The organism is Butyrivibrio proteoclasticus P6B7 (genome assembly GCF_000622085.1).
Lineage (GTDB): Bacteria > Bacillota > Clostridia > Lachnospirales > Lachnospiraceae > Butyrivibrio > Butyrivibrio proteoclasticus_A.
On the sequence record NZ_JHWL01000014.1, the window covers coordinates 57,672 to 101,938 of the forward strand.

Below are 44,267 nucleotides of genomic sequence, written 5' to 3' on the forward strand. Positions count from 1 at the left end.
AGTCAATATATGCGTGGGATTCACTGTAGTTACGATAAGCACTGGTCAGAAGGATATACATTTCATCAGCAGCATCATGAACATTATCAGTAAGGCCCTCGATTTTTTTGAATTTATCATAAAAGGCGTAAACATCCTTTGCAGACTGCTGAATATTTGTATTTACGCCGCCAATTGTATTCTCATTAACATAATCAATGGTCTCATTAATGAGATCCTTAAGCTCTGCCATAGCCACATTAACAGTGGATACATCAAGAGTCGCCTCATCGCCGGCAATCTGGAAATTAAACCTTTTAGCTACAAATCCCCAGCCCTTGTAACCACCAAAACCTACGGCTATTGCTAGAAACAAAAGAAGCACAGTCTTTAAAACCCTGTGTTTCTTCTTGGTTTTAACGACTGTGTTTACAGTTGTTGTAGATATTAAGTTGTCTTTAGCTATTGGCTTTGATTTATCTTCATTAGTTACCTCTGCCCCACAATGAGGGCAGGAGGTAGCTATATCATTGATTTCATTGCCACACTTTGGACAAAACATAAGCAAATTCCTTAATTAGTAATCGAATGGAGTAAGACCTAAGCTCTCTGCGTCGTCGCAAGAGATAATTGTAGGCTGACCATCTAAAATATACTGGTACCACTCCTCAGTAGTATATAACGCATTTGGAAAATTATAATTTTGTTCTGGAAGCTGTCCTTCAAGAAGGGCATTTGCATAATAAACGTATACATCAGGATCGTTAGGAAGGTAAGTTGTCTCAATCAAAATGTACTGACCAGAACCGTAATAAGTCTCTACTGCCACCTGAGCATGTCCTGTAGGAAGAAGGATAAATGTGTTATATCCAGCACCTTTAAGCATACTTGCGATTACCAAAGTTGTCTCAATACAAAGTCCGGTCTTATTTGTAAGAACTTCATCAGGAAGAAGAATATGCTGACTCTGAGATTCCAAAGAGAATCCATCGTTATTATATCTTACTCCATAATCAGAAAGAGCTATCATAGCTGCAGAGGCAACCAAATATGTGTCAGTATAGTCATTATATACTTTTGCATGATCAGCAGAAATATCAGTCATAGCTCCATTTGTTAATTCTGAAAGAGCCTGCTGAGCCTTATCCCTAAAATCAACAATAAGATCTGAATCAGGAGTGAGGTAGCAAAGGATATTATCCTGATTGATGTAACCAAATTCATCAGAGTTCCAGTTAAAGTCATTCTGACTTGTGATATGTACTAGGAAGGTCTGTGTATCAATAATTGTTCCATCAGTCTCAGAAATAGTAACATTCATCTGAGCATCTCTTGCAGATGTAAGTGTTGCACTATCTACATCAGCTGGTGGCTTAATAGCATATAAGCTCATGCTGTTAGTTACATGAATAGTCTCTTCATACTTCTCTGTAAGGCCGCTGATCTGGCACTCAACCACAACGTCCTTCTCTCCTGATACGCAGCCAAGCTCCAATCTAAGGAACTGTCTGTAGCAGTTATAAAGAGATGGACAGATCTGACTAATAGCGTCATAGTCGTAGCTAAGAGTATTAGAATTAGTAGTCTTAAACTCATAAGCAGCAATATCTTCTGCTTCTGTAAGCTTAAATACTTCCTTGAATTCATTATAGATAGAAAGAGCTAAATCCCTCTGAGCAGCGTTAAAGCTTGTGGCAGAATCTGCTACTGAATCCATCTGATCAATATCAGTAGTAAACTCACTACATATATGTCTGAAATAAGTAAGCGCAGCCATAAATGACACAAAATCATTATTGTTATTGCCATCCTGAAGTCTGGTTAAGCAGTCTTCAAAAAGAGCTATATTCTGACCAAAATGCTCATGCTCTGAAGCAAATAAAGGTGGAACATCTTCTATTTCATCATAGGTTTCCTGAATATCTGAAATAATATCATTACTATCATCTATGAAGGAATTGAAATCATTACCAACTTCCATGCTAGCTACACTTGAAAAGTCATCTGCAAATTCTTTAAATGTTGCCTTGTAAACGTAGTTATCTCTTGAATTCTTATAGGCATTATATAAAGTAACAAAGAATTCATCGGCTGCAAGCTGAACATTCTCAGGAAGTCCCTCAATTTCATTGAAGTCTTCAAGATATCCTTCCATAGACTCAAGGGCTTCTTCTCTATCAGTTTTCTTACCGTTAATAGCATTTTCATTAACAAAAGCAACTGTATCCTTCATGAGTTCTTTAAGAGAAGCAACAGATTCTGTAACTGCTGAAGAATCTAATGTAGCCACGTCAGAGCCAGTTGGCTCAGCATTCATTCTCTTTGAAAGGAATCCCCATCCCTTAAATCCTCCAAAACCTACAGCTGCTACAAGAATAAGAATGAGAATAGTCTTTAAAACTGTATGCTTCTTCTTAGGCTGAACCTGTGTATTGCCGTAATATGGATCCTGGTAGCCATACTGATCATACTGCTGATTGTAGCTATCCTGATAGCCATACTGATCATAGCCATTCTGGTTACCATACTGATCGTACTGCTGATTATAACCATTCTGATTGCTATACTGATCATAGCCGTATTGACCATTATTCATATTATTTGTTGCTCCAGCAACATATGCCCCACAGTAAGGACAATTCATTGAATTATCATCTATAACACTTCCACAATTTGGACAAATCATCTGTAACGCCTCCAAAATCAATGAGCAAATGGTGCAAGTCCAAGAACTGAACCATCGCTGCAATTTACAATATTAAGAGATTCACAATCCATATAATAATTCCAAAGCTCATCATTCAAAATATGAATAGGATACTCAGTATCCATAAGGATAGTCTGCTGCATAATAGCCTTACCACTATCATCATACATAGATCTGTCCGCATTGATCTTGGCAGGATCAATAAGAAGATACATGCAGTCCTGATCCCAGGTCTCAAGAAGAACGTAAACATGCTCCTCTGACATAACAAGATAAGTATTCATATATGAACTCTGAAGCGCACTGGCAATAACCATAGCCACGTCCATAGCACTTCCACTTCCTGAAGATATAGTCTCCTCAGGGAACTGAATTGTCTGTGATGTTTCATTTACATCATAGTATTCATCAGTAACAGTAATGCCATTCTGCTGAAGAGCAAGCATTACAGAAGCTGCATAGTAATATGTATCAATGTAAGTTGCTCCCATCATTGGTCCCTGATATCCAGCAAAAGCAGTCATCTGTCCCTCTGTCATATCAGAAAGAATATCAATAGCATTTCTCTTAAGATTACTGATAGACTCTGATGATGGAGTAAGGTAGCAAAGTGTATTTACACAGTTACAGAAACCGTAGTCCTCTTCATAGAACTCAAGGCTGTTCTGATCCGCAATATGTACAGAGAATGTCTGCGTATCAAGAACTGTTCCATCCTTAGTAGTGATTGTGACATTCATATCAGTATCTGTAGCAGTGATATCATTCATAATTGAAGTATCAGCTGCAGGCTTGATAGGGATGAACAAAATATCATTAGTAACATGGAAGGTCTGCTTATAAGTCTCTGTAAGTCCATCAATATTGCACTCTACAACAATATCCTGCTCTCCTAAGAAGCACTGAGCCTTAAAGAGAAGGAAATAATCATATGAATTGTAGAGAGAAGGATAAATATTCTCTACTGCCTCATAGTTAAATACAATCTTATCTGTAGAATTCTGGAATTCATAAGTAACAATTTCTGAATAGTCCTTATCAAGGACCTCAACTATCTCATCAAAAAGAGCTCCAATTTTCTCAGACTGAGCCTCTAACTGATCAGCAGAATAATAAATGTAATTGGCAAACTCAGCAATTTCATCAGAAACCTTCTGGAAGAAATAAGCACCAACACTAAGACCTGAAGAAATTCTAACAAGGTCATCATAAGTTACACCAACACCAATCTGGTACATATAATCATCCATGATCTGAAGCTTGGATGAAATATTAGAAACTACATATGTATATCCTGGAGGGCAATCAAGCTGATCCAACTGCTGCTTTAATGATGATATAAGCTCTGTATTGCTGTTATAGTACTGACAAGCCTCATCATATGTAGAAATGATCTTAAGCTCTGTCATCTGCTCTGCAATTTCTTCAAAATCATCATAGAACTGTGCATTTGCGTAATATACATCGTATGCATTAACTATTGCCTTGATGCAAGTATCAGTAGCAGTCTGAACGTTAGTAGGAAGATTCTTCATCTTAGCGAACTGATCATAGTATGTGTGCATCTGCTCGCAGGCTTCATCACCATCTGTGTCCTCGCCTCCGATACAGTAATCACCAATGTATTCATCCATTTCAGTCATAAGGGCTTTAAGGTCTTCGATAGCCTGAAGCTGCTCGGAAGATGCTGTTACAGCAACGTCAACAGCGCCATCTGTGCCCATTTTATTTGACAGATACTTCCAGCCCTTAAATCCACCAAAACCAACAGCTACAACAAGGATAAGGATAAGCACTGTCTTTAATACAGTATGCTTTTTCTTAGGCTGCTGAACATTGTTGTAATATGGATCCTGGTAGCCATACTGATCATAACCGCCCTGATACTGGTCATTATAATGGCCATAGCTGTTCTGATCGTATCCGTTCTGATACTGATTCATATTCTGATCGAATCCGTTTTGGTACTGGTCTCCAAACTGACCACCAAAGCCATTCTGATCCTGGAACTGATTCTGGAACTGGTTCTGGAATTGATCCTGGTACTGACCATTGTACTGACCAGAATAAGGATCATTGTTATTAGAATACTGACCTGAGAACTGATCATTATTGAATTGGTTATTGAACTGATTATTGTACTGATTATCAAACTGATTATTGTACTGATTATTGCCATTCATCTGGCCACCAAGTAATACGGTCTCCCCGTTATAACCAAATGAATAACCACAATATGGACATGATGAACTATGATCATCAATCTGATTGCCACAATTTGGACAAAGCATTTAAAATATTCCTCCCATACGCCCTAGTATATTAACGCTAAAAAGCGAAAATTTCCAATTGAGTATACCTTTTTATTGAAGAAAATACAAGCAACAAAATAGTTTTTCCGCTTCTATACTTAAATACAAATGGCCCCCATAAAATGTTGCATGCCATCTGATATTTTTAATATTTTTTATTACAAAAAAATAGGAAGCCTAAGCTTCCTATTTGTAAATCGCCACTTTAAATCAATCAATTTTCTCGTAAGTATAAGATGTAATACCAAGGCCCTGCTCATCAGCAGCCTTCTTAGCTTCCTCAAGACAATCCTTACAGATATCTGCTGAAGTGCTCTCACTGTAGCCTAACAGACTAGCTGTAGCTGTAAATCTGTATAATACAGCTGTCTTTCCGCAAGCTTCACATGTCCCCTTTTTAGCACCACATCCAGCAGTTGTCATCATAAGAACCACTGCAAAAGCGATTGCTACAACTCTTTTTGATTTCCTCATTTTCCATACATCTCCTTGTTTTTAATGCAAATGGTAAAAAGAAAATCCCCCTTTAATCACATCGAATCATAGTCCGATGCTCTTTCGCCAAAATGGATTAGGCGGGAGTCGAACCCGCGTCCAAAAATTCATCCCCTGTACTTCTACTATCGTAGTCAATTATTCTGGAATTCTGCATTCCTGTTCCCTCATATCCCCGATAATTGACAATCAAGGATAATCGGTAGCTTCATGATACGACCATGACCGCAAAGCTTAAGCCATGTCGTTTCCTACAAAGTTTGACGCCAGTTACTAAATGTGTAGGTGCACTTAGGCTGACGGGCTGCGCTTAGGCAGCGAGTGCTAAATTATCTTCAGCGTTTAATTTTAATTTGAGGTTTAACGCACCGTCCTGCGGATAGCTTCTCCAGCTTCAAAATCCCTGTCGAAACCTTTACTAACCCTTATTAAGTTGCCTTACCATTATATCGGCATCAGCAACTATTTACAATATACTATTAGTTAAAACATCAAAAAAGTCAGTGATTACTTGAACTTGAGCTTAAATTCCTTCTCAGCCTCTCTCTGCTGGTCCTTCTTAGCCATATCAGCTCTCTTATCATAGAGCTTCTTACCCTTTGCAAGACCAACTTCAACCTTAACCTTGCCATTCTTGAAGTAAACCTCTAAAGGAACCAGAGTGTAGCCCTGAACCATCTTCTGCTGTTCAAGCTTTCTTATCTCAGCCTTGTGAAGAAGGAGCTTTTTAACTCTAAGGGGATCCTTATTAAAGATGTTACCCTTCTCATATGGGCTTACATTCATGCCCATAATAAAGGCTTCTCCCTTATCAATACTTATCCAGGCCTCTTTAATACTGCATTTGCCCTGCCTTATGGATTTAACCTCAGTACCAAAGAGCTCAATGCCAGCCTCATATTTTTCTTCAATGAAATAATCATGATAAGCTTTTTTGTTATTAGCAATTAGTTTTCTAGCTGTATCTTCTGCCATCTTATTTCTTTCCTAATCTGTTATTTCTTTTTGCGTCTGCCCTTTTTCTGGGAGCTTCTGGCTGCCTTACTGGTGGCAGACTTCTTATATTTATGGACCTTGTAAACCTTTCTTCCAGAGTCCTTTTTCTTCTTTTTAGGCTTCTCTTCTTCCTCTTCTACCTCAATACCTGCAGCAATCTGACTGAGCCTTCTGACCTTGTTAGCTCTTTCCTCAGCTACTTTCTTAGCCTTTGGAACCTCAAAAGAAGTAAATCTCTCATAGTTCTCATCGTCCTCTTCAGTCTCATCTCCAGTAATGATCCTAAAATCAATGGACTTAGTGATCCTGTCAGCTCCAGTTACTCTGACCATGACCTTCTGGCCAATTGTATATTCCTTATGGGTTCTCTCACCCACAAGTTTCATTGCGTTCTCATCATAAACATAGAAGTCATCAAGCATATAAGCAGCTCTCACCATTCCTTCGCAGGAATTCTCAAGCTCTACAAAAAGTCCCCAGGCTGTAACCCCTGAAACAATTCCTTCAAAACTCTCACCAATATGATTCTCCATGTACTGAGCCTTCTTAAGCTTATCAGTCTCTCTTTCAGCCTCTTCAGCTCTTCTCTCAGTCTCTGAGGAATGCTTAGCTACTTCATCGAGAATCTCCTCGTAGTGAGAAGCCTTCTGAGCATTCATTCTGCCTCTTAAATGGTCCTTGATGATCCTATGGATCTGAAGATCAGGGTAACGTCTGATTGGAGACGTAAAGTGACAATAATAGTCAAAGGCTAGGCCAAAATGTCCAGTACACTCAGTGCTGTATTTAGCCTGCATCATGCTTCTAAGAGCCATTCTGCTGATAACGGCTTCTTCCTTAGTGCCCTCAATGCCCTTAAGGAGCTTTTGCAGCTCTTTTGGTTTAACGCCCTCATCCTTCCTGGTCTTGATATGGTGACCAAAGTTGGACACAAAAGCTGACAGAGTGCTTATCTTCTCAGGATCTGGCTGCTCATGTATTCTGTAGACAAATGGGCTCTGCATAAAATAGAAATGCTCAGCCACTGTCTGGTTGGCAGCAAGCATGAAGTCCTCAATAAGCTTGGTTGCCACATTTCTCTCATGAGGAACTATATCTATGGGGTTGCCTTCTTTATCGAGAATGATCTTGGTCTCTGCAAAATCAAAGTCGATGGCACCCTTCTTTTCTCTCTTTTCTCTAAGAATCTTGGAAAGCCTTGCCATGTCCTCAAACATAGGCACAAGCTCTTTATACTTAGCTGTCTCTTCCGGGTCCTTATCTGCCAAAATCTTGGCAACAGAGGTATAGCTCATCCTCTCATTGACATTGATGACAGTCTCCTTGATATCATGGTCAACAATGTTGCCGTCCTTATCAATCGTCATAAGGCAGCTAAGCGCAAGTCTATCCTCACCGTGATTAAGTGAACAGATACCATTGGAAAGCCTATGAGGAAGCATAGGGATAACCCTGTCTACCAGATACACACTGGTACCTCTCTTAAGAGCCTCCCTATCAAGAGCTGAGCTCTCCTGCACGTAATTAGTAACGTCCGCAATATGTACGCCTAAATGGAAAAGACCTTTCTCATCAATTGAAAGGCTTACTGCATCATCCAGGTCCTTAGCATCCTCGCCATCTATTGTTACCATCTGAACGTCGCGAAGGTCCTCTCTGCCATAAAAGTCAGCTTCAAGAATAGCCTCGGGACATCTGTTAGCCTGATTAATAACCTTTTCAGGGAATTCATAGGGAATATCATAGCCCTTGACGATTGAAAGAATATCAACGCCAGGATCATTGATGTTACCTATAACCTCCTTGACCTTGCCCTCAGGCTTACGCCTCTTAAGGGCATCGCCATAATCTGTTATCTTAACAACGACCTTATCACCTGTAACCGCGTTACCATGGTGCTCAATAGGGATAAAGATATCACTGGTGATCTTGCCATTATCTGGAACCACAAAACCAAAGTTCTTCTCAGCCTGATAAGTACCAACAACTTCTTCAAGGCCTCTTACCAGGATATTCCTGATACGTCCCTCCTGTCTCTTACCTGTAGATACAGGCAAAAGCTCAACCTCAACAGTATCACTGTGAAAAGCGCCGTGAACATACTCTTCCGGGATAAAGATATCATCCTCAAGATCTTCTACTTCAACAAAGCCAAAACCTCTGGCATTGGCAATAAAGGTACCAACTATCAGTTTGCTCTTGTCGTATATATTAAGTTCTGTTACTCTCTTTAGTTTCTTACCTTTACTCATAGATCCTCTCAAAGATTAAGAAAAAAGGCACTCTATACAAGAGTGCCTAGTCAACGTAAAACATTTAGATCAGAACAGATTCATGTTAAGTACTAATGAAATAACAATAAATAATACTGCTAAACCACATGTAATCTTTTTAAGAATTCCTTCTCTAGAACGACCCTTATTCTTGCTCCAATAAGTATTCTCAACTGATCCCTGAATTGCACCAAGTCCCTGGTTCTTACCCTCCTGAGCAAGTACAAGCACAACAAGTGCAACGCAAATAATCATAAATACTACACCAACAACATAATTAATTACAGTCACGAAACCAACCTCCCGACACATAAATATCTAAATTACAAGCAAATATAAATGTATCATATTTGTGTTCTATCGTCAACGAGTTGTTCTATAAAGCCTCATTACTTCTTGATAAGAAGAGACTTACCTGTCATCTCTGCAGGCTGCTCCTCACCCATGCACTCGATAAGTGTAGGAATGATGTCAGCAAGGCATCCGCCCTCCTTAAGAGTGTATGCAGGATCATAGTTAACAAGGATAAATGGAACAGGATTTGTAGTATGAGCTGTCCAAGGCTCTCCTGTCTCATAATCAATCATCATATCAGCATTACCATGGTCTGCGCAGATGAACATTGTTCCGTTCTGAGCCTTAACAGCCTCAACAACCTTACCAACGCACTCATCTACAACTTCGATAGCCTTAACAGCAGCTGGGATAACACCTGTATGACCAACCATATCTGGGTTAGCGAAGTTAGCGATAACAACATCGTACTCCTGAGAGTTGATGGCGTTAACGATCTTCTCACAAACCTCTGGAGCGCTCATCTGAGGCTTAAGGTCATATGTAGCTACATCCTTAGGAGAGTTAACAAGTACTCTGTCCTCACCCTCGTTAGGCTGCTCAACACCGCCATTGAAGAAGAATGTTACATGAGCATACTTCTCTGTCTCAGCGATTCTAGCCTGCTTCATGCCCTTAGCTGCAAGCCACTCACCAAATGTGTTGTTAAGAAGAACCTTCTTAAATGCAACTTCCTTATTAGGAATAAGAGGATCATAATCTGTGAAGCAAACATAAGTTACATCAAGTCTAGCTCCTCTGTTAAACTTATCAAACTCGTCATCGCAGAAGCAATGTGTGATCTCTCTTGCTCTGTCAGGACGGAAGTTGTAGAAAATGATTGAGTCGCCATCCTTAATAGTAGCAACAGGCTCACCATTCTTCATGATAACTGTTGGGATTACGAACTCATCTGTCTTACCATTCTTATAAGACTCAACCATGCACTCGTGTGCAGAATTAGCCTTGTTACCCTCGCCCTTTGTAAGTGCGTTGTAAGCAACCTCAACACGATCATAGTTGTTATCTCTGTCCATTGCATAGTAACGGCCAGAAATTGAAGCGATGGCACCAACGCCAAGCTCTTTCATCTTATCTTCAAGCTGCTGAACGAAATCGATACCTGACTCAGGTGGAGTATCTCTACCATCAAGGAAGCAGTGAACGTAAACCTTATCAAGGCCGCTCTTCTTAGCAAGCTCTAAAAGACCATAAATATGTGTAATGTGGCTGTGTACACCACCATCAGAAACAAGTCCATAGAGGTGAAGTGCTGAATTCTTCTCCTTGCAGTTACCGATTGCAGCCATAAGGCCCTCATTAGTGAAGAAATCGCCATCCTCGATAGACTTAGTAATTCTTGTAAGCTCCTGGTAAACAATACGGCCAGCACCCATGTTCATGTGTCCAACCTCTGAGTTACCCATCTGTCCGTCAGGAAGACCAACTGCAAGACCTGAAGCATAGCCCTTTACAAAAGGGTAATCCTTCATAAGACCGTCCATTACTGGAGTCTTAGCCATAGCAATAGCGTTTCCCTCTGGATTATCGTTAAGTCCATATCCATCAAGAATCAAAAGAACTGTTGGTTTAGAACCTCTCATTTATATATCCTCCATTCTAATGCCTGCAAGTATCTACGCGGCACCATAAACATATATTATTTGTCCTTGGATAGTATATCTCAATTACACAGGGTCTGACAAGCATTTAACAAAAAGTTAATTTTTGAGGATGTAGCCTTCCATATCAAGCACAAGAACATGAATACCCTTACTATCTTCATAGGCATTAAAACTGATATCCGTGATCACGAATGTATCGCCTTCAAAAGTTACAAGAACATTAGATAGAAGCTCTTTTTCCATCTCATTTTTTATATCATATTCCACATCTTTTTTATCAATATCAACCAGCTCATTAGCTATATCCTTAATATCAACAGTTCCAATAAACTCTTCGTCTTTGCTTGAATAAATATCAATATGCTGAAGATCTGAATTAAGAAGATCCTCTCCGCGTCTATCTGCATGAACAAATATAAGCTTGCTATAACCCGCAACATCTATTTCCTGAGCATTTGAATATGAACCAATGTAATACCATTCACGTTGGCTAGCTGCAGCGCTTCCATTAACGATATCTACATCTTCCTGACTCATATTTTTATCAAGATACCTTTGGCCCTGGAAACCACCATCATTAGATATTGCTTTATAGGATTCATATGCATTTTTCAAAATCTCTTCGTCTTCTGTATCCTTATTAACAAGATATTTCTCAATATTAGCCTTCTGAGATGCAAAAACAACGCTATGAACATTTACAAATGGTGCAAGCAACATAAGAAAGCTCATAATGGAAATGATTATAAGGGTAAGCCCCATGATGTCTTTCTTTACAACAAACTTATAGATATAAACTCCGCTATAGATCAATTCAAACACAATAAAAGCAACACCAAAGTATCTACTGCTTGTAAATCCATACTGCCTAATTCTCATTGAAACGCAAATTATCTGAAGGATAATAAATGGCATGAAAAAGAATGGCATACATGCAATCGGCTTCTTAAGACTTTCATTAACACAGCCCATAGCCATTGTCCAAATAAACAAGCCAAAGGAAAACATGACTGCAAGTATAGTAAATACCTCATTTTTAGGGAATGTCCAAGTAACAAGAATCTTAATTATGTAAATATATATGATCAGAAAAGCAATTGCTAAAAGAGCTGTAAACACATATCCAATCACTGCCTTACCAAACCTACTTATCTCATTCTGCGTCTTGGACAATCCAATAAGGCCGCACGGAAACGCCACCAGCCCCAACAGAATCACTTGTACTACCGCATAAAGCTCAAATTCTGCAAAATCAGATATAAGAACATCTATTGCTCCCAAAATAAGCATAGATCCAATGGCAATAATGAAATACAAAATCTCTGCTTTCATAACTCCACAAAAAGCCTTAGCCACGTAACTTTCAAACTCTTCACCGCTTTGCTTATAAAAGAAATATAGAATTAAAGCAATATAGGAAACATAAACAACTATGCTAATATCATAGATAATATTAATAACCCCACTCTTTGAAAGCTCATCATCAGGCCATACAAGATCATAGAACGTATAATTGTTAACAAAAGCCAGTATGAAAGTATCAAAGATACCAACAATGAGTATGATAATGCTGATAATAGTCTTTATAATACCTGAGTTTTTAAAACAGTGATGGATATTCTCACATAGAAGAACGCTCATAGACGCTCCAATTAAAGTAAATGTGATAACATATTCAAAAGCCCTGAGTAAATGTGACCTGGAGTTGTTAAAAGCATCAATATAAAAAGCTGCACAGATCATAGCCAGCAGAAATAACACCATGGAAATCAAATGTTCCGACACAGCATTCTTAAAATCCTGCTTTATTTCCCCAAATATTTTCATATTCAATCCTCCGTCTTATCTACCGTAATATCTAGATCTGCCCCTGGCTGAAGCTCCAAAATGTGATTCTCAAGGTATTCCCTGATCTCGTCATCATTTTTCTCAAACTTGTAGGGAACAGATACGTCAAAAGAGATCCTCTTATTACCGTCACCATGATGAATAATCCTAAAATCATGGAAAGACAGCTCTTTTCCCAGTTCAGAAAGGATATCCCCAACCTTCCCCCGAAGTTCCAAGGTCTCCTCATCTGCTGTGGCAACAGGATCCATATGTATAACGGCTGTGCAGTGATATTCCTGCCTCAGCTCATTCTCAATGTCATCAATTATATCATGAATAGTGATAATGTCCTCTTCCGCTGGAACCTCAACGTGCAGAGACATGATAATTCTGCTAGGTCCGTAGTTGTGGACCATAAGATCGTGAACGCCTAGAATCTCCTTGTGGGAAAGGACAGTTCTTTTTACATCATCTACAAACTCGCGGCTGGGAGGCTCTCCAAGCAAAGGACTGATGGTATCCTTGGCAGCGCCAAAACCAGTCTTAATGATAAAAAAACCCACCAGAACGCCGAAATAGCCATCCACGTTGATACCAGTATAATAGGCAAATACATTTGATAAAAGAACTATGGAAGTAGTAAACACATCTGAAATGCTATCAAGGGCCGTGGATCTAAGGGCAGCGCTCTCAATCAGCTTAGAAGCCTGGAGATTGCCTTGGAACATAATGAGCTTGATAACAATAGAGATAATGAGAATAACTGCCACAACGGCGTTAAATTCAACCTTTACTGGTGTAATGATCTTCTTAATGGAGGTCTGGCCCAGCTCAAAGCCCATGATAATGATAAAAAGAGATACGATAAGCCCGGAAATGTACTCAACGCGTCCGTGCCCAAAGGGATGCTGAGCATCAGCCTCTTCACCGGAAAGCTTAAAGCCAACCAGAGTCACAATGGAGGAAGCCGCATCCGACAGGTTATTGAAGGCATCTCCTGTTATAGATATGGAACCACTGATGATTCCAGCAAAGAACTTGGAAATAAACAGAAAAATATTAAAGGCAATGCCTGACAATCCACTGATAATGCCATAACCTTGCCTTACTTTTGGTAACTTGACCGATTTATAATCTTTGATAAAAAATCTAGCTAATAAACAAATCATACCTAATCTCCAGTATTGAACCAGATAACGATATAACCCATTCTAATCTCAACTGTCAAATTCAAGGACAACTAAAAGAGCGCCGTCCTCTACGGTAATCTCCGCCTCTTCATCTATTATAAACTCATTACTGACTCCAAGGGGAAAATCATTGGAAATAACACCGTTTTCCATGGTGTACATAAGGCCCTTTAAGGTAACGCCCTTAGCCTTATCTCCCAGTGAAAAGATAGAAAGAAAGCCCGTATTACCGCGATGGAACCTGATGGTCTCATTCTCAACAACTGTCAGAACCCTGTCCGCATCCATAATATAGCCCTTGCCACCATTTCTTTTTATGAATAAAAGAGTCTGAATATTGGCAATGGAATGATCAAACCTACCACCACCAAGGGCTCCGTAGAGATAGAACTTCCTATAACCCTTAGAAAGACCTATCTTAACAGCCTTAATGGTATCAGTATCATCCTTCTTAATATCAAGTCTTACAATTCTGTCAGGATCACTCTCTGCAATCTCCTGAAGGCTTCTGATGGCCATCTCTCCATGCTCAGAAGTGGAATCAAAGTCTCCAACTATAAGATCAGGCAGAATCCCTATCTGCTCTGCATACATAAAGCCCGCATCACAGGCAATACAGTAATCTCCCTCTTCAAGAGAAATGCTTACAGGAGTAAAGGATCCGGCAGAAATGATCACACATTTAGGTTCTCTGTCTGTACCTGCCATAATTATGCCCTGATCCTGGACTCGATAGTATCGATATCCATAACCCACTCATTAGGCCCGCCCCAGTCTCCAACAACAGTTGAATTGATCTCGCCGTCCTGAGTTGTGATTGATGTATCTAGTCTGTAATTCATCTTGGCAACCTTAGTAGATCCGCCAGATGTGATATAGCTGTAAAGATAAGTAACTGTGTACTTGGTGTGAGGATAATAATTGTCCTCAATAGCCTGTGGTTCGTAAGAAATAGCAGTTCTCTGAACCTCATCATCCTCAAAGAAATTAGCCCAAACAGTGATGACACCCTTGGTTGTAGGATTCTCATCAAAGTCAAGGAATCTGTACTGCCATGAACCATCCTTCTGCTCAAGGATCATAGCCTCTCTGCTGATAGGAATATATGTTGTATTCTCCTGAACAGTCTCCTGATGGTTAAGGAAAACATCACGAAGACTGATATACTCATCAGTAACAATAAAATCTCTGAGCTCATCTACATTACCAACATCAAGCTGCTGGAAAATGCCGTCAAATACTGAAAGAACCTCTACAGAATTGGATAAGCACTCCTTGAAGGTAGCGATCTCCTCATTAGTTCCAACGCTGCCTTCAACGCTGGCAATAAGCTGAGAATAGCCCTCTACATCAGAACAGTTAAGGGTAAAAGAACTACTTCCAGGAACCGCATACTTAAGAACCACCTCTTTAAGGGCATCATTAGGATTAGCAGTATAAACTGATACAAGCTTCTCTACGATAGTCTTGTACTCCTCAAAGGTGTAGGTCTTAGCACCGGCATCTCTAGCCTCAGCACTGATATAATCAGCTCTAAAGAGGCAGTTGGTGTCCTCAGAATATGAATCAGTAAAGCATCTGCTGTAAGCAGAATTAAGAAGCTCTACTGCAGATTCGTTAGTAGGATCCTCTTCCAGAACAGATACGATAGACATTACTGTAGAAAGATCTGTCTTACCGGAATTCATATCACTAACAGCCTGATTAAGGATAACTGTGTGATAATTGTCCAGAAGTCCCTCATTAGAGGTATTCTGCCAGCCCTTATAAAGAATCTGCTTGGCAGACTCAGCATCATCCATGCTAAGATATGCACCAGCCATGTTGCAATAAGCTGTTACAGAACCGGAATCAATATTGATTGCCTTGGAATAATAGTCGATAGCTGACTCGTAATCTGCACTTTCAGAATATTTGTCACCAGCTGCAATTGCCTTGCTTACCTTAACGAAAGGAAGCTGATTGTAGATGGCGAAAACAAGAACAACGGCCACTGCTGTTCCCAGGACCATTGCCAGAATTTTGATCAAATTTAATTTTTTGCCTTTTTTTCTAACGACACGCCTTTTTCCGTGTCTACCCCCAGATTTGTTGTAACCCAATTTCCTTAAAACCTTCTCTTTCAAAAAATCTTGTGTAACATTAATCTGAAATATTATACCACGGATAAATGCTTTACATAAAGACCACAGTTTTAGTTTTTGAGCCTTCTTTGAAGATTATTTTTTGATCTAATTTATCCTGGTGAAAAAAAATCCCACAGGCTTTTACACCTGCAGGACCAAGTGGGTCTTATTTTAAAATATTGTGAACTGCCTCTTTGATTCTCTCATCCTTTGCATTAGCATCGAAATACTCAAGGAAGTGTTCACCGGAAAGAGCTCCCTTAACCAGCTCTGGATCAAGCTTATTAAGAATATCTACAACGTCCTGATTATAAGTAACCTTCTTTACCTCGTCGAGAATTCTCTTGTTGCGCTGCTCTGGAACAGCTCTTTCTCTAGGATAGCCCTGTCCTGATTCCTCAGAAAAGAGCTTCTCAAAGGTATACTCAAGATTAAGCTCAGCGCCCCAACCTGACTTAAGCGCGAAGTTCATAGAAATTGCATTACCGTCGTTGATCTGAGCAAATGTATATGCATCAAGTGGATCTGTTACATGTCCGCAAATAACTCCTGGGAAGCTGTTGCAGGCAAGCATAGCGCCCTCACCTGTTCCGCAGCCTGTGATAACATAATCAACAGCGCCGGAATTAAGAAGAACACATGCTAAGATACCATTCTGAACATATGTAAGCTGAGCTTTGTCCTCAGCAGAATACATTCCGTAGTTAAATACCTCGAACCCCTTTTTATCAGCCACCTTCTTAAGAGCGTTATAAATCATCTCATTCTTGGCAGCCTGGCTATTTTCATTGATAAGTGCAATCTTCATAGTCCCTCATACCTCCAAAAGTAATAAATCACTGTAATTGTAAAAAAAATAATCCGCAGTGTCTACGGATTATCCTTGTTTGTGTCAGTTTTTCAACATTTCTGTCAAATGTTGCCCCATTTCCTTGATGGAGTCATATACAGCATCTGGTTTAACATCAGATTTATCAATATCAGAAACGCCAGCTTCCCCAGTAAGAACCAAAACTCCCTTGGCTCCGTTCTTAACTCCTGTTGCCACGTCAGTGTAGATTCTGTCTCCCACGAAGGTAATAGCCTCCTTGGCAACACCTGTAGCATCCACCACCATATCTACAGTCTCTTTAAAGGGCTTTCCTACGTATTTTGGTTCTTTTCCTGTAGAAAGACCTATGGCTGCGCAAATAGCACCGCAGTCCGGGATGAAACCGTCCTTAACAGGACAGTTAATATCAAGGTGAGTAGCAAGGAACAGCGCACCGTTTCTAATATAAGTGCAAGCATTAGTCAGCTTCTCATAGGTCAGAGTCTTATCAAATCCCACAACCACGATATCAGGAATATTATTAAGATCTGCCTCTTTATTCTCTCTGTTAAAAAGAGCTATGCCCTCCTCTTCAAAGGTCTCTTCCAGAGCTTTCGTTCCAAGAAGATACACGCTTTTGCCAGGGTAATTACTCTTAAGATAGCGGATCATAACATCTCCGGAAGTCATGATCTTGTCTCTTCCAATATGGCAGTTCATCCTTGCAAGCTTCTCAATATAGAGCTTTGGAGAAGTAGATGAATTATTGGTAAAAAAGATATAGTCCTTACCTGAAGCCTTTACAGCCTCAAGAAAATCCAGTGATCCATCAAGAATATCATTCTCAAGATAAAAGGTGCCATCCATATCAAGCACGAATAAATCTGTCTCTTTTAATACTTTTCTCTTTTGTTCCAAACTAAACATAAAACATAAATCCTTTAAACATTTTCATTTCTAACATGCTTTTCATATAAAAGAACTGTATCCTGGGCCTTGATAACAAGGGAGCCCCTAGGAACAATGGCTTTTCCCTTACGTCTTACCATGAAGATAAAGCTCTGTCTTGAAATATCAAGATCTCTAATAGCCTTTCCATTCCAGGAATGGCCCTCATTTATCACAATCTCCTTAAGGTCAATAGGCTGAACATCCTTAGTCTTCTCAGCGCACATAACTATCATATCGTTCTTTTCAAGGATAGCATCGCCCCTTGGGATAATAGTCTCATTCTTCCTCTGAATGGCTACTATCATAATATCCTTTGGAATAGCCAGCTCATTGATCTTCTTGCCAACCCATTTATCATGCTCTTGAAGCTTAACTCTGATGAAATGGATATTCTCTTCCTCTGCAAGACTACCAATAGTCTTAAGTTTCTGGTACTGTTCCACGAATCCAGCGGAAATAATACCTGTAGGTATGGCAACCATGCCGACTCCCAAAAAGCTTATGATAATACCCAGTATCTTACCCATTATGGTGACGGGGTAAATATCTCCATAGCCCACCGTTAGTAGCGTCGATGCAGACCACCAAATTCCGGAAAAGGCATTCTCAAATACTTCAGGCTGAGCCTCATGTTCAACACTATACATGCAAAGAGAAGCTGCCATCATCAGTATGATAATGATAAATACTGATGCAAGAAGCTGCTGGCTCTTACTTACGATGATCTCTGTAATTACATTGAGCTGATCATAATAGGAATTGATCCTAAAAAGCCTTAGGATCCTGGCTATTCTGAACATTCTAAATACAGTGGAACCTGCCGGGAAGAACACTGGCAGATAGTATGGCAGGAATGATAAAAGATCTACCAATCCAGCAAAGGATAAGATGTACTGAAGATACGCCCTCTTGTCTGACACCTTGGGATAAAGCTCAGGAGCAGTAAACAGACGTAAAACATAGTCCACCATAAAGAAGAAGGTGGTAACTGCTTCAATAGCAAGGAGGAGCCCTTTATAGTGCTCCTCCATGTAATCAAATGTTATAGCAAATGCGGCAAACAGATTCAGGGCAAGAGCAATAATACTGATGGCATCATAGAGTCTGTTGATAGGTTCATCAATGACTCCTGTGCTGACCATATTAAAAAGCTTAGCTCTTGCACGTCTCATAATTGCCCCCTTTATTTCTTGCGCTTACCAAAGCTCTCCATTACAAAATCGCTCATATCCTGCAAGTAATCAATACTTCTTTTCTTGTTCTCAGATTTGATTTTCTTCTTCTCTGACTTGGAAACATCCATAGTGTTGGTATCTTCGCCCATGTACCAGGACTTAGTGCTTCCCTCTCCCTTAATATTGATACGGCCTACATTCTCAAAACCGTCGCTCTTCTTATGCTCTTTGGTTCTGAAGTTAGAAGACTTTGTCTGAGAATTATTATCAGCGCCTGACTTCTTTCTGTCTCTCTTGATGCTCTCGATAAGAGCCTCATCAAGACCAGTCTCCTTAGCTACCTGCTTAGGCTTTCTATCTCTTGGCTTTCTATCACCGAACTTCTTGTCGCCACGGCTCTTTCTCTCGCCATAGCTCTTTTCACCGTTCTTCTTATCACCAAAGGATCTCTCGCCGCGCTTACCTTCGCCGCGTCTACCTTCACTGCGCTTTCCATCTCCGCGCCTTCTGTCTGAGCGTCTGGAATCATCGCGTCTGTCGTCACGTCTGCGACCTGAGAATCTGCGGTCTCCTGATCTTCTCTCGCTCTTTTCAAAAAGAACAAGATCCTGAATATCATCGCCCATCTTGAGCTTCATGAAGCCGGCTGCAAGCTGCTCTGCAGTGTACTCGCCCTCTTCAACCTTCTGATTTACAAACTCAAGAGCTGATGAAATATCGCCATTCTCGATAATATCGATAACTTCGCCAAATACCTTCTGGGACTTAGCTCTAGTGATCTCCTTAGCTGAAGGAACCTTTCTCTCCTCAATCTTAGTATGGCATACCTTCTCAATCTCGCGGAGCTTGTACATCTCTCTGCCGCCAACAAGAGTAAAGGATCTACCGCTCTTACCGGCTCTTCCGGTTCTTCCGATTCTATGAACGTAATACTCGATATCCTCAGGAATATCGAAGTTAAATACAGCCTCAACGCCGCTTACATCAATACCTCTTGCTGCCACATCAGTAGCGATAAGGATATTGATCCTGCCGCTTCTAAAGAGATTCATTACTGTATCTCTCTGGTTCTGTGAAAGGTCTCCGTGAAGACCATCTGCAAGATAGCCCTTTCCCTTAAGACTCTCTGCAAGTGTATCAACCATTCTCTTAGTGTTGCAGAAAATAAGGCTTCTTGATGGATTATAGTAATCCATAAGTCTTAAAAGGACGTCCTCCTTAAGTTTCTGAGGAACTCTATAGTAAGCCTGATCGATAGCAGCTACAGTGATCTCCTTAGGAGTCATCTTGATGTATTCAGCATCCTTCTGATAAGTTCTTGTGATTCTAAGAATAGGCTCAGGCATTGTAGCTGAGAAAAGAGCTGTCTGTCTCTCCTCAGGCATCTGCTTAAGGACTGTCTCAATGTCCTCTCTAAAGCCCATATCAAGCATCTCATCTGCTTCGTCAAGGACGATAACCTTAACGTCCTTCATCTTCATGGTGTGTCTGCGCATGTGATCCATGACACGACCTGGAGTACCAACAACGATCTGAACTCCAGCAGAAAGAGCTCTGATCTGTCTTGAAATATCCTGACCACCGTATACAGCCAGAACCTTAATGCCATGCATATACTTAGCAAAATCTCTGATATCATCAGCAGCCTGCATTGCAAGCTCTCTTGTAGGGCAGAGAACAACAGCCTGAAGGTGCTTATTCTCTGGGTCAATTCTCTGCAAAAGCGGAATACCAAATGCCGCTGTCTTACCTGTTCCAGTCTGGGCCTGACCTATAAGGTCCTTACCCTCCATCATAACAGGAATAGCAGCCTTCTGAATTGGAGACATGTACTCAAATCCCATTTCAGTGACTGCCTTAATAATCCTTTCGTCAAGTCCTGACTCGTCGTAACGAATCTTTGCTTCTTCAATATCTTTTTCTAAATCTTTACTCATAAAACTCTCTTTACTACTAAAAAACAAAACAATAACATCAAAAGCCTTACATATCTCCGCTCATGACATCCTTATTCTTGATAAGGTAATCAATAAGAGAAATGATAGTAAGCGCAAGGGCGATCCACATGATCACCTGAGTAAGCAGATTGTACCAAGGAAGCATCTCTCCAAGATTAGCGATCATAAGAATAACCATGATCATCTGGAAAGTTGTCTTAAACTTGCCCCAGTAACTAGCTGCGATAACTCTACCGTTGTCTGCAGCGATAAGTCTGAATCCGCTTATAACGAACTCTCTTGCAATTATCACAATAACAATCCATGAAGGAATACGGCCAAGCTCGATAAGGCCGATCATAGCGCTGCAAACCAGCAGCTTATCTGCAAGAGGGTCCATGAATTTGCCAAAGTCAGTTATAAGATTATACTTTCTTGCAATCTTGCCATCTAACATATCTGTAAGTGAAGCAACGATAAAGATTCCAAGAGCAATCCATTTAAACATATCATTTTCAGGGTTGAACAAAAGAAAGAATACAAAAAATGGAATGAGAATAACTCTTAATACTGTAAGCTTGTTTGGTAAATTCATTTGGTTTCCTCCCCAATCAAATCATATTCATTAGAACCGGTAATGAGAACCTTGATATAATCCCCAGTCATAAGCTCTCTCTTAACTCCGGTCACAAACACATAGCCATCAATATCTGGCGCATCCTTGTAGGTTCTTGCCACATATGAATAGCCTTCAGAATCATCAGCATCTGTGATTCTGCCTTCAATAACAGCTTCCACCTTTTTACCGATCATAGCCTTTGCAGCATCAAATGCTATCTCCTGCTGAAGTCTCATGATCTTGTTACGTCTGACAACCTTAGCTCTTTCTGTAAGCTGATCTGGCATTGTGGCAGCTGGTGTGTCCTCTTCCTGAGAATAGGTAAATACGCCAAGTCTGTCAAACTTAAGATCTCTTACAAGATTATAAGTCTGTCTGTGGTCATCATAGGTCTCTGATGGGAATCCGCTGATAAGTGTAGTTCTGATGCAGATATCAGGGATCTCTTTTCTAAGGTAGGCTACAAGCTCTCTTATCTGGGCGTTGTTGGTCTTACGTCCCATAAGCTTAAGGATTCTGTCTGAACCTGACTGAATAGGAATATCCAGATAATGACAGATCTTAGGCTCTTCCTTAATAACCTGAACCAGTTCCTTAGTGATTTCCTCTGGATAACAGTAAAGAACTCTTATCCATTTAAAGCCATCTATCTTACAAAGCTCTCTTAAAAGCTCTGGAAGCTTCTTCTCTCCGTAGAGGTCAGTTCCATAAAGTGTAGTCTCCTGAGCAACCAAAATAAGCTCAGTAACACCAGCTTCTGCCAGATTCCTTGCATCCTCCAAAAGCTGTTCCATAGGAACACTTCTATATGAACCTCTCACCTTGGGAATTATGCAATAGGTACAGCGTTTATCGCAGCCCTCTGCAATCTTAAGATAATTAAAAAGACCTCCTGTGGTAATAACACGTTTAAGTCCGCCCACAGGCTTTCTGTTGATATCATCAAAATAATTCTTGTGAAGATAAGTTTTCTTGCTGGCTAATACTTCATCCAATGAATCAAGGATCTTGTCTGTGGATGAAATACCAAGGATAGCATCAACTTCAGGAATCTCGTTCTGGATCTTTTCCTTGTAGCGCTGTGCAAGACATCCAGTTACGATAAGAGCCTTGAGCTGACCGCTCTTACGACGTTCTGAAAGTTCAAGGATAGTGTTGATACTCTCCTCTTTGGCATCATTGATAAAGCAGCAGGTGTTAACAACTGCTGCTTCTGCTTCATCTTCATCATCTGTAAAGCTGTAGCCTCGGCTAGCTAAACTTCCAAGCATAACCTCGGTGTCAACTCTGTTCTTGTCACATCCAAGTGACACAAATAAAATTCTCATATATTACTCGTTCTCTGTGCTCTCTTCTTCCTGAGTCTCTTCCTCAAGAGATGCATACATAGCTTCCTTCTCTTCATCTGTAAGGATTCTAAGTGTCTCCTGGTTCATCTCATCTACAGCAATTGAAAGAGGCTTCTGCTTATCCTTAACCTTAACCATAGGCTCGTCACCAGCGATGATCTGTCTAGCTCTCTTAGCTGTAGCCATAACTACAGAATATCTTGAGCTGATTACTGGCTCTTCGCCTTCCTCAACGTCCTTGTTAACTACTTTCATCAAATCAACATATGAAGGATGTATCATATTAATTCCTTTCCTGCGGTTATCCGCAAACACGCTTATAAGTATTATAACTCATTAAGCTCATTTCTTATAGTATTTATAAATTCCTGATTCCTGGATGGAGCCATATGTGCTGACTGAATGATTTCGTGAACCTGTTCAACTGCTCTATCCAGATTATCATTTATAACAATGTAATCGTAGTTCTCAATTCCCACTGCTTCATCTCTTGCTCTCTGAAGTCTCTGAGCAATAACCTCATCAGTCTCAGTGCCTCTGCCCTTAAGTCTGTTCCTAAGCTCAGCAGCTGAAGGTGGCATTACGAATAAAAGAACTGCATCCTGATACTGCTCCTTGATCTGGAGCGCACCCTGTATCTCAATCTCTAAGATAACATCAATTCCCTGGGAAAGCTTATCCTCTACAAACTTACGAGGTGTACCGTAGTAGTGGTTAACATAGCCTGCGTGCTCGATAAGTCCATTCTCTTTAATAAGCTTCTCAAATTCTTCATTAGATACGAAGAAATATTCTCTTCCGTTCTCTTCACCAGGTCTTGGATCTCTGGTAGTAGCGGAAATTGATAATGCATAATCATCATACTTGGCTGTAAGAGCCTTCATAATAGTGCCCTTGCCGGCTCCCGAGAAACCCGAGACAACAATTATAATACCTTTACGTTTCATCTGCAACACTCTCACTCTCTGACTGAACTCTTGAACAAATTGTTTCTGGTAAAAGAGCAGACAAAACAAGCATTCCATTCTCCATAACCAGAACAGCCTTAGTCTTACGTCCTGATGTAGCATCGACGCTGTTGCCATCCTCTTTGGATTTCTGGATCATACGCTTAATTGGTGCAGCCTCAGGACTTACAACACTTATGATCTTGTCAGCATTAACGATATTGCCAAATCCAATGTGAATAAACTTACTCACTTAATCTCCTCTTAAAAACAATTACTCTATATTCTGAATCTGTTCTCTGACCTTCTCAATATCTGTCTTAAGAGCAATTCCTCTGTCAGATATCTTAAGATCAGTAGATTTGGAAAGAATAGTATTGGCCTCTCTATTCATTTCCTGTGCAAGGAAATCAAGCTTTCTACCAATTCCCTCTTTGTCATCACCCTGAATAAGGGCATCCCTTGTAGCCTCAATGTGGCTGCGAAGTCTTGTGATCTCCTCATCTACGCAAACCTTATCTGCGTAAAGAGTAACCTCCATAGCAAGTCTGTTCTCATCAACCTGCTTATCTTCAAGAAGATCCTGAATCTTCTCACGAAGCTTAGTCTTGTACTCCTTGATAATCTCTGGAGAACGCTCTGAGATGTACTCAACATTCTCTTTCATAACATCAAGCTTCTCAGTAAGATCCTTGGAAAGGAACTCACCTTCTCTTATTCTGGAATCGAGGAACTGCTTACCAGCTTCATTGATAGCTTTTTTAAGACCGTTCCAAACCTCATCCTCATCAAGCTCTTCCTCTTCCATAGTAAACACCTCTGGGAACTTGGAAAGAGAAGAAATCCTTATGTCATTATCAAGGCCAAAATCCTCGGCCATTTCCTTAAGATAGGCATAGTACTCACTGGCAAGAGCCTTGTTGTACTTAACTCTTGTCTCCGACTCGGAATAATCCTCGTAGGAAATAAATACGTCTACCTTACCCCTTTTCATATACCCTTTTAATTCTGAACGAATTGCTGATTCAAATGCATTGAACTTCTTAGGCATCTTGATGTTGATATCAAGATAACGATTGTTTACAGACTTAAGCTCAACAATATACTTGCGCTGTCCCTCTGTAACTTCGCTTCTTCCGAAGCCAGTCATACTGCAGACCATATTATAGAATCCCCCTTAATCTGGGCGTATTTTTACACAAGTCATTATAATATATCCCATTATCAGGGTCAATGTCAACGGTTCGTTACCATTCACATTTTAGGAAGTCTGTATATTCCCAGGCAGCCCACAGGTTTCATTTTGCGGTGTACGGAAGAGCCGCCATTTAAGATCGTCCCAAAAGTACCCCGAAATCCTGTTCACGAATTAGTGTCTGAGGCTCAGCCCCGGGATTTCACGGCAGGTGTTTTAATATCACTCGTGGTCAAAAAGTACAACATTTTCTAAGGTGCTCCCGCAGCCTTTCTTTATGGCGCATGCTTTGGCGATAAACTTGCAGGGCGGATCATACAACATGGCAATTGGAGCCCAGCTCCATAGGCAAAAATAAAAGCGATATTTCCAAACTCGCTGAGCTTGGAATATCGCTTTTTCTTTTGCCTTAATGCCCGCTTTGCGGGCTTGCCATGTTATATGATCTTAACGCCCTGCTTCAGACAATCGCACGCATGCGCTGTAAAGGCTGCGTTGGAGCATCAGAAAATGGCACTTTTTGAGACGCTCGCGAGTATTAAAACAGCCTGCCTTTGAAATTCCCTGGCTGAGCCGAGTTTTTAATTCGTAGGATTTTGGGGTACCTTTTAGGATGCCTTAAATCTCGGCGATGGAATTCGACGCAAAATGGAACCTGTGGGCTGCCTGGGGATTATAGAGATAGCTGAAACTGTGAATGGTAACAACGCCTCTCAATTCCCGAAGAACAGTTTGCCAGGATTGAAGTTCTCTACGTGGGCCATATCATTGAAGATTTCAATTCTTGGAAGGACAAGATTTCCGGTCTCTCTAAAGAATGCAAGTGTTGTTACTGAGCAGACTCCGTAAGGAAGCGCTGTAAGAACAAATGGAAATGGAAGGCTCAGAACATGGGACAACATAACCGCCCCAGATCCTCCATGAGCAAAAAGAGCTATGGTGTCATCGTTATCTTCCTCTGTATAGTAGAGCTTACCCTCTCTGTGAAGGCCATACCTTGTAAGGAATTCATCAATGCCGTCAGCCACTACCTTGTAGTGGTCAAGGCAAAGATTATCCTTGAAATAATGATGATTCATCCAGTCATCACTTCCAGCAAGCTCCGGATGCTCATTAAGAAGCTGATATCCTAAAGTCCAGGGATGACCATCGTATGGGATCTTGTCTGGTAAGATGTCAGCGTTTTCTCTTTTATCTCCCCAGCCTATCTCATGCATGAAATCAAGGACCTCTACATCAAGTCCATGATCCTGTGCAGTATATGAAGCTGTCTGTTTGGCTCTGCCATTAGGTGATGAATAGATAGCTTTGATATTCTCATGCTGAAGCCTTTTAGCAGTTGCCTTAGCCTGTATAACGCCGTTTTCAGTCAAGCAATCATTGGCGTAGTCAGGCTCTCCGTGCCTTACAAAGATTAGTCTCATTTTTATTCTCCTCACAAAAATACAGTCAAAAAATGCAGTAGGTAGCATCGTTACCTACTGCACTACTTAGTTTCTAATTGTACTGATAAATTGGGATTTGTCGAGGTGTTGTGGAGCATTATGTTCGGATATAACGAGCCATGCAGGATGATTTCAGATTGGCGCGCATGGCGAATGGTAATATACATTCCCCAGAGTTTACGGCTTTTTTAGAGCTTTTTAAATTTTGGATGCCAAGAAAAAAATGTGCTACGTCTATATCTTTATTTTTACTATTTAAGCAGTACTGAATCTCGCCAATTAGCTTGTGGTCAACTTTTGTACGCCTGATCTTACTGCTAAAAACAAGTTTTCTGTTTTCTAGCAGTATACTTGTAACTAGTTTAGTTCACCAACTCCAAATCCTTACTGCTTTTTCTATTAAATCAAATATAAAGACGTTGGCCTGAAAAATTCTCTACATCTTTTTTGCAAAAAATGAATATAGAGCCGTAAAATCCTCCATTTAACCAGAAGTAAAACCAACCAGATAATCCTCAGAACATGCAACTTTTTTTCTGAGTTTGGTTGTAGTTTGAAACTGATATTTAAAAATCAGTTAGTCATTCCTATTACCCTTCTAATTCATATAACAGTTTTAGTCGCAAAGGTCTTTTTGTAAGAAATTCAGCATTCTTATCCATAACAGTTCTTGGATGCTGATATATATCGACATCTACTGTGATGGGTTCAGCAATGACATATAGATATCCTTTTTCTTTACCGTTGTGGCTGATTACACCGTTATCATCATAACTAAGGCCTGTAGGTTTGTGAGAAAATGCTTCTGCAAGTTCCTTCCACTGCGTTATCGTACTACCTGCCATAAGCTCTGTCAGTTCCAGGTGTGAGCCATGATACCATAAGCCCATTGGATCTATTTTAATTTCCATTCCCCTTTTAATCCCTTCATTATGTCTTGTTCTTTTCAAAAATCAGATGATTATAAAAAGCTATCCTCTTAAACTCATCCATAGCATCAGCTTTTATTTCCAGCTCAAGCATTGGCTGATACCAATCATCGCTAAACTTGATGTCGTTATTGGATGAGAGGCCAAACAATGACCTTATACCAAAAACGTTAGTTAGTTTCATTGTGTCTGCCAACAAGTTCTCAAGCTGATCGTTGTTATAAAGGTTTCTATCACCAAAAGCAGTGCTTTCCGCATTATGATCATTCAGAACATCCAGAGCCGCCTTAGGATTATCATTTAAAACCGCATAAGCAGGAACCTTTCCTAATTCATTGTGTTTAACAATTGATAATCTGCCGCCCGGCTTCAGAACCCTGACAATCTCATTAAGCACGCCAGCAGCGTCTTCAACATACTCTAAAACGTTATGACAAATAACATAGTCATAGGTATTATCAGGAATACACTCCAAATACTCTATTCCCTGTGTTACCAATTCATAATCATTATCCTTAACCCTGAGGCTGTACATATCCTCATTTGGCTCTATAGCTGTGACTTCGTGATACTTGGCATAATGGTTAGAAGTCAAACAAAAGCCTGCTCCGAAGTCTAATATCTTAGCCCGCTTATCATTTGGGATATCTAATTGCCTGTAAATTATGTCATAGAACATCCTTCCCCAGGGCTGTTCTAACATATTTCTGTAATCTTTAATTGTCCCCATTCATTATTCCCCACAACAATCTTATTCTTCAGTCTTTCAGCAGTTGAAACAAAAAATGCAGTAGGTAGCATCGTTACCTACTGCACTACTCTTTTAATTGTACTGATAATGCCGATAAATTCAAGCTATTCTGGCCGCAGACTGCTTCAACTTGTTCAATATCACATCACACGCACAATCCACAAAGCCCTCATAGTTCTTTTGCGTGAGGTATTGATAGTCACGGTCAAGCTCGCCGTGGTTATCGCTTCTATAGTAACCGCAGATGTAGACTCTTCTGTTCTGGAAGGCGTCCCTAGGGAACACTTCCATCAAGTCGTTATCAATCTCTTCTTCGCTGGCATTCTCATATGTAAGAAACGCGTCAAAGTCAGGATGATCTCTTAAATATTTGAAGTCAAGATCGTACCAGTCTGCCTTGTGTGTCCAGACAAGCTCATTGTAAGAAATTCCAAGCTTCTCTGCGTCTGATTCGTCGCAGTGCCAGTCATTGTGGGCAGCCCTGGTCCACTCAACGTCTGTAAGAAGGTGAGTTAAATATCCCAGGAAGAACGAGTACTGACGCACGTTATAGCCCTTAATCTTGTCTTCTGTGAAATAATCACTTACAAACTTATCTACATCAATAAATGTTTTCCTACTAGGATCTGTCCTAAAATGCGTCACTGTTCCTGGTGGCGTGAACACAGTCCAGTCCTCATTAGGAACTCCAGAATCTGGTGCAATATTACCAAGTATAAACGCAGTCTTATCAAGATCGCCTATATTTTCATAAAGTCTTTCTGCAATTCTAAGGTGTACCATCCAAGATGCCATAATTCATTCCTCCATCATGCAATTAAAATGTGCATTTTGTTAATTCTATCAAGAATAATCGAAGATACTTTTTCTACAAAATCGTCATAGTTCTTTTGGGTAAGATATTTAAATTCTCGGCTCAAATCACCGTGGTAGTCGCTTCTATACAGTCCACATATATAGCCTCTTCTGTCCTGGAAGGCATTTTTCGGAAATTCATCCATCAGATCATTATCAAGATCTTCGTCCGAAGCCCTTTCATATGTAAGAAATGCATCAAAATCCGGGTGTTCCTTTAAGTATTTATAATCCAGATCATATCTGTCATCTTTATGAGCTCTGATTAATTTTTCAAAAGAAATCCCTAATCTCTTAGCAGTAAATTCATCGCAGCCCCAGTCATTATGTTCAGCCCTAGTCCATTCAATATCTGTAAGAAGATGTGTGAAATAGCCTAGAAAAAACGAATACTGACGCAGGTTATAATCTTTGACTTTTTCCGCCGAAAAGTAATCTCTAAGATATCTGTCTATCTCAATTAAGTCCTTACTTTCCGGATCAGGATTATAGTGCGACACATATCTAGGCGGATTGTATTCTGTCCAGTCCTCATTAGGAATACCTGAGTCAGGTGCAATATTTCCAAGAACAAATGCCGTCTTATCAAGTTTTTCTAAACTTTTCAAAAGATTATCTGCAATTCTAAGATGTACCATCCAAGATGCCATAATTCATTCCTCCATCATGCAATTAAAATGTGCATTTTGTTAATTCTATCAAGAATAATCGAAGATACTTTTTCTACAAAATCGTCATAGTTCTTTTAAATCATAAATAACAATGGTAGAAAGCACTGTCGATATCTACCACAACATCCTTGTCCTTCTGAAGCTTGTCATCGAAATGCTTCATGATTGTGTCTTTATTTGCTTCAATCGTCTTTTCTCCCGCCGGATACTTGGTAAGGAGCCTGTCGTACAGCTCCTTAGCAGTCTTAAAGCTCATAGGGCAAGGAAGATAGTCTATATCCACTTCCTGGAAATACTTGGATAAAAGAGCTAAGAACCCATCCTGCATGTCCTTGATTTCCTGTTTACGAGCCTTGGCAAAAGAGCTGTCTACACCCATCTGATCAAGTTCTTTTATCCAATAATCATATTCCTTGCTGTTGCCGAAGTAATTGACCGAAAAGAAACCATCCTTCTTAAGAACAGAAGCCACATTGGCAAGGAAAGTGTCAAAATCGTTAAGGTAAGTCATCAGGTAATGAGCCACGATCCTTGAATACTTTTTCTTACGGATCTCCTTCCAGGTCTCCTCATATTCAAGGTTACTGAACATTAGATTAATATCCGATGAATCCGGGAAAGCAGCCTTAATCTCAGGCAGGTCCTTATCCAGAACATCGCCCCAGTTTCCGTGGATGTCTACGCCCTGAACAGTGAAATTCTCAGGGATCCTATCAAGGTTCTCGCGCCACAAAAGGCCGTAGCTACAGCCAAGATCAAGAACTCTTTGTCCCTCCTGAAAATCGAGAGAATCAAAGATCTTGTTGTACCACTCAATGCCGTCAGCTGCGTGATCCTTGGCAAAGTAGCGCCTCTCATCTGCGCCCTGGCTCATCTCCATCTTCTTGATCATGTCAGCAACGTCGTCCCAGTCAGGATTCTCATCCAGGCGAGCCAAGGCAGACTTGATGCACTGGGCAGACTTCTGAAGTTCATAGATCTTTTTCTCCATAAGTTCAAGCTGCTTCCTGAGCGTATCTGCGATGGACTCCTGCTCATCATTTTCAAGGCTTTCCTTGATTTCCTCTAGGCTGAAGCCCACGTGCTTTAGTGCTATTATCTTTTCAAGTATCATTAGGGATTCTTTGTTGTAGAGCTTGTAGTTGCCCTCTGAATAAGCAACCGGCTTAAGAAGGCCCTTTTCATCATAGATTCTAAGAGCCTTAGGCGATACCCCCGCCTTCTTGGCAATCTCCCCAGATGTCATTTCTTCTTTCATACGTATTCTCCTATCATCCCAGCAACTCTCTCCGTCACCGTGTCTACAAACCACAGTATCTTCTCCGAAGGATAGTACTTAAATCCAGATGTGCTGAGCTTCTCCGGAATGTCATACTGTACGTTTGTGAGGTGGTCCTTCATCTTAAGGATGTCTTCCTTGTTGATGTAGCCCGGTATTTCAAGGTCGTCTGCCTCATTCATTAGTCTGAATATTTCCTTGGTAAAAGAGCTATTTTGATACAGCCACTTATCGACAAGCTTAGCTTCTGGGTAATACTCGCCCCGGAACTGATCAAGAGTCATTGTAGGCAAGTACTCCTTTTGAAGAGCTCTCCAGATAAGAAGGTCATTCCAGTAGTCGGTGTAGCAGTGAACACAGATGCCAAGTATGTACATTTTTCTTTTAACATCTGTTTCGCCCTCGCCAAACTTATCCCAGAACTCCTTGATATTGCGAAGCCATCTTTCGTAGTCCCTGGTATCGCCCCAGCTTCCGCACTCTTCAAAGCAGTGACTGTGAACCTTGTGTTCAAAGCAAAAATCATCTCTAAAATGAACCGAGTCAGGAACCACAGAGCCCAGGATGAATTCCGCAAGGCCTTCATCGATACTGAGCTTTTGAGCCAATCTGTATGCAATTTCTAAGTGAGTCATTTGAAAGGACATAAATCATTCCCCTTTAGTTTTATGTTCTTTTGGTTCAAACCAGAATTCGTTTGATATGAATTATATCAAATAACCAATTGATTACTGTAGTAATCTTAAACTTTGCCCCTAGGGCCAAGTCAATACCTATATTTTAATTGATGCACGAAATGTAAAAAGAGCTATCTCTCTAATAGACTCAGAATTCAAGTCTACATCAAAGAGATAGCTCTTTTACTATATCCAATTCACTTATATCACGCACTATATGGAATCTTACTTGATATTCCCATCTCGGAAAGCTTTCCAAGAACCACCTCTGCCAGGATTCTGTGGCCGCCTTCATCTAGATGCTCATCGTCGATGGTACTTGCCTTGGCATAATCAGATGCAGCAAGGAATTGATTACCGTGGCGAAGGGCGATTGTCTCATACTCCTTCTTAAGCTGCCTGCTTGTAAGGATCGAGGATACATCAAATTCAGGATCTTTTTCAGGAAGCCAGACCTCTTCGCCAAGGGCGATAGGTGATATCACCAGGATCTTTTCAGGTGCAAGGCTCTTTTCAAGTTCGGAAATGCAGAGCTCAAGACCCTTTCCAATTACATGGGCGCTGGCGTTGAAGATCTTTTTGCAATCATTGGTTCCAAGCATGATTATCGCTGCGTCCAATGGGTAATTAGTCTCAATTGAAAGCGGCAGCACCTCTGCACCATTTCTAAAAGGTCTTAGCTTGTCATCAAAGACTGTCGTTCTTCCGCACAGGCCTTCCTCAATTACTCGGTAGTTCTGTAAACGTTCCTGTACAAGGCTTGTCCAGCGGACGCCCCAGGGATATCTTTTATCAGTTCCAGGCATCAGGCCCCAAGTATTCGAATCTCCAAAAGCAAGTATGTTTGGCATATTTGTTCCTCCTGATAATATTATGTCCCAACATACTGCACTTTAAAATTAACCAAATCTGATAGCCTGTTATAAAGGTCACCTATCACACCAAAGAATTGTTCCTGTCTTTAAATTTCTTAGCCTGTTTAGCCCACTTGGAGATTGTTTTCTTCTTGGCGTAGTTGCGCTGGTTCTCCATGGATAGGTTCTGATAGAGCATGTATCTGTCATAGGATAAAGAGCCATCTTCGATTGCCGCCTTTATTGCGCAGCCAGGCTCGGTATCATGCTTGCAGTCACTGAATTTGCAGCACATCTCAAGCTCTTTTATGTCCTCAAAGGTATCTCCGATGCCCTCTTCGTTCATGGCCATACCAAGTTCACGCATGCCGGGAGTATCAATGATGGACACTCCGTTATCGAGTTCAATGAGCTGTCTGTGCGTAGTTGTGTGGCGACCAGTGTCGTCGGACTCACGAATAGAGCTGGTTTTCATTAGTTCTTTTCCCGCAAGAGCGTTTATAAGCGTAGACTTACCTGCACCTGATGAGCCCATAAGGCAGATGGTGGTTCCCTCCGTCATGTACTGTTCAAGCTCATCAAGGCCGATGTCGTAGATGGCAGAAATGGCGTGAACATGCACCTTGTCTGAAATGGTCTCAACTTCTCTTATGTAGCGACCGGTGTTGTTGCAAAGATCTGACTTAGTAAGAACCACAACTGGTGTGGAGCCGCCGTTTAGGGCAACGCTGGCATATCTGGCTATTCGATTGTAGCTGTAGTCCTCGTTAAGTGAGGTTATGATAAAGGTGTAGTCTACGTTAGCCACCATGTACTGCATCGTTGCAGTTTTGGCCTGGTCTGGCCTTTGGAGGAAGCTCTTTCTTTCACAGACGGATACTATCTGTGAATCACCGATTGGATTGATGTTAAAGTGGACGTAATCTCCCACAACCGGTAGCTCCTGCGCTTCTTTCTCGTAAAAAGAGCCCTTGAGCTTAGCCGGGATATCTTTTCCCATGTACCTGATAGTATAGCTGTTCTTCTGAATCTCAGAGATTCTGCCTAGTTTTTCTTGTTTGCTTTGATTGTTTGTTGTATTCATTGTTTTATTCTCCGTTTTATTCACTTTAAGCCAGCAAGCGCCTACTGGGAGCTTGCTTATTGTCATTACAATTTAGTTTGTGTAAGGGAATCGGTATGAATGATCTTATGTAATCGATTTGCAGAACGCATCATATTACAGAACAAAAAGCCGCGGCGAGAAAGCCACGGCTATAAATTCAAATTATAAAAGTGTAGAAATACAAATAATCCGCACTAATTTCAAAAAGCACATACCGAGGCCATTACACAATATTCAGTTACAATCTCAAATTTAGTTGCACTCATTATTAAATGTACCTCGCTTTCTTCGTTATTTTGTGTGGAAATTTCCTACATACCCTAGTGTATCAGCATTGATGCACCATTTCAACCCTAAAATGATCAATTCTCAAAGAACACCTGAAGTGCATGATACAGATGAAGGTGCCATGCGTTGATGTCGTGTACTCCGCCAGGGATTATGTAAAAGTCGTAGTTCTCGTCCTTCTTAAACAGATCGCACTTAGCAACAACCTTCTCCATGATGTCCTTGTGCTCTTCAAAGGCGATGTCCTTGTCTCCGTTTCCGCAGAACATGAATTTAAGGTCAAGGCCCTTCTCTTTTCCCTCAGTTACAGTCTTGATTATACGCTCCACCTCAACCTCATGGTCGCCGAAAGGTCCGCAGCAGCCTGAGAATGGGCCATAGTAAGCAAAGAGATCATAGTTGTTGTAGAAGGCAGCTCTATAGGTTGTCATTGAACCAAGTGAAAGTCCTGCGAAGGCTCTGTGGTCACGGGCTTCTGCTCCAGAATAAACTGAATACTTAGCCTCTACTGCAGGTAAAAGGTCGTTCCTTATCTCAAACTGGAAGTTCTCGCATCTTGATTCATCGTGAACCTTGGTATCTGCATCGTCATGATAAAAGGTAGGTGTTACAACGATACATGGCTTGCAAACCCCATTAGCCATCATGTTATCAAGGATCTTAACTGTATCAGGAAAGAGCTTAAACCAGTAGTCATAGGTGCATCCGCCGCCGTGTAAAAGGTAGAGAACGTTGTACTTTACTGCCTTGTCATAACCATATGGAAGGTATACTAAAGCCTTTTTATTAAGAGGTCTATTAGCGTCGTCATAGGTTTTAGACTCATACTCTAAAAGCTCCACTGTTCCTTTCTTGTCTGACTCTTCCAGCATTTTAGCTGGCATTTCGTAGATGTATTCCATTTTGTTTCCCTCCAACATTATACTGCTCATTATTTATCGGAAACACTTCTGCGTCTCTCTTCCATGAACTCCCTGACATTCTTAGACTCCTCGAGGTCAAGTGGGAATCCCAATTTGCCAGCAACGTAGATAGAAAGCTCCTCGAAGTATTCGTACAAGAGAAAGAGTTTGTCCCACATATCTTCGAAGTCACCTTTTGCAAAGATGCCTTCAAAGCGCTTCATCTCATCCTCGGATAAGTACTTGTTTAAATACTTGGAGAACACGCCTGTTGTGACCTTGAAGTCATTATCTATGCCAATCTTCCAGTTCATCATTTTCATGAACATATTCATCATAAGATATTCCATGGAGAATCTTGCATAGTAGAACTGATGGCGGCAAAGCCCCTTTGTAGCGTAGTTACTGATCCAGCGGAATTCATTAACGGTGTTAAAGAACTCAAACTCGCTTGGCTTCTTGATCAAAAAGGCCTCGTCAGAAGTAATCTCTTTTAACTCAGGGAAGTTGTCCTTATTGATAAGAACTGTCCTGGGCTCGTTAAAAGAAATCTGATCATGAATATCAGACACATCAATGAATGTCAGGTCAATCCTGTTGCCATCCTTGTACTGTGTAAGGAAAGCAAAGCGGCCATGACCGTCATAGTCATAGGGCTCCTCATAGTAATCGTCAGGAGTCTGCATGATAAGGATGTCGCCAAAGCGCTTCATGTAGTCCTTATCCCTGGTGAATTCCCTGATGTCTGAAACAAAGAATGTAATGTCAAAGTCAGAGAAATCATCGCGCTTGGCACCAGGAGTAACCCTTGAGCCCTCCATGGTTGCCGCGCGGATCCTGTCATCCTCTGTGGCAGTCTTTAATATCAGTTCATACATTTCTTCGTAGGTCTTTTTATCGGTCATAAACACCTCTGAATCTGTTAGATAATTAAATCATGTAGCAATCACGCGCGCCCAAAGGCAACGAAAGTTCCGTACTCCTTCTGAAGATCGATAGCGCCATTTTCAACATGAGGTTCCAACATTTCAAACATTTTGTCTTTACCCAAAGTCCCAATACCGTGGAGAGCCTTAAGACTCTGGAGGTACTCAACAAGATCGTCCACCTTTGTGATATGAAGTGAATCCTGATAGCGGCGTACCTCAACCTTCGCAAACTCTTTTTCCAGAACAGCGCCCCCGTTCTGAAGTGTAAAGAGATGGTTAGGATCGTAGTTCTCACCGATAATTCCAAACCACTCAGCAATAATGTCGTTGAAATTGTGCTCTCCGTATGTTGCACTATAGAACACGCCGTCGTCCTTAAGGACTCTTCTGATCTCGCTGACTGCCTTGTTGATGTCAGGCACGTGATAGAGCATCATGTTGGCAATTACTATGTCAAAAGAGCTATCTTCATAAGGGATGTTCTGAACATCGATCTGCTTGAATTCTACGTTTGCACGCTCTCCCACGTTCTTCTTGGCAGTTTCAAGCATGCCTTCTGAAAAGTCAGAAAGAACAAGCTTATCGCACCTAGCTACAAGGTCGTCATGTCCAACCCACATGCTACCTGTGCCAGTGCCAAGTTCAAGGACCTTCATACCCTCTTTTATCTCATAATTAGAAACAAGCCATGGGCCAAAGCCCATCTTGTTTGTTGAATACATATTGTGGAAGTTGAGTCTGATATCAAGGCTCTTAGATGATGCGTACTGTTCCTGTACTGCGTCCTTATCGTTGCTGCTACCCATTTTCATACTTACTGTCTCCTTGTGTCTTATGATTTGTCACTGATATGATCAATATGAAATGTACTAACAATTCCATAGATTATAGATTTGATCTTTACTAACTGAATATCTCAGGTGACAATCATGAGTTTAATGTATGCCCCAAGGGCGAAGTCAATACTCAATTTAGTTCTTAATCTCCTAACACCTTTCGATATTCAATGATCCTCTTTTCGAGACTTTCTTTGTCCTTCGCAAATAACTCTAGAACATCACCGGTAACCCCCCTTAGTTCTTCTTTGACTTCACCAAAAGAAAATCCGGTTTATGGAAAAGGTCGTCCTGATCTGGGAACTTCTCAAGAATCTCATCTGTTGGGATAGGCTCGATCATCTTCTCAATAATAAAGCCGTTCTCAGCCAAAGTATTAACGATAGTCGAGAACATACGGTGATATTTCTTTATACCTTCAACAAACCACTCTGACTCGCGCTCTCCCTCCCTTGCGTAGTTTGCAAGATTAACGTAGATCTTTTTACCGTTCTCATCTCTTGTCCAACGAGGACGTTCTCCGCTGTAGGTGGTATTTATAGGGTTCTCCTGGGAAAAGATAAATCTGCCACCTTCATTAAGTTTGTCATATATCTTTTTAACCACACCATCAAAATCCTCAACGTAGTGGAAGGCTAGAGAACTGATGACAAGGTCAAACTTGCCCTCAACCTTCTCGATATCTTCGATGGGAAGAAGCATGTAGGTGATGGCAGGGTTAGAGTTCTCCTTCTTTGCCACCTCAAGCATCTTCTCGGAAATGTCGATACCAACCACCTTTGAAGCACCCTTATTCACAAACTCAACGCAGTGCTCACCAAAGCCGCAGCCAAGGTCCAGTACGCTCTTACCCTTAAGATCAGGAAGTAATGAAAATAGTGCTGGTATCTCGAATAAATTATTCGCATTACCTTCCTTATCCCTTATAGTCTTGTACCCCTCAAAGAAGGTCTCGTTGTCAAAAATATTCTGCTTAGCCATTTTCATCACTCCTTCCATATTATATTTTTCTCAAATGCACTAAACACGCAGGTTTTTATTATACATTAAGACGCCAGGCCTCGTCTATTGCTATTTCAGTCGCATCCATAGCGGAGCGTTTTTTTATGATATAGGAATTTCGGAGAAATTTCCTATATCATAAAAAAGCAGTGCCACAAGTGCACTGCCGGGTATTTAATAGTTCTTTAATATATCACAATAACAAAAGGCTCATGGCTATGATCATCTGCCCTCCATAGTAAAGGATTGTATTGATGATTCTGAAACTCTGCCTGTATTTATCTCCAAAGACATTGATGATAAGGACAATATCGCTTACCAGGAACAAAAATGCCCCTGTGGCGAAGGCTCCTCTAAATGCAGATGGTTGGGATATGGTGTTGCCAACTGCCACTGCGTTAAGTAAAACTATGGCGCCGAGATAAACAACTCCCAGAGCCTTAAATGACCGATCCGCTGAGATAACCTTAAACAGCCATGTGATGAGGCATGCTGCCAGTACTGCACCAACTGCCATGCTAAGTGGCCAGTTAACGGACAATGTCAGCATTGAAGCCAGATATACGATATGTCCTGCCAAGAAAACCAGAATTCCCATTATGAATATCAGCTTCCCGTTTTTCTCAGATACATATCTGAGGTTCAAAAAAACATCTGCTATTGCACCAAGAATCAGGCCGCAAAGCACCATATTCTCCAGCATGGAACCCTTGCTGCAGACAATTCCACAAGTAACAAAGCAAAGAGATGCAACGCCCTTTAAAATAACAGCGATAACATACTTTTGCCTGGTCTCATAATAAAGGTATACTCCCATTGAGATAGCGCATATCACCATCAAAATATACAGCAATGTTTGTACCTCCTACCTCTATCTGCCAGCGCTTTGAGTAAATACGGATGATTTCTTCCTCATCTATGTTTACGTTTGTGGAAATCAGGCAAAGATAGTCTTTCCGATTTGAACGATTCCTGACATATACAACTTTTGCAGGAATTTTACGACACTACCGTGGGTCGCTATTTCGCATATTATAATCCTCAGATTCCCTTACTTCTTAAATGTAATATTTTCAGGAAAAGTTTCAAAAACAATCTCATTCGCATCTACATATTTAATTGGTTCATGAGAGTATACTTCACAGAAATATGAATCCCAAAAATCAACATTATAGAAATTGATGTAAACTTCGTCGTTTTTTAGGAAACAGTTGTATGGGAAAGTTGATTTTTTGCCATCTTTATCAACGAAGATTAATTCACCATCCTCAAAAGTAATAGTGATATTGTCTATATCTTCGCGTGTATATACGCCGTTTGGCCCAAGATCATAGTTCTCTGCGTAATAGTAAGTGCTGTTCCCGAAAGTTAAGGTATTATTTTTTTCATCATATTCTATTTTTTCGGGATCCTCCCAATGTTTCTTGAATATTGAGATAGCACTATCAATTTCATCATCGCTCTTTTTAAAACGTGATTTTTTATAATCTATACTTGCTTCGGACATCTCAACAGTATCTACATCCAAGATAAACTCATCGTTCTCGATTTTAAAATTTGCTGTATATTCAAGACCTGCTTCGTAGTATGTAGCCTCATCGCCACTGAATACCCAGGTTTCACGACCATCAGTGTATTTTCCTTCAAGCTTGATACCATCTTCTGATACTTCAGTATCACTGTCCGAGACTGAGTTATCATCTTCTATATCTTCCCCAGATTCCTCCTCTGATTCACTGACCTCAAAATCTTTTTCATCCGGTTCGTCTTCTGCACCACAACCTGATGCAATGACTATTGTAGCTAAGAGTAGTGCCATAAGTTTTTTCTTCATTTTAAGTCTCCCATGTCTTTAATTTATAAAAATAAATGTAAATCATTTATTTTTGGCTATAGATAAAAATCTCCTTCTAGCAAATCCCTTGACTTGCCAGATTATGAACCAATATCATTAAGATCAACTTTCAAAAAAATGGAAAAATATGCCTTACTGAAGCTCAATTTAATGAACACAATACATTATATATACACATATATATGTTAGCAAGTATTTTATTACTAATGTTTTATTATGTTTCTTCGCCATTAATATATCCACTCCACCTTTTTAGATATCTCCTTCTAACGCTGTATATATATAATCATATTTTTAAAATGTAGTTAATATATTTATATTTTAGCGTAAAAATCTCTCATAAGAGCTTCTAGTGAAATTCTAAAATATCCATCTCGTAAAAGCATTTTCCTTAAGTTTGTATATTCGGTCACTTCTAAGGAACTTACGAATGTACCAGCTATAACCGTAGAAGACTAATCTCTTCTTTTCATCTCCAAAGATTGGCAAAAGAGATTCCTTCATCCAGCTTCGGGCTTCCTTCGGGGAAAGGGTGCCATCCTCTATCTTGGCATTTACATTGGACTGAATCAGCATGAATTCTACAAATTCATCAAGTTTAAATGAATATTCCATCTCATAGTCGGTCTGCTTCTCCATGGTGAATCCATCTATGAGATCTTCCTGAGTCCACTTGTTCTCTTTTCTTGGCGGTTTAGGGAACTTAGCAAGATACTGGTTCTGGTACCAATCGGTGTAAGCAGTGTTACCACGCATCTTGTCTGTGATTCCAAAGTCGTAGATGACGATAAGAGCGCCATCCTCAAGAACATCGCTCATGTTAGCCATGAATTTCTTTTCATCTACCCAGTTGATGCAGCCGGCAGCTGTAACTATATCATACTTGTTATCTGGAGCTAAGGTCTCCTCTGCCTTGGCAACATAGAAGTCATATGCCTTGTCCTCGCCGTAGAGCTCAGTGCAGACTTCAACCATGGCATCAGCAATATCTGTTCCTGTAACCCTGTGACAAATAAGGCGAAGGGCCTTGGTTGAAAGGCCGGCACCGCACCCAACATCCAGACCGTTATTGAATTTATGGTCACTACTAAGTCCACAGTCTCTAAGAAGCTGCTCTATAACCTGCTTATGAAGCCAGGGCCTTTTGGCGTAGCCAAGGGCAATTCTCTTTGAATCAAAGGATTTGTTGTTCATTGTTAAATTCAATCTCCATGTTAATTTCAAATTACAAATATAATATTTTCTAGTATTCTGGTGATTTTGATACTTAGCGCGCGTAGAACTCCAACGCAAACAGAATTGCAAGAATTGCGATGCCATCTTTAGTCTCATTTTTCCTTAGTAGCTCTTTTACCTGATCGATAGACATCCAGACCTTGCCAGCCACTTCGTCCACATCCTTGATGGTGCCCTCGGAGTCAACCTTGGCACCAAAAACATGCATTACCTGGTCAGTCATTCCATTGGACGGGGTCTGGGAGCACAGGAACTTAAGGTCCTTGATGGTGCAGCCAGTCTCTTCCATGGCTTCGCGCCTTGCGGCGTCTTCTATTGCTTCGCCCTCTTCCACGCCACCAGCAGGAATCTCCCATTCAAGGCGGCCTGCGGAATAGCGCATCTCTCTTATCATCAGGATTTCGTCCTTGTCGTTGAAGATCACGATGGACACACCCTGATGCGGATAATGAATCTGGTGATACTTCTCGATTATCTGGCCGCTAGGCAGTTTCACTCTATCTGTATATAGGCTCACGTAGTCGCTTTCATAGATGGTAGTCCTTGAAAGGCGCTCTGGGAGCTTGATCATATCTTCTGATTTGTCATTTATGCTCATTGTTTCAATTCCCCTACAATAGTTTTTCTAGCAATTCTCATCAATGAATCAGACAGCTCTTTTGCTTTCGAGCTCAAATAACTCTCTGATATCTTCTGCCGTCCTTGCGACTTCTTCCCAGTCCCTTTCTGTGGCGTTCTCCATGGCGTACCTTGAAATATCCCTTATGGAGCTTACGCCCTTTCCGAACTTTTCTTCCATCCAGTCCTTGTGTGGGAATATCCATACGTGGAAGTGACTGGAACGCTCTTCCTGGACCAGCGTGATCTCTTTTGTCAGATTTAGCTCTTTTAACGCGTTCTCAGCCCTTGCTATCACGTCGCCCATCTCCGTCCACTCTTCCCTGTATAACTGGGCAAAAGAGCTAACATGTCTCTTCAAGGTTATGATAAGGAATCCAGGTATCGGAATCTCCGGATCCGCAGCCAGAATCATATTTCCGCTTTCATAAATGGCGCCGCCAGGTGGAATAAGGTCTCCCTTAGCAATTGCGCAGCCAATACAGTTTTTTGTTCCCATATACATACCTCCATTCATACACTCCCCGGCATGTGCCGGTAATTACTATGTAGGTAATGTTAATGCATGCCCTTGGGGCGGGGTCAAGAAATAGTATTCCCTGTGTTTGAATCTATGAATACCTTTCTATGTGAATCAAATTCTAAGTCAGAGCCCTCCATCCCCATAGCTTTAAGCATCTCCATGGCTTTCATGTATGATTCACGCATGGCAACAGGGCTGTTGGTGGATATCCCGAATTGTTTAGCCTTAGATAGCAACTCTTCATCATCACTTATAAAAAGAGCTTCCGATGAACAATTCTTTATGTAATCATCCGCTTCCCTTACATCAAGTCGCTGTATCTTCGCATGATGGCGTTCCTTTAACATATTCACTTGCTTATCGAAAATATCGTCCGTAGAATCTTTAAGGCAAATTATTATCTCTGAATACATTTCAACACCTGCTATTATCTTTTATCTCTCAATACATCTTCAAAAGCATCTTTTAAACTTGTTTTTTCTGTGTAATTTTCTGGATCTAATGGTAATGCCTTTTCAGTAAAACCACTCAATTCCCATCTTTTATACCACATAAGATGATCATACTTCTTTTCATCAATTGCATGAATATCTTGTATAGCACGACTTTCAGGGTTAAACACTGCAAGAAAGCCATAGTCAAATATCCCCTCTCCATCGCGCATGAACCCCAGCACATAGCACGCGCCCGTTTCATCATCAAACTCCAGGTAATCAAGCACCATTTTGGTATTCTCAGCAAATAAAGAGTCCACTTTAGTAAATGACTTAGTCTCATAAACAGCCAACTGAGTTCTTGTAGAGTCTATAGGTTTTTCAATATTGTAAAAGAGCTTTCCGTCAGGAGAAAAGCAAAATCCTTCATCCTGTGCGCCGATCCTGGTAACAACAATCTTTTTTACAAGACTAAGAGAATCTAAATCATAAACTCCCAGAATGCCTTCCGTGGATTTTACAACAATAGTATTCTTACCTGGCATAAATGCTGCTCTATATGCATATGGAAAATCCTTGAATTTAGCTAATTCAGTGCCATCTTTGTCATATACATACACTGTTCCCCCATTGCAGCCTACACTATATGATTCATTCTGATAAAAACCCCAAAACTTTCTCATTTATCCCTCCATGGTTATTTATTTCTGCGATAAAAGAAATTCATTCGCCTCTGTCAGTATTCTTTTAGTGCTCTCATATTGGAAAAGAGCTATTGCCTCTTCGAATGAATAAAGCTTAGCGCTGGTTAACTCCTCTTGTTGGTAAACTGGAGTCTGGTCCTCGTAGTAGCCCAGGAAATATGTAATATCTTTTATCACATCATCCCTTTGTGGAATCGGGTGTGAATCTGTAGTTCTAAAGCCTTCAATAAGCTCAACATCCAGTCCAACTTCTTCATTTACTTCGCGAAGTGCTGTCTGGATCTCAGTTTCGTCCCCTTCCATGTGGCCCTTGGGAAAACCATATACTCCAACAAGGTTCTGTATTAGTAAATAGCGGATGTTGCCGTTTTCTTTGGTGTATACTACGGCTCCGCAGGATTTTTCGATTGTCATGTGTTTCCTCTCTTAATTCTGCATATCATTGTATTATCTGTATGTATCTTTTTATTATCTTGGACTAGTTCTATCATGTATCTGATGTTCTAGCATAGATAGATTTGTGCAGCGCACATCTGGGATTGAACTCATGACCGCATCCAGTGCACTTTGAAAGGCATGCGTACTCCTTGTAGCTATAGAGCTTGCCGCAGGCACCGCACATTGCTGTTGCCTCTTCGTCTGATTCCACCGGTTCAAATGGGTGGTCCTCCAGTTCATCATGGCACTTGTAGCAGGCATAGAATTTGTGGCACATAGCACACATATTAGCTACCACATCAACTTCGCTGTGGTAGTGGACGCAGCGACCTTCATTATCTGTATGTATTCCGTAAATTATTCTTTGGTTCTTTTCCATGGTCATTTCTCTAATTCCAAAACGTAGACATCTGATTCATATGTGGCACTGCCGTCATGCTTTGTATAAGATGAACTGTGGTCGTATTTCATTCCCAGTTTCTGCAAAACTTTTCCGCTTCCCACATTTTCTTTTGCACATTCCCCTTCAAAGGTATGGGCGCCGTAAACTGAAGCTGCGTGTTCCATGAACTACCCTCACCAACTCCACGTCGGAAAGGGTTTCTGTTATGCCGCATGGCGGCATGAACATGCAGGATGCTCTACGCACCCTGCAGAACAGGGCATGTCCACTATGCCCCTATCCCATTGGCTTACCTTTGGGAATACTTTTCTTAAGATGTTTGCTGCTCCATTTATGTCTGCATTTGTTATTGTACCATCGTAGTGCCTGTATAGTCCCCTCTGTATCCGCTTTCCTGAAAAAGTGGGGTTATCCTTCGCATTCTTTTTATATACAGGGATATAGTCCTTTGCAAGGTAGTCTGCCTTTGATGTGTAGCTTTCTTCTGTAAGGACAAACCTTATACCATATTCAGCAAGTTTGTATCTGAGCATGTCTGCAAATATCAGCATTGGTATCTGCACAAAGTTCTGGTTATTGACATGTCCTATACCTATTTCCTTTTTCTGGTATGTGTTATGTCCCATCACCACTATGTCTACATGGTTATCCCTTGCATAGTCAGCAAGCTGTCTGCTCACCTT

The 44,267-nt window shown here is 40.8% G+C and carries 46 protein-coding genes and 1 other RNA gene (1 of these 47 only partly in view); all 47 read right to left on the reverse strand.

The features are described from left to right. Positions 1-541, reverse strand: the beginning of a protein-coding gene (locus tag T541_RS20740) for a zinc ribbon domain-containing protein (protein WP_051538208.1). The gene continues 1,451 nt to the left of window position 1, outside the view; the window shows 541 of its 1,992 coding nt (coding positions 1-541); it begins with the start codon at positions 539-541; its stop codon lies off the left edge, out of view. A 15-nt stretch (positions 542-556) separates the two neighbouring features. Further along, positions 557-2,665: a zinc-ribbon domain-containing protein gene (locus T541_RS0111090; RefSeq protein WP_026652803.1), complete on the reverse strand. Its 2,109-nt coding sequence runs from the start codon at positions 2,663-2,665 to the stop codon at positions 557-559. A gap of 17 nt (positions 2,666-2,682) precedes the next feature. Next, a complete protein-coding gene (locus T541_RS0111095; protein WP_026652804.1) occupies positions 2,683-4,977 on the reverse strand; it encodes a zinc ribbon domain-containing protein in 2,295 nt (764 codons plus the stop codon). A 231-nt stretch (positions 4,978-5,208) separates the two neighbouring features. Further along, positions 5,209-5,472: a hypothetical protein gene (locus tag T541_RS0111100; RefSeq protein ID WP_026652805.1), complete on the reverse strand. Its 264-nt coding sequence runs from the start codon at positions 5,470-5,472 to the stop codon at positions 5,209-5,211. Between the two features lie 90 nt (positions 5,473-5,562). Continuing rightward, positions 5,563-5,918, reverse strand: a transfer-messenger RNA (tmRNA) gene (ssrA, locus tag T541_RS21140). Positions 5,919-6,000: 82 nt separating this feature from the next. Continuing rightward, positions 6,001-6,468 carry an SsrA-binding protein SmpB gene (gene smpB / locus T541_RS0111105; RefSeq protein ID WP_026652806.1) on the reverse strand — a complete coding sequence of 156 codons (468 nt, stop codon included), beginning with the start codon at positions 6,466-6,468 and terminating at the stop codon, positions 6,001-6,003. 20 nt (positions 6,469-6,488) lie between these two features. Beyond that, positions 6,489-8,741, reverse strand: a complete 2,253-nt coding sequence (gene rnr, locus T541_RS0111110; protein ID WP_026652807.1) for a ribonuclease R — start codon at positions 8,739-8,741, stop codon at positions 6,489-6,491. 69 nt (positions 8,742-8,810) lie between these two features. Further along, positions 8,811-9,053 carry a preprotein translocase subunit SecG gene (gene secG, locus T541_RS0111115; protein ID WP_026652808.1) on the reverse strand — a complete coding sequence of 81 codons (243 nt, stop codon included), beginning with the start codon at positions 9,051-9,053 and terminating at the stop codon, positions 8,811-8,813. A 98-nt stretch (positions 9,054-9,151) separates the two neighbouring features. Further along, on the reverse strand, positions 9,152-10,699 hold the full coding sequence (gene gpmI / locus T541_RS0111120) for a 2,3-bisphosphoglycerate-independent phosphoglycerate mutase (protein WP_026652809.1): 1,548 nt from the start codon (positions 10,697-10,699) through the stop codon (positions 9,152-9,154). A 117-nt stretch (positions 10,700-10,816) separates the two neighbouring features. Next, a complete protein-coding gene (locus T541_RS0111125) occupies positions 10,817-12,547 on the reverse strand; it encodes a DUF4153 domain-containing protein (RefSeq protein WP_026652810.1) in 1,731 nt (576 codons plus the stop codon). A 2-nt stretch (positions 12,548-12,549) separates the two neighbouring features. Continuing rightward, the gene (locus T541_RS0111130) at positions 12,550-13,719 is read right to left on the reverse strand and encodes a cation diffusion facilitator family transporter (protein ID WP_026652811.1); all 1,170 of its coding nucleotides are present in this window, start codon (positions 13,717-13,719) and stop codon (positions 12,550-12,552) included. 48 nt (positions 13,720-13,767) lie between these two features. Then, positions 13,768-14,448: a thiamine diphosphokinase gene (locus tag T541_RS19420; protein ID WP_034466855.1), complete on the reverse strand. Its 681-nt coding sequence runs from the start codon at positions 14,446-14,448 to the stop codon at positions 13,768-13,770. Positions 14,449-14,450: 2 nt separating this feature from the next. Continuing rightward, positions 14,451-15,770 carry a tetratricopeptide repeat protein gene (locus tag T541_RS0111140; protein WP_034466859.1) on the reverse strand — a complete coding sequence of 440 codons (1,320 nt, stop codon included), beginning with the start codon at positions 15,768-15,770 and terminating at the stop codon, positions 14,451-14,453. A 262-nt stretch (positions 15,771-16,032) separates the two neighbouring features. After that, positions 16,033-16,674, reverse strand: coding sequence for an RpiB/LacA/LacB family sugar-phosphate isomerase (locus tag T541_RS0111145; RefSeq protein ID WP_026652813.1), 642 nt, complete (start codon positions 16,672-16,674; stop codon positions 16,033-16,035). Positions 16,675-16,758: 84 nt separating this feature from the next. Further along, complete coding sequence (locus T541_RS0111150; protein ID WP_034466862.1) at positions 16,759-17,604, reverse strand: HAD-IIA family hydrolase; 846 nt, start codon at positions 17,602-17,604, stop codon at positions 16,759-16,761. 14 nt (positions 17,605-17,618) lie between these two features. Next, the gene (locus tag T541_RS0111155) at positions 17,619-18,800 is read right to left on the reverse strand and encodes an ion transporter (RefSeq protein ID WP_034466865.1); all 1,182 of its coding nucleotides are present in this window, start codon (positions 18,798-18,800) and stop codon (positions 17,619-17,621) included. Positions 18,801-18,811: 11 nt separating this feature from the next. Beyond that, the gene (locus T541_RS19425) at positions 18,812-20,740 is read right to left on the reverse strand and encodes a DEAD/DEAH box helicase (RefSeq protein WP_197025168.1); all 1,929 of its coding nucleotides are present in this window, start codon (positions 20,738-20,740) and stop codon (positions 18,812-18,814) included. Positions 20,741-20,786: 46 nt separating this feature from the next. Next, positions 20,787-21,335, reverse strand: a complete 549-nt coding sequence (pgsA, locus tag T541_RS0111165; protein ID WP_026652817.1) for a CDP-diacylglycerol--glycerol-3-phosphate 3-phosphatidyltransferase — start codon at positions 21,333-21,335, stop codon at positions 20,787-20,789. Further along, on the reverse strand, positions 21,332-22,687 hold the full coding sequence (rimO, locus tag T541_RS0111170) for a 30S ribosomal protein S12 methylthiotransferase RimO (RefSeq protein WP_026652818.1): 1,356 nt from the start codon (positions 22,685-22,687) through the stop codon (positions 21,332-21,334). The genes pgsA and rimO overlap by 4 nt, the downstream gene beginning before the upstream one ends. A 3-nt stretch (positions 22,688-22,690) precedes the next feature. Further along, on the reverse strand, positions 22,691-22,990 hold the full coding sequence (gene rpoZ / locus T541_RS0111175; RefSeq protein WP_026652819.1) for a DNA-directed RNA polymerase subunit omega: 300 nt from the start codon (positions 22,988-22,990) through the stop codon (positions 22,691-22,693). A 44-nt stretch (positions 22,991-23,034) separates the two neighbouring features. Continuing rightward, positions 23,035-23,655 carry a guanylate kinase gene (gmk, locus tag T541_RS0111180; protein ID WP_026652820.1) on the reverse strand — a complete coding sequence of 207 codons (621 nt, stop codon included), beginning with the start codon at positions 23,653-23,655 and terminating at the stop codon, positions 23,035-23,037. After that, positions 23,645-23,908, reverse strand: a complete 264-nt coding sequence (locus T541_RS0111185; protein ID WP_026652821.1) for a DUF370 domain-containing protein — start codon at positions 23,906-23,908, stop codon at positions 23,645-23,647. The genes gmk and T541_RS0111185 overlap by 11 nt, the downstream gene beginning before the upstream one ends. Positions 23,909-23,929: 21 nt before the next feature. Continuing rightward, entirely contained in the window at positions 23,930-24,817 is an 888-nt protein-coding gene (locus tag T541_RS0111190; protein WP_026652822.1) for a YicC/YloC family endoribonuclease, read from the reverse strand. A gap of 746 nt (positions 24,818-25,563) precedes the next feature. Continuing rightward, the gene (locus T541_RS0111195; protein ID WP_026652823.1) at positions 25,564-26,274 is read right to left on the reverse strand and encodes a histidine phosphatase family protein; all 711 of its coding nucleotides are present in this window, start codon (positions 26,272-26,274) and stop codon (positions 25,564-25,566) included. A 611-nt stretch (positions 26,275-26,885) separates the two neighbouring features. Beyond that, complete coding sequence (locus T541_RS0111200; protein ID WP_155839500.1) at positions 26,886-27,206, reverse strand: hypothetical protein; 321 nt, start codon at positions 27,204-27,206, stop codon at positions 26,886-26,888. 19 nt (positions 27,207-27,225) lie between these two features. Then, positions 27,226-27,954, reverse strand: coding sequence for a class I SAM-dependent methyltransferase (locus tag T541_RS0111205; protein ID WP_026652825.1), 729 nt, complete (start codon positions 27,952-27,954; stop codon positions 27,226-27,228). Between the two features lie 120 nt (positions 27,955-28,074). Further along, positions 28,075-28,770, reverse strand: a complete 696-nt coding sequence (locus T541_RS0111210; protein ID WP_026652826.1) for a zinc dependent phospholipase C family protein — start codon at positions 28,768-28,770, stop codon at positions 28,075-28,077. 14 nt (positions 28,771-28,784) lie between these two features. After that, positions 28,785-29,480, reverse strand: a complete 696-nt coding sequence (locus T541_RS0111215) for a zinc dependent phospholipase C family protein (RefSeq protein WP_026652827.1) — start codon at positions 29,478-29,480, stop codon at positions 28,785-28,787. A 100-nt stretch (positions 29,481-29,580) separates the two neighbouring features. After that, entirely contained in the window at positions 29,581-30,759 is a 1,179-nt protein-coding gene (locus tag T541_RS0111220; RefSeq protein ID WP_026652828.1) for a MerR family transcriptional regulator, read from the reverse strand. Beyond that, the gene (locus T541_RS0111225; protein WP_026652829.1) at positions 30,756-31,427 is read right to left on the reverse strand and encodes a zinc dependent phospholipase C family protein; all 672 of its coding nucleotides are present in this window, start codon (positions 31,425-31,427) and stop codon (positions 30,756-30,758) included. The genes T541_RS0111220 and T541_RS0111225 overlap by 4 nt, the downstream gene beginning before the upstream one ends. Positions 31,428-31,663: 236 nt before the next feature. Beyond that, a complete protein-coding gene (locus tag T541_RS0111230; protein WP_026652830.1) occupies positions 31,664-32,308 on the reverse strand; it encodes a GDSL-type esterase/lipase family protein in 645 nt (214 codons plus the stop codon). A gap of 85 nt (positions 32,309-32,393) precedes the next feature. After that, the gene (gene rsgA, locus T541_RS0111235; RefSeq protein WP_051538209.1) at positions 32,394-33,395 is read right to left on the reverse strand and encodes a ribosome small subunit-dependent GTPase A; all 1,002 of its coding nucleotides are present in this window, start codon (positions 33,393-33,395) and stop codon (positions 32,394-32,396) included. A 383-nt stretch (positions 33,396-33,778) separates the two neighbouring features. Beyond that, positions 33,779-34,606, reverse strand: a complete 828-nt coding sequence (locus tag T541_RS0111240; RefSeq protein WP_026652832.1) for an alpha/beta hydrolase — start codon at positions 34,604-34,606, stop codon at positions 33,779-33,781. Between the two features lie 29 nt (positions 34,607-34,635). Further along, positions 34,636-35,511, reverse strand: a complete 876-nt coding sequence (locus T541_RS0111245; RefSeq protein ID WP_034466870.1) for an aminoglycoside 6-adenylyltransferase — start codon at positions 35,509-35,511, stop codon at positions 34,636-34,638. A 41-nt stretch (positions 35,512-35,552) separates the two neighbouring features. Beyond that, a complete protein-coding gene (locus T541_RS0111250) occupies positions 35,553-36,347 on the reverse strand; it encodes a class I SAM-dependent methyltransferase (protein ID WP_026652834.1) in 795 nt (264 codons plus the stop codon). Positions 36,348-36,608: 261 nt separating this feature from the next. Beyond that, complete coding sequence (locus T541_RS0111255; RefSeq protein ID WP_026652835.1) at positions 36,609-37,352, reverse strand: class I SAM-dependent methyltransferase; 744 nt, start codon at positions 37,350-37,352, stop codon at positions 36,609-36,611. A 214-nt stretch (positions 37,353-37,566) separates the two neighbouring features. Then, complete coding sequence (locus T541_RS0111260) at positions 37,567-38,226, reverse strand: lysoplasmalogenase (protein WP_155839501.1); 660 nt, start codon at positions 38,224-38,226, stop codon at positions 37,567-37,569. Positions 38,227-38,424: 198 nt separating this feature from the next. Next, positions 38,425-39,207 (reverse strand): hypothetical protein, encoded by a 783-nt coding sequence (locus tag T541_RS0111265; protein ID WP_026652837.1) that lies wholly within the window; start codon positions 39,205-39,207, stop codon positions 38,425-38,427. A 381-nt stretch (positions 39,208-39,588) separates the two neighbouring features. Beyond that, a complete protein-coding gene (locus T541_RS0111270; RefSeq protein WP_026652838.1) occupies positions 39,589-40,422 on the reverse strand; it encodes a class I SAM-dependent methyltransferase in 834 nt (277 codons plus the stop codon). A 73-nt stretch (positions 40,423-40,495) separates the two neighbouring features. Beyond that, positions 40,496-41,062 carry an NUDIX hydrolase gene (locus T541_RS0111275; protein WP_242840774.1) on the reverse strand — a complete coding sequence of 189 codons (567 nt, stop codon included), beginning with the start codon at positions 41,060-41,062 and terminating at the stop codon, positions 40,496-40,498. A 48-nt stretch (positions 41,063-41,110) separates the two neighbouring features. Beyond that, positions 41,111-41,581: an HIT family protein gene (locus tag T541_RS0111280; RefSeq protein ID WP_034466873.1), complete on the reverse strand. Its 471-nt coding sequence runs from the start codon at positions 41,579-41,581 to the stop codon at positions 41,111-41,113. Positions 41,582-41,664: 83 nt separating this feature from the next. Next, positions 41,665-42,018 carry a hypothetical protein gene (locus tag T541_RS0111285; RefSeq protein ID WP_026652841.1) on the reverse strand — a complete coding sequence of 118 codons (354 nt, stop codon included), beginning with the start codon at positions 42,016-42,018 and terminating at the stop codon, positions 41,665-41,667. Positions 42,019-42,032: 14 nt separating this feature from the next. After that, positions 42,033-42,722 carry a YncE family protein gene (locus tag T541_RS19430; protein WP_051538210.1) on the reverse strand — a complete coding sequence of 230 codons (690 nt, stop codon included), beginning with the start codon at positions 42,720-42,722 and terminating at the stop codon, positions 42,033-42,035. 18 nt (positions 42,723-42,740) lie between these two features. Next, positions 42,741-43,157: a bis(5'-nucleosyl)-tetraphosphatase gene (locus tag T541_RS0111295; RefSeq protein WP_026652842.1), complete on the reverse strand. Its 417-nt coding sequence runs from the start codon at positions 43,155-43,157 to the stop codon at positions 42,741-42,743. A 73-nt stretch (positions 43,158-43,230) separates the two neighbouring features. Continuing rightward, positions 43,231-43,560 carry a CHY zinc finger protein gene (locus tag T541_RS0111300; RefSeq protein WP_026652843.1) on the reverse strand — a complete coding sequence of 110 codons (330 nt, stop codon included), beginning with the start codon at positions 43,558-43,560 and terminating at the stop codon, positions 43,231-43,233. A gap of 2 nt (positions 43,561-43,562) precedes the next feature. Further along, entirely contained in the window at positions 43,563-43,748 is a 186-nt protein-coding gene (locus T541_RS0111305) for a GNAT family N-acetyltransferase (protein WP_026652844.1), read from the reverse strand. Positions 43,749-43,787: 39 nt separating this feature from the next. Next, the coding region (locus T541_RS19435) for an IS200/IS605 family accessory protein TnpB-related protein (protein WP_155839502.1) at positions 43,788-44,267 on the reverse strand (480 nt) is incomplete at its 5' end.

Excerpts from the sequence above, each read along its gene's own strand:
- T541_RS0111090 (WP_026652803.1), bottom strand. The coding sequence starts at position 2,665 with ATGATTTGTCCAAATTGTGGAAGTGTTATAGATGATAATTCAATGAAT.
- T541_RS0111095 (WP_026652804.1), bottom strand. The coding sequence starts at position 4,977 with ATGCTTTGTCCAAATTGTGGCAATCAGATTGATGATCATAGTTCATCA.
- T541_RS0111100 (WP_026652805.1), bottom strand. The coding sequence starts at position 5,472 with ATGAGGAAATCAAAAAGAGTTGTAGCAATCGCTTTTGCAGTGGTTCTT.
- smpB (WP_026652806.1), bottom strand. The coding sequence starts at position 6,468 with ATGGCAGAAGATACAGCTAGAAAACTAATTGCTAATAACAAAAAAGCT.
- rnr (WP_026652807.1), bottom strand. The coding sequence starts at position 8,741 with ATGAGTAAAGGTAAGAAACTAAAGAGAGTAACAGAACTTAATATATAC.
- gpmI (WP_026652809.1), bottom strand. The coding sequence starts at position 10,699 with ATGAGAGGTTCTAAACCAACAGTTCTTTTGATTCTTGATGGATATGGA.
- T541_RS0111125 (WP_026652810.1), bottom strand. The coding sequence starts at position 12,547 with ATGAAAATATTTGGGGAAATAAAGCAGGATTTTAAGAATGCTGTGTCG.
- T541_RS0111130 (WP_026652811.1), bottom strand. The coding sequence starts at position 13,719 with ATGATTTGTTTATTAGCTAGATTTTTTATCAAAGATTATAAATCGGTC.
- T541_RS19420 (WP_034466855.1), bottom strand. The coding sequence starts at position 14,448 with ATGGCAGGTACAGACAGAGAACCTAAATGTGTGATCATTTCTGCCGGA.
- T541_RS0111145 (WP_026652813.1), bottom strand. The coding sequence starts at position 16,674 with ATGAAGATTGCACTTATCAATGAAAATAGCCAGGCTGCCAAGAATGAG.
- T541_RS0111150 (WP_034466862.1), bottom strand. The coding sequence starts at position 17,604 with ATGTTTAGTTTGGAACAAAAGAGAAAAGTATTAAAAGAGACAGATTTA.
- T541_RS0111155 (WP_034466865.1), bottom strand. The coding sequence starts at position 18,800 with ATGAGACGTGCAAGAGCTAAGCTTTTTAATATGGTCAGCACAGGAGTC.
- T541_RS19425 (WP_197025168.1), bottom strand. The coding sequence starts at position 20,740 with ATGAGTAAAGATTTAGAAAAAGATATTGAAGAAGCAAAGATTCGTTAC.
- pgsA (WP_026652817.1), bottom strand. The coding sequence starts at position 21,335 with ATGAATTTACCAAACAAGCTTACAGTATTAAGAGTTATTCTCATTCCA.
- rimO (WP_026652818.1), bottom strand. The coding sequence starts at position 22,687 with ATGAGAATTTTATTTGTGTCACTTGGATGTGACAAGAACAGAGTTGAC.
- rpoZ (WP_026652819.1), bottom strand. The coding sequence starts at position 22,990 with ATGATACATCCTTCATATGTTGATTTGATGAAAGTAGTTAACAAGGAC.
- gmk (WP_026652820.1), bottom strand. The coding sequence starts at position 23,655 with ATGAAACGTAAAGGTATTATAATTGTTGTCTCGGGTTTCTCGGGAGCC.
- T541_RS0111190 (WP_026652822.1), bottom strand. The coding sequence starts at position 24,817 with ATGGTCTGCAGTATGACTGGCTTCGGAAGAAGCGAAGTTACAGAGGGA.
- T541_RS0111195 (WP_026652823.1), bottom strand. The coding sequence starts at position 26,274 with ATGAGACTAATCTTTGTAAGGCACGGAGAGCCTGACTACGCCAATGAT.
- T541_RS0111200 (WP_155839500.1), bottom strand. The coding sequence starts at position 27,206 with ATGGAAATTAAAATAGATCCAATGGGCTTATGGTATCATGGCTCACAC.
- T541_RS0111205 (WP_026652825.1), bottom strand. The coding sequence starts at position 27,954 with ATGGGGACAATTAAAGATTACAGAAATATGTTAGAACAGCCCTGGGGA.
- T541_RS0111210 (WP_026652826.1), bottom strand. The coding sequence starts at position 28,770 with ATGGCATCTTGGATGGTACACCTTAGAATTGCAGAAAGACTTTATGAA.
- T541_RS0111215 (WP_026652827.1), bottom strand. The coding sequence starts at position 29,480 with ATGGCATCTTGGATGGTACATCTTAGAATTGCAGATAATCTTTTGAAA.
- T541_RS0111220 (WP_026652828.1), bottom strand. The coding sequence starts at position 30,759 with ATGAAAGAAGAAATGACATCTGGGGAGATTGCCAAGAAGGCGGGGGTA.
- T541_RS0111225 (WP_026652829.1), bottom strand. The coding sequence starts at position 31,427 with ATGTCCTTTCAAATGACTCACTTAGAAATTGCATACAGATTGGCTCAA.
- T541_RS0111230 (WP_026652830.1), bottom strand. The coding sequence starts at position 32,308 with ATGCCAAACATACTTGCTTTTGGAGATTCGAATACTTGGGGCCTGATG.
- rsgA (WP_051538209.1), bottom strand. The coding sequence starts at position 33,395 with ATGAATACAACAAACAATCAAAGCAAACAAGAAAAACTAGGCAGAATC.
- T541_RS0111240 (WP_026652832.1), bottom strand. The coding sequence starts at position 34,606 with ATGGAATACATCTACGAAATGCCAGCTAAAATGCTGGAAGAGTCAGAC.
- T541_RS0111245 (WP_034466870.1), bottom strand. The coding sequence starts at position 35,511 with ATGACCGATAAAAAGACCTACGAAGAAATGTATGAACTGATATTAAAG.
- T541_RS0111250 (WP_026652834.1), bottom strand. The coding sequence starts at position 36,347 with ATGAAAATGGGTAGCAGCAACGATAAGGACGCAGTACAGGAACAGTAC.
- T541_RS0111255 (WP_026652835.1), bottom strand. The coding sequence starts at position 37,352 with ATGGCTAAGCAGAATATTTTTGACAACGAGACCTTCTTTGAGGGGTAC.
- T541_RS0111265 (WP_026652837.1), bottom strand. The coding sequence starts at position 39,207 with ATGAAGAAAAAACTTATGGCACTACTCTTAGCTACAATAGTCATTGCA.
- T541_RS0111270 (WP_026652838.1), bottom strand. The coding sequence starts at position 40,422 with ATGAACAACAAATCCTTTGATTCAAAGAGAATTGCCCTTGGCTACGCC.
- T541_RS0111275 (WP_242840774.1), bottom strand. The coding sequence starts at position 41,062 with ATGAGCATAAATGACAAATCAGAAGATATGATCAAGCTCCCAGAGCGC.
- T541_RS0111280 (WP_034466873.1), bottom strand. The coding sequence starts at position 41,581 with ATGGGAACAAAAAACTGTATTGGCTGCGCAATTGCTAAGGGAGACCTT.
- T541_RS0111285 (WP_026652841.1), bottom strand. The coding sequence starts at position 42,018 with ATGTATTCAGAGATAATAATTTGCCTTAAAGATTCTACGGACGATATT.
- T541_RS19430 (WP_051538210.1), bottom strand. The coding sequence starts at position 42,722 with ATGAGAAAGTTTTGGGGTTTTTATCAGAATGAATCATATAGTGTAGGC.
- T541_RS0111295 (WP_026652842.1), bottom strand. The coding sequence starts at position 43,157 with ATGACAATCGAAAAATCCTGCGGAGCCGTAGTATACACCAAAGAAAAC.
- T541_RS0111300 (WP_026652843.1), bottom strand. The coding sequence starts at position 43,560 with ATGGAAAAGAACCAAAGAATAATTTACGGAATACATACAGATAATGAA.
- T541_RS0111305 (WP_026652844.1), bottom strand. The coding sequence starts at position 43,748 with ATGGAACACGCAGCTTCAGTTTACGGCGCCCATACCTTTGAAGGGGAA.